This is a genomic window from Planktotalea frisia, from assembly GCF_001890925.1.
GTDB lineage: Bacteria > Pseudomonadota > Alphaproteobacteria > Rhodobacterales > Rhodobacteraceae > Planktotalea > Planktotalea frisia.
The window spans coordinates 1-56,603 of record NZ_MLCB01000186.1 but is presented as its reverse complement, the minus strand read 5'-3'; the positions used below and the strand labels follow the sequence as shown (position 1 = coordinate 56,603).

Here is a 56,603-nt window from a genome sequence, read left to right as displayed (position 1 = left end):
GGATCGGCATGGCCACCGTGGGCGCGAATGCTGTGTTCGCCGCCGTCACAGGCTCCTCCATCGCTTCCGCTTCGGTTTTCACCAAAGTCTCTGTTCCGCAGATGATGGCGCAGGAATATAACAAGAGCTTCGCTGTTGGCGTTGTTGCGGGCTCATCAGTGCTTGGAATGATCATTCCACCCTCTGCGATGTTGATCATCTATTCGTTCGTGTCCGAGCAATCCGTAGGCGATATGTTCCTCGCAGGTGTGATCCCTGGTATCCTGTTGGCCATCGCCTATGTGGGCGCGATCTGGTTCATGGGCCGTTTCACTCCGAATTTCGTGGGTGGTCGCATTGTGGAAGATACCGAATGGATGACGAAGCGCGAAGTCGCCTCGAAAACGCTGCCGACGCTTTTGCTGATCACGATTGTTCTGGGTGGTATCTACACCGGCTGGATGACCGCCGTAGAAGCAGGCGCTACAGGCGCACTCGTCGCTCTGATTATCGCGATTGTGCGTCGCTCTATGTCGCTCAAAGGGTTCTGGGAAGCACTGCTTGAAACCGGTCACATCACCGCTGCGATCCTGTTTTTGATCACCGCCGCGTCGATCTACAGTCGCATGCTCGGCCTTGCAGGGTTACCTAACCAACTGCAAGATATCCTTGCTGGCAACTCAGCATCTTTTTGGACCATCATGTTGCTCTATGTTTTGCTGATGCTCTTTCTCGGCACGTTGCTCGACACAGCCTCTATCATCCTGATCGTTGTACCGCTGTTCTTGCCAATGATCGAAGCGATGGATCTGTCGCTTATCTGGTTTGGCATCATCACAGTCGTTGGCGCTGAAATTGGTCTACTCACACCGCCGCTCGGCATATCGTGTTTCGTGATCAAATCGACGATCGATGATGATCGCATCTCGCTCAAGGACGTCTTCATGGGCGCGCTGCCCTTCGCCCTTGTCATGCTCATCGTTTTGTTTATCCTCATCGAATTTCCAATACTCAGCCTCGCCCTCATCTAAGGAGCCATCCCATGCGCACAGTCACCAAAGACAATATCACCGACGTTTTCATGGGCTATGTGTCAAAGGACACGGACCCGCGAACGCGCGAAATTATCGGGTCGTTGGTGCAGCATTTGCATGACTTCGCCCGCGAAACAAAGCTGACCCATGAAGAGTGGCGCGCAGGGATTGCTTTCCTTGAGGGCTGCGCCGCGATCGAGACCGAGGACCGCCATGAATTTGTGCTCGCCTCTGATGTGTTAGGAATGTCGTCCTTGATCGACATGATCAATTCTAGCGAGGACGCGACAAGTTCATCTGTGTTGGGGCCATTCCATGTTTCCGGTGCGCCTCCGCTTGCCTATGGCGGGGATATGAAACGCCACTACGGCGGGCCAATGTTGCTTGCAGAAGGGGTGATCAAGGACACCGCTGGCAACCCGATTGCCGGTGCTCAGATCGATATCTGGCAGACAGCGCCCAATGGGCTTTATGCGAGCCAGGACCAAGAGCAGGACACCTATTCTTTCCATGGTCTGATGACGGTTGGCGAGGATGGCAAATACGCGTTTACGACGGTGAAACCTGTGGAATATACGGTACCGTCCGACGGTCCTGTTGGCGACATCCTACGCGCCTGCGGCCGTCATCCATGGCGTCCATCGCACCTGCACTACATCGTGACAGCGCCGGGGTTTCAGCCCCTTGTGACCGAAATTTTCCCCGATGACGATCCGTATCTGGACCAAGACACGGTCTTTGGCGTGCGCAACGATTTGGTGATGACCTATGTGGAAAAGCCCGCATCGGAGTTTCCTGAGGGCATGGAAGTGTCTGGCAAAGTGACAGAAAACTTTCTCCAAGTGACGTTTGATGTCACACTCGCGCCCAAGGCATAACACTCGGACTTAGCACAAAGGATAGGTATATGGTTGATATCACCACGGACGTTCTCATCATTGGCACAGGTCCTGCAGGATCATCGTCAGCTGCGCTTTTGTCGAGTTACGGGATCGAGAATGTGGTGATCAATCGCTATCGCTGGCTGGCCAACACACCGCGTGCGCATATCACCAACCAACGCACGATGGAGGTGCTGCGCGATCTCGGCCATGAGGTCGAACAAGAGGCATATCTTTTTGCCACCGAGCAAGAGTTGATGGGCGAGAACGTCTTTTGCGAAAGCCTCGCAGGCGAAGAGATAGGTCGTATGAAAAGCTGGGGCACGCATCCCCTGTCCAAAGCCGAACATCTGATGAGCAGCCCGACGTTTATGAACGATCTGCCGCAAACCTTCATGGAACCCTTGCTGTTCAAGACCGCTTGTAAGCGCGGCAGCAACGCGCGGATGAATACTGAATATTTGCGCCACGTTCAGGATAGCGACGGCGTGACGACGACCTGCCTGGATCGTATGACCGGCAAGGAAATCACTATTCGCTCGAAATACCTGATCGGCGCAGATGGGGGCAATTCGCTGGTGGCTGAACATGAAGACCTGCCGATTGCGGGCAAGATGGGTGTCGGCGGCTCGATGAACATCCTGTTCAAAGCGGACCTGAGCAAATACGTCGCGCATCGTCCGTCGGTTTTGTACTGGGTGATGCAGCCCGGTGCAGATGTAGGTGGCATCGGCATGGGCCTTGTGCGGATGATCCGCCCTTGGAACGAATGGCTGATCGTTTGGGGCTACGACATCAATGAACCAGCACCTGTGGTGGATCAGCAAATGGTGACCGATGTGGCGCGCCAATTGGTCGGTGATCCAGGGCTCGAGATCGAACTTCTAAGCGCCAACACATGGACCGTGAATGATGCATATGCGGAGCAACTCTCGAAGGGGCGCGTCTTTATCATGGGTGATGCGGCGCACCGTCATCCGCCCTCAAACGGGCTTGGCTCGAATACCTCTATTCAGGATGCGTTCAACCTGTGCTGGAAGCTTGCAAGCGTGCTGAAAGGGCAGGCGGGCCAAGCCCTGCTTGAGAGCTACAACACGGAGCGTGCACCAATAGCCAAGCAGATCGTAACGCGCGCAAACCAATCCATCGGTGAGTTTGGCCCTATCTTTGAAGCGCTCGGTATGACTGGTGGTAGCGACATCGACAATATCAAAGCTAACATGGATGCACGGTGTGGAACTGACCCACAGGCCGAAGCGCAACGCGCCGCTTTGAATGCGGCGATTGCGTTTAAGAAGTATGAGTTTGATGCGCATGGTATCGAGATGAATCAGCGCTATGCATCCGATGCAATTGTGACGGACGAGCAGGTGGAACCTGCGTTCGCCAAGGATGAGGTGCTGCATTACCAACCGACAACATGGCCAGGGGCACGCATTCCGCATGCTTGGGTTTTTGATGCGATTGGCGGCAAACACTCGACGCTAGATCTGGTCGGTGGGGGCAAGTTCACTTTGCTAACGGGACTTGGTGGTGAAGCTTGGTGTGAGGCTGCGAAAGCCGTTGGCGATGCTTTGGGCATTGAGATCGTGTGTCACGTCATTGGTCCTCGTCAAACCTACGTGGATCACACCGGAGACTGGGCGCGCACCCGCGAGATTGGCGACGCTGGCTGCGTTTTCGTGCGCCCCGATCAGCATGTGTGCTGGCGCAGTGACGCGCTGAGCGTTGATCCTAAAGCAGACCTCAAGCGCGTGATGATCAGCATTCTCGCGCTCTAGAAATATACAAATAATAAGGGCCAAAATGGCTGCAACTTGGAGGAAGATATGAAGATTACGAAACTCAGACATCCCACGCGTCGCGGCTTTTTGGCGGGGACCGCTGCCGCTGTTGCCGCGCCAGCGATCATCTCTGGCACGCGTGCGTATGCGCAAAACAAAACGCTTAAAGTCGGCTTTGTCAGCCCTAAAACGGGACCTCTCGCGGGTTTTGCTGAGGCGGATGATTATGTGCTTGAGGGCATTCGCAAGACCTTTTCGGGTGGCCTTGAAAACAACGGCTCGAGCTGGAACGTTGAGATTATCACGCGCGACAGCCAGTCCAATCCGAACCGCGCTGCTGAAGTTGCCGCCGATTTGATCCTTGGCGATGAAGTCGACATCATGCTCGCCGCTGCGACACCTGACACGACAAACCCCGTCGCGGATCAATGCGAGATTAACGAAGTGCCGTGCATCACCACCGATGCGCCTTGGCAGCCCTATTTCTTTGGCCGTGGCGGCAATCCTGCGGAAGGGTTCCAGAGCACCTATCACTTCTTTTGGGGTCTTGAAGACGTCATTGGCGTCTTTCTTGATATGTGGGGCCAAAGCGGTGTCGCGAAGAATGTCGGTGGTCTGTTCCCGAATGATGCGGACGGCAATGCTTGGGGAGATCCGAAACTTGGCCTGCCACCTGCGCTTGCCGGTGCGGGCTATAACCTCGTTGATCCGGGTCGCTACCAGCCGCTTTCGGATGACTTCTCTAACCAGATTGCAGCTTTCCGTGATGCAGGTTGCGAAATCGTCACAGGCGTGATGATCCCGCCGGACTTTGGCACCTTCTGGTCGCAAGCTGCGCAGCAAGGCTTCGCGCCGAAAGTCGTCACAGTGGGCAAAGCGCTGCTTTTCCCGACCGTGATCGACAGCTATGGTGATCGTGCAGATGGTTTGACCTCGGAGGTCTGGTGGTCGCCACATCACCCCTTCGCGTCCTCGCTTGATGGTACAACGGCGAAAGACCTCGCAGGGGGGTATACTACCGCGACTGGCCGCCCTTGGACCCAGCCGATTGGCTTTAAACATGCGCTCTTTGAGGTGGCTGCGGATGTGATCAAACGTGCCGAGGATCTTGAAGACTATGAAGCAATCACAGCGGCGATTGCCGCCACGAAGCTCGACACGATTGTCGGCACTGTGGATTGGTCCAATGGTCCTGTGAAAAACGTTTCCAAAACGCCGCTCGTTGGCGGGCAATGGCAGAAAGAGGGCGACACGTTTGATCTCAAGATCGTCGCTAACTCTGCGCATACCGATATTCCACTCACGGGTGAGCTGAAGCTCATTTAAGCGGATCGGTTGCGGCGGGCGGTCTCGCCGCAACCAACTCTTTTGAAAGAACAAATGGCTCCAATTTTGCAACTTGATAAGCTGAGCAAAGCTTTCGGCGCGGTGACTGTCGCGGATGATCTGAGCTTTGGTTTGAACAGCGGCGAGGCGCTTGGTGTCATCGGTCCCAATGGCGCGGGCAAGACGACGATGTTCAACCTGATCACCGGTACGCTTGCACCCGACAGTGGCGCGATTCTGTTTGAAGGTGAAAACGTCACCAAACATTCCGCTGCGCGTCGGTGTCGTGCAGGCATGGCGCGCTCGTTCCAAGTGCCGCAGCCGTTTTCTGGAATGAGCGTGTTCGAGAACGCAATGGTTGCAGCGACCCAAGCGTCTGGATTGTCAGGGCAGGCAGCGGAACAGCTATGTCTTGATGTGCTGGATCAGACCGCGCTTTTGGACAAAGCAAATACGTTGGCGGGTAGTCTTACTTTGCTGGATCGTAAACGTTTGGAACTCACCCGTGCGCTCTGCGCCAAGCCCAAGCTTTTGATGCTCGACGAGATCGCGGGTGGCTTGACTGAAAGCGAATGCACGTCGCTCATTCAAACGATCAAAGACATTCATGCGAGCGGCGTATCGATTATCTGGATCGAGCATGTTGTGCATGCTTTAGTTGCCGTTGTTGACCGTTTGATCGTCATTGATTTTGGCTCCAAGATTGCCGAAGGCGCGCCAAAAGAAATCATGGCCAGCCCAGAAGTGCAGGAAATTTATCTGGGGATCGAAATAGATGCCTGAACCGATCCTATCGCTCAACCGTCTCGAGGCGCACTATGGCGATTTCCAAGCGCTTTATGGCGTTGATTTGGAAATGCACGAGGGCGAAGTCCTTGCGATCATTGGTGCAAATGGCGCAGGTAAAACGACTTTGTTGCGCTCTGTGTCAGGTCTAATGTCCAACGCGGCGGCGCAGGTCGTTTATTGCGGCACGCCAATCGGGGCGCTTAGAGCCGATGAGATCGCAGCACTCGGCATCGCTTTGGTGCCAGAGGGTCGCCAGCTTTTCCCATCGCTTTCCGTCGAAGAAAACCTGCTGATTGGCGGTCGGCTGAACCGCGAAGGGCCATGGTCGTTGAGCGCCGTGTTCGAGCTGTTCCCTGTTCTCAAAGAACGCCGCGCTTATCCGTCAACGGCTCTCTCAGGCGGGCAACAGCAGATGGTCGCTATTGGTCGCGCGCTCATGTCAAACCCTGATTTGATCTTGTTCGATGAAATCTCGCTCGGTCTTGCACCGGTCATTATCAAATCCATCTACGACGCACTTCCGGGCATTGTCGGCGACGGCATGTCGGCGGTGATTGTGGAACAGGATATCTCCAAAGCGCTGTCTGTCTCTGATCGCGTCTATTGCTTGATGGAGGGGCGCGTGTCGCTCGAAGGGCCATCTGCAAACATTAGCCGCGAGGCGATCAGCCGCGCGTATTTCGGGGTGGCATAGATGGATTGGGTGAATGCGATTGTCCAAGGCACCTTGCTCGGAGGGCTCTACGCGCTCTTCGCCGCAGGGCTTTCGCTGATTTTTGGGGTGATGCGCTTGGTCAATATTGCCCATGGTGATCTGATCGTCTTGGGCGCCTATTTGGGTCTGACGGTTGTCATGGCGACTGGCTTGCACCCGTTGCTGGCGCTGGTTTTTGTTGTCCCGACGATGGCGGCGATCGGCTATGTGTTACAACGCGGGATCCTGAACAAGACTCTCGGCGACGATATTTTGCCGCCGCTTTTAGTGACCTTTGGCCTGTCCGTGATCCTGCAAAACCTGTTTCTCGAGGGCTACACTGCTGATCCACAAAAGATGAACGCTGGCGTGCTTGAAACCGCAAGTGTGAGTGTTGGTGGGCTGTCCTTGGGTGTTTTGCCGCTGCTCACCTTTGCGATTGCGGTCGCTGTCATCGCTGGGTTGCAATTCATCTTTTATCGCACGCCTTTGGGCCGCTCTTTCCGCGCCGTTTCGGACAATCAAGAAATCGCGCAACTGATGGGGTTGAACAAACGCCACATCTTTGGCCTTGCCATGGCGCTCGCGCTGGCCGTGACGGCGATTGCGGGGATTTTGCTCGGCATCCGTACAAGTTTTGATCCGACGGCAGGCGGAGCGCGTCTGATCTATGGGTTTGAAGCGGTGATCATTGGCGGTTTAGGCAATCTTTGGGGCACGCTGATCGGCGGGGTCATCTTGGGGGTTGCACAGACGGTCGGTGCGAAGATCGACCCGGGTTGGCAATTGCTCGCGGGGCATATCGCGTTTTTGGTGGTGCTGGCGATCCGTCCTAACGGCCTTTTCCCGAGGGTGAGCGGATGAGCAACCAAACACATAGTATTTCGCGCACGTCCCAAGCGGCACGCGTTGCTGGCGTTCTTGGGGCTTTGGTTTTGATGGTCTTGATCGCGGCACCTTGGTGGGCAGGGCGCGCGGACATGCGGCTCATGGGCGAGCTTTTCCTCTACCTTGCACTTGCGAGCCTTTGGAACCTGATGGCGGGCTATGCGGGACTGGTTTCTGTGGGACAGCAAGCTTACGTGGGATTCGGCGGTTACATGTTGTTCGCGCTGACGATTTTTGGCGGCTTGCACCCTTTATACGCGATTGCAGGGGCAGGGGTTCTTGGGGCTTTGATCGCAATCCCAGTTGCCACGCTAATCTTTCGTTTGCGCGGAGCCTATTTTGCGATCGGTACATGGGTGATTGCCGAAGTGTTTCGATTGTCCTTCGCACAAATATCCGCACTCGGCGGCGGCTCAGGATCGTCGCTGCCTGTTGGCATTGTGCGCTCGCTTGCGAGTTCCAGATCGGGGCGCGAAAGCTTGGCTTATTGGATGGCTCTTGGTGCTGCAGTGACCGCAATCACAGTTGTTTATTTGCTGCTGCGCTCGCGCAGAGGCCTCGCGTTAACGGCAATTCGCGACAATGAGCTCGCGGCGGGGTCGCTCGGCATCGACATTTGGCGTACCAAATTCGTGGTCTATGTGGTCGCGAGCGGTTTGACTGCAATGCTTGGCGCTTTGATCTTTTTGCAAAAGTTGCGGATCTCACCGGATGCTGCGTTTTCGGTCAATGATTGGACGGCTTTTGTGATCTTCATCGTCGTGATCGGTGGGATTGGTACGATTGAAGGGCCAATCATCGGCACGCTCATATTCTTTGCCCTGCGCGAGACGTTGGCAGATCTTGGCACGACCTATCTGATCGTGCTGGGTATCGTGGCGATAGTGGTGATGCTGAAAGCGCCTAAAGGCGTGTGGGGCTTTATCGTGGAGCGGTATGACATGCAGCTTTTTCCGCTGCGGTATCGGGTGAAGTTGAATGATCAAGCGAAGCGTTAAGGGCGCATTTTCTTTTCAGTGATGATGGTGCTTACCCCTGCTTTTCGTGGTCCAAATACGGAGTGCAATCTATGAGCCGTTTTTCTGCAAACCTCGGGTTCTTGTGGACAGAGCTGCCTCTGTCTGACGCTATCCGTGCTGCGAAAGCGGCGGGCTTTGCTGCTGTAGAACTTCACTGGCCTTATGATACCCCAGCGCAAGATGTGAGAGCGGCGCTCGATGAAACAGGCTTGCCGGTTCTTGCATTGAACACTCGCCGTGGGGATGTCGCGGCTGGCGAGTACGGAGTGTTCGCGTTGGTTGGTCGCGAGGATGAAGCGCTTGCCGCGATATCACAATCAATAGCCTATGCAGGTGTTATAGGCGCAGGTGCGATCCATGTAATGGCTGGGAACGCAAACGGTGCGGAAGCACGTGAGACGTTTGTGCGTAACCTAAAAGTGGCTTGTGAAATGGCGCGTGGGCATGATCTCACGATCTTGATCGAACCTTTGAACGGCTTTGATGCGCCCAACTATTTCTTGCGTGACACGGCGCAAGCGGAGCAGATTATCCACGAATTGAACGCACCCAATTTGCGGCTGATGTTTGATTGCTATCATGTCGGTCGGACGGAGAGCCAAGTCGGTGCACAGCTCGAGAGGTTGATGCCGATCATTGGTCATATCCAATTCGCCTCTGTTCCTGATCGCGGTGCGCCGGATCAGGGGGAGGTGGACTACAAGGTCATTTTCAAACAGATCGATGCGCTGGGATGGGACAGGCCATTGGGTGCAGAATACAAACCCCTTGGCCTAACAGGTGAAAGTTTGAACTGGATGACAACCCTAGGCTAGCCCACGCACAGAGTGATCATTGGTGATGTTGGATTTCATAGGATGAATGTGGCTGAGGTTTCGTGTGCTAAAGCTACTTTAAGCTTCAAAACGATGTCCAAAGGGCGATGCCTACGACGACCAACAGTGCCAGTGCCATACCGATGTTTATCGCACGTTGACGGTTTTGCGAAAGATTGAGGCTGCCAATTTTCGCGCCAAACGCAAGCCATGCCAAATGAACAGGCAGCCATATGCAGTTGAACACAATCAGTTTTAGTACGACTTCAACAAAGGGGCTTTCTGGCAGGAAAATGAATCCCGAAAAGAGCGTTGTGCTGACAACGTAAGCTTTGGGGTTGATGAATTGTAGCATGAGACCGTTTTTGAACCCGAGCGGCGTTTGTGCGGGTGCAAACCCAACCTTCGCCCCAGCGCTCGCGATGCGCCACGCGAGGTAGAGCAGATAGGCCACCGATGCGACAAGCAATACGGTGCGCAAAGAAGGCACTGCCAGAACCAATGCCGCAACACCGGAAATGACAATCATCATATTGATGAAACCACCAAGCATCAGTCCGCCAACAAAGCTAAATCCAGCGCGATAGCCGAACGCTGCGCCAATCCCCGCAGTTGTCAAAACACCGGGGCCGGGGGTGATGAGCAGGAAAATAACCGCGATGATGAATTCAATCATGCTGTCACGCCTTTGCCATCACAGATGCGCGCATTCTGGGACAGGACTGATCACAGTTGCGTCTTTCAAATGCTGCAAGAGGTTATCAACCGTCAATGCCCCCATGGCCGCGCGTGTTTCCACCGTAGCGCTGCCCACATGCGGTAGCAAAACTGTGTTTGATAAATCGCGCAGCGCTTGAGGGACGTTTGGTTCCGCCTCAAACACATCCAGACCTGCCCAGCCCAAAGCCCCACTTTGCAGCGCTTCTATTAGTGCGGTCTCATCCACGACAGAGCCGCGACTGACGTTGATCAAGGTGCCGTTTGGGCCAAGCGCCTCCAGCACTTCTTTGTTGACGATCTTATGCGTTGAGGGGCCACCAGGGGTGATGCAGATCAAGACATCACAATCCAAGGCCATTGCGGTCAGATTGTCATAATAGGTGTATGTCACGTCCTTTTTGGTGCGGGAATGATAGAGGATCTTGGCGTTCCAAGGGGCAAGCTTTTTTGCAATCTCGTGGCCGATGCGACCCAAGCCCAAGATGCCAACAGTTTGATTGTCCGCGCTGCGGGTCAGCGGTGGATTACCCTCAGTGTCCCAAGTGCCTGATCGCACGTAAGCGTCGTCACGTAGCAATTCGCGGTAGCATGCGAGCATGAGTAAGACAGCAGTGGTCGCGACTTCTGCGTTCAGTACGTTTGGTGTATGTGTGACGTAAATTCCACGGCGTGCAGCGGTGTCAGCATCAATCGCGTCATAGCCAACGCCATTGCTACTGATCAGCTTGAGATTGGTGAGCGACGCCATGAGTTCTGGATCAATCCCGTCATGACCGTTGGTCATCACATGGGTTATTTTTTCAGGTTCAAATGCGTCGAGCTGGCGGATCGTAAACGCGGATTCCAGCCGCGCTTTCATCACTTCTGTTAGACCCCCAATTTGCAACAGATCAGGCATCTTGATCGACGTTTTGGCGCTGGTGCCCCAAACCTTCGATGGTGAGGTCCATCACATCGCCTTTCTTCAGGTAGATTGGTTCCGGCTTGATGCCCATGCCGACACCGGGCGGTGTGCCCGTCGTGATCACATCACCCGGATGAAGGGTAAAGAGCTGGCTCAGGTGTTCAATGATTTCTGCCACTGTGAAGATCATCGTCGATGTCGTGCCAGTCTGCATGCGCTTGCCGTTGACGTCGCAAGTCATATTGAGGTTCTGAGGGTCACCCACTTCATCGCGGGTCACCAGCCATGGACCTGTTGGCCCGAAGGTGTCGCAGGATTTGCCTTTGGTCCATTGACCCGTCAGGTTGTTTTGAAAATGTCGCTCGGAGACATCGTTGACGATGCAATAGCCAGCGACATAATCGAGCGCGTCTTCCTTGCTCACGTATTTCGCTTCTTTGCCGATAACGACGCCGAGTTCGACCTCCCAATCTGTGTGTGTTGATCCGCGAGGCATGACAACATCATCGTAAGGGCCAACGATTGCAGAGTTCGCTTTGAAAAACAAAATTGGATGCTTGGGAATGGCCGCGCCTGTTTCTGCCGCATGGTCAGAGTAGTTCAGGCCAATGCACAAAAACTTGCCAATATTGCCGACGCAGGCACCGATGCGCTGTTCGCCCTCAACAATTGGTAAATCGGCTGGATCGAGCGCGCGTAACTTGGCGAGCGTTACATCATCAAGCGTGTCACCCGTGATGTCATCCACATGTCCAGAGAGATCGCGTAGCAGGCCTGCGTTATCCAAAAGCCCGGGTTTTTCAGCGCCAAGCGCGCCATAACGTAGAAGTTTCATATTAGATCCTAACTCTTAAGTATTCAGCGAAATGGCACTATTGGCCGGACCAACCGCCGTCGATGACATGCGGATGGCCTGTGGTGAAGGCGCTCTCGTCACTGGCAAGATACACCACCAGCGCTGCGATTTCTTCGGCGCTCGCCACACGCCCCATGGGTTGGCGGGCGACAAACTGCGCGAGTGCTTCGTCACGACTGCCAAGTTGTTCACCAAGGGCGGTGACACGGTCGTGCCAGCTTGGGCTTTCGACGGTGCCGGGGCAGATGCAGTTACACCGAATGCCCTGTGCGACATAGTCTGCGGCGACAGATTTCGTCAGGCCCACAACAGCGGCTTTACTCGTACCGTAGATAAAGCGATTGGGTGCGCCAATAACGGAACCTGCGGCAGAGGACATATTTATGATTGATCCTGTGCCGCGCTCTAACATGGCGGGCAAGGCGGCTTTTATTGTGCGCATCATGGAGCGTACGTTAAGGTCCATCGCAAACTCGAATTCGTCCTCTTCCGCGTCAAGGATGGAACCGCTGTGAACGAAGCCTGCGCAATTGAACAATATGTCAGGATTTGCGCGTGCAACGCCCGCATTTACGCTCTGTGCGTCCATCGCATTCAACTCGAAGACGTCGATATTCGCGTCTTCGAGCGTTGCCAGCGCATCCATATTTACATCTGTGGCAAAGACCTGCGCGCCCTCGCGCGCCATGGCGAGCGCACTCGCGCGCCCAATCCCTTGAGCCGCCGCTGTCACGAGCGCGCGTTTTCCCGAAAGCCTGTTTCCCATAGTGGTCCTTTTTCCAAAACGGTCTCAAATGCATTTGGAACAGAGCGTAGGCCAGAGGATTTGATTTGACCATCGCTTCCGAGGTCAGAATTTGGTGTTTTACGGAAGAGTCTGAAAAATGACGCTTTGCAAATTTTTGACAGCGTTGCTTTGGCGCGATCCGCTCTCTATCGTGCTCGCAAAGTTAGGGTGATCACAGCATGCAGAAGATTTTGATCCTTGGTGGCGGTGGGATGATTGGCCAGAAAATGGCGCAAAAAATCGTTCACGAAAACACGTTTGGTGCGGCTGACATCACACTCTTTGATCGCGCGTTTCCGAGTGGCAATCTTGGTTTGACTTCGATCACTGGTAATATCGCTGATCCGGCTACGGCGACAAAGCTCGTGGCCAGCAAGCCTGATTACATTTTCCAACTCGCGTCCATCGTGTCAGGACAGGCCGAGCAAGAGTTCGAGCTGGGCTGGGACGTCAATATGATGTCCATGTGGTATTTGCTCAATGCGCTTAAGGATCAGCACGACGCGAGCGGCGGCACCTATCGCCCGCGCGTCGTTTTCACCTCGTCTATCGCGGTGTTTGGCGGGCCTTATCCAGACAAGATCGGCGATGAATTCCTATCCGCCCCGCAAACAAGCTACGGCGCGCAAAAGGCAGCATGTGAATTGATGCTCTCTGACTTCTCGCGCAAAGGATCTGTGGACGGGGTTTCGCTACGCTTGCCCACAATCTGCGTGCGACCGGGCGAAGCGAACAAAGCAGCGTCTTCATTTTTCTCGGGAATTATTCGTGAGCCGTTAAATGGGGTCGAAGCAATTTTGCCCGTGCAAGACACGGTGCGTCACTGGCACGCGAGCCCACGTTCTGCAGCAGGGTTTATAACCCACGCGGCGATGCTTGATACTGACCTGCTCGACGGGCGACGCGCGCTGAATTTGCCGGGATATAGTTGCACGGTGGAAGAGCAGATCGAAGCTTTGCGTCGAGCGGCAGGGCAAAGAGCGGTCGATTTGATCAAGCATGTTCCTGACGAAGCGATTATGGCCATGGTCGGCGAGTGGCCACGCGATTTTGACCCGCAACGCGCGATTGAGCTTGGCTTTACGTCAGAAGCGAACTTCGACGAGATCATTGCGGTCTACATTGACGAAGATTTGGAACGCTAAAGCATCGCCAGCCGCCGATTGGATCCTTGATCAAGCTGAGCCTGCAAGCATTCCTCGAGATACCGCTCGCCCCATAATGGTGGGCGGTATTTTGAGGCTGTTCAAGCCTGTCTAGATCGCTGCTGCATGCGCGACTTCAGAGCTGTTGAACGCATCGATATAGTGCGCAACAATCCGTACGAGTGCGTATGTTTCGGGGCGCATTTCCAAACCAGTGCTGTTGATATTGAACACATCTGTGTAGCGCGACATCAGCGCGATGGAGGTTTGGCGAATGAGGTGTGCATGCTCGGGAAAGCGTGTTTGCAGCTCACGCGTGGGGAAATGAAAGCGGCACATCAACTCTTCGATCATTGCTGAGATGAGCGTGTCTGTATCGCTCATCTCATAGCCTTTGTGAGCTGCGAAACCTTCGATTGAAACCCGGTCTTGATAAGCGGAAGTTGCGACAGCGTTTTGCTGATAACCGCCTCTGAAGCGCGAAATGGCAGAGGCACCGAAACCGATCAAAGTCTCGCTTTGATCATCGGTATAGCCTTGGAAATTACGCCTTAGCTCACCAGCTTTGTTCGATTTATACAGACTGTCAGTCGGCTTGGCGAAATGATCGATACCAATCGCGGCAAAACCTGCGTCTCGCATCGTGTCATGCGCGATGTTGGCGAGTTCGAAACGCTGCTTCGTATCGGGCAATGTTTCTGCCTTTATCAAAACTTGACGCTTCGACATCCAAGGCACATGCGCGTATCCATAAATCGCGAGACGATCAGGGTTCATGTCGATGACATGCGCGAGCGTTTGGCGAAAACTCTCTTCCGTTTGAAACGGTAGGCCGTATAGCAAATCGAGGTTTATCGCCTGTAGTCCAGCGGAGCGCAAAAAATCAAGCACGGCTGTGGTTTCTTCCAAAGACTGAAGCCGTCCGATGGCCGCCTGAACTTCTGGTGCGAAGTCTTGAACGCCAATGCTCGCACGGTTCATGCCAAAGTCGATCAATGTTTGCAAAAGTGGCTCTGAGGCTTCGGTAGGGTCAATTTCGACCGAAAACTCAAAGTCGTTACTAGGATCAAAGGCATCAAATATCGCACTTAACAGGCGCTTCATGGTTTTCGGCGACAAAATTGTCGGTGTGCCACCACCAAGGTGGAGGCGGCCCATTGTTATTGTCTTGGGCAACGTGGCCCGAACCGCCGATATCTCTTTCAACAAAGTTTGGACATAAGCGTCCACCGTGCGCATCGTTTGTGTCCCCTGCGTGCGACAGGCGCAAAACCAGCACAGGCGCTTACAAAATGGGATATGCACATAGATCGAAACCGATTCGTCACTTTCTACGCAAGAAAGCCACTCGGATTGACGTCTATGGCCGACATCATTCTGAAAGTGGTTCGCGGGAGGATAGCTCGTATAACGCGGCACTTTCGCATCAAAGAGGCCATGTCGCAAAAAGGGGTCGATATTTTCCATACATCTACGTAAGCTGAAGCTCTAGCCAACAACATTGATGTAGATCAAAATGTCGAAATTAGACTTATCCGCAGAAAAATGCGGAGAGTGCCCTATACGTCATCGCGCCGTGTGTTCTCGTTGTGAAGGCGAAGAGCTTTTGATGCTTGAGCGCATGAAATCGTACAAAACCTATTCTGCGGGTGAAACGATCTTGTGGCGCGGCGAACCTATGGAATTTGTTGCCTCTGTGGTTGCAGGGGTCGCGAGCTTGTCCAAGACCATGGAGGACGGGCGCACGCAGATGGTTGGCCTTTTGTTGCCATCTGATTTCATTGGTCGTCCCGGGCGTACGCATGTCGAGTTTGATGTTGTCGCAACAACCGACCTGACCCTTTGCCGCTTCGAGCGTAAGCCGTTTGAAAAGCTTGTGATCGACACACCGCATGTGGCGCAGCGTTTGATGGAAATGGCGCTCGATGAGTTGGATGCAGCGCGTGACTGGATGATTCTTTTGGGCCGCAAAACCGCGCGCGAGAAGATCGCGACTTTCTTGGAGTTGCTTGCGCGCCGTAGCGAAGTGGACATGGTGAAAGCGCAAATTTCGGTCAATCTTCCGATGACGCGTGACCAAATTGCAAATTTTCTGGGCCTTACTTTGGAAACAGTCAGCCGTCAGCTGAATGCGATGAAAAAGGACGGTATCATTGGGTTTTCTGGCCGAAAAGAGCTGGAAGTTCTGAACGTTGCAGCCCTTCGCGACGCGACAGGGGATGATGCAGACGGTGGTATGATCATCTAATCGTGCCACTTTCCGCAGGCATTTGACACAGATCAAAGAACCACGGCCAACATTCACATAATTTATCCTTGCGAACAGGAGCGTCCTTGGGGTGCTCGACCAACCGTGAGGGACATTTTATGAATTACGTCAAGCTCATCCTTTTAGGAGGGATCACGCTGCTAGCCGCCTTGGCTGCCAGTTGGGCACATGATCTGGCTTACCAGATTCATGCATTAATAATCATGGTGATTGCTTTCGTCATGTTCATCCGCGTTCTACGCAACACCGATGAGCCGATTATCGCAGCGCCAACCGGCATCTTCGAAGACGGTGTGATCCGCGCAGGCGTCATCGCCACAGCTTTCTGGGGCGTGACAGGCTTTCTGGTCGGGACGTTCATCGCGTTTCAGCTGGCCTTTCCGTCGTTGAATTTTGATTGGGCGCAACCCTTTGGGAATTTTGGCCGTTTGCGCCCGCTGCACACAAGTGCAGTGATTTTCGCGTTCGGCGGTAATGCTCTGATTGCTACCTCTTTCTACGTTGTGCAGCGCACCAGCGCGGTGCGTCTATGGGGCGGAAACACCGCTTGGTTCGTCTTTTGGGGCTACCAGTTGTTCATCGTTCTGGCCGCAACAGGTTATCTGCTTGGTGCAACTCAATCCAAAGAATACGCCGAACCCGAGTGGTACGTGGACCTGTGGCTTACAGTCGTTTGGCTCGCCTATCTCGCGGTGTTTTTGGGAACGATCTACAAGCGTAAAGAGCGCCACATATACGTGGCAAACTGGTTCTTCCTAAGCTTCATCATCACGGTCGCAATGCTGCACGTGATCAATAATCTCAGCATTCCAGTCAGCATCTGGGGCAGTAAATCTGTGCAAGTCTTTAGCGGCGTGCAAGATGCGATGACTCAGTGGTGGTATGGTCACAACGCCGTTGGCTTTTTCCTGACTGCGGGTTTCCTTGGTATGATGTACTACTTTGTGCCCAAGCAGGCGGGTCGTCCGGTTTACAGCTATAAACTGTCGATCATTCACTTCTGGGCGCTGATTTTCCTCTATATCTGGGCAGGTCCACACCACTTGCACTACACGGCTCTGCCCGATTGGGCGTCAACGCTTGGCATGGTCTTTTCGATCATCCTTTGGATGCCGAGCTGGGGTGGTATGATCAACGGTCTGATGACGCTGCAAGGCGCATGGGACAAGCTGCGCACTGATCCGATCATGCGGATGTTTGTTCTGTCCCTTGGTTTCTACGGCATGTCCACATTCGAGGGTCCGATGATGTCGATCCGCGCTGTGAATTCGCTCAGCCACTACACGGACTGGACCATTGGTCACGTACACTCTGGTGCACTTGGCTGGAACGGTATGATCACCTTTGCCTGCATCTACTTCCTGACGCCAAAACTCTGGGGCCGCCAGAAGATGTATTCCGAGAGTGCGATCAACTGGCACTTCTGGCTCGCGACACTGGGGATCGTTCTCTATGCGGCGTCCATGTGGGTGACCGGTATCATGGAAGGCCTGATGTGGCGCGAAGTGGATGACCAAGGTTTCCTTGTGAACTCTTTCGCCGACACAGTCTCAGCCAAGTTCCCCATGTATGTGGTGCGCGGTTTGGGCGGGGTCCTCTTCCTGAGCGGTTCGCTGGTCATGGTTTGGAACATGTGGATGACAATCCGCGGTGCCAAGCCGGCCACCACATCCCTCCCTTACGCAATTCCAGCCGAATAAGGAGCGCACACAATGGCCTTTCTTGATAAACACGCCATCCTGGAAAAAAGCCCGACTTTGCTTTTGACCGCTTCATTGCTCGTCGTCACAATCGGTGGGATCGTGGAAATCGCGCCTTTGTTCTGGCTCGAAAACACGATTGAGGATGTGGAAGGGGTCCGACCTTATTCTCCTTTGGAGCTGACAGGTCGCGACATCTATATCCGCGAGGGATGCTACGTCTGCCACAGCCAGATGATCCGACCCATGCGCGACGAAGTGGAGCGCTATGGTCACTACTCACTAGCTGCGGAATCCAAATACGATCACCCGCATCAGTGGGGCTCAAAACGCACGGGCCCTGACGTGGCGCGTGTGGGTGGGCGCTACTCTGATGCGTGGCACGTCGATCACTTGATGGACCCGCAATCGGTTGTTCCCGAAAGCATTATGCCCAAATACGCCTTCCTCGCAGATGCGCGCATTGATGGTGAACACATTGAGGCGTTGCTCAAGACGCACCGTTTCGTGGGTGTGCCTTACACGGACGATATGATCGCTTCGGCCTCTGCTGATTTCAAAGTGCAAGCAGATCCGGATGAAGACTGGGACGGTCTCGTTGAGCGCTATCCCGGCGCGGCTGTGTCCAACTTCGATGGACAGCCTGAATTGACCGAAATGGACGCGTTGATCGCTTACTTACAAGTGCTTGGCACGATGGTCGATTTCTCCACGTTCACACCAGACGCAAGCCGATAGGAGGCTGACATGGAAACCTATTCACTCCTAAGAGAAATTGCCGACAGCTGGGTGCTTCTGGGGATGTTCTGCTTCTTCATTGGTGCGGCCATCTGGGCCTTCTTACCCAGTCAAAATGCAGCGCGGGTGGACGCAAGCATGATCCCATTGCGGGATAGCAAGGATCAAAAAACATGCTCAGGGACATGCGAGAGTTGCGCATGTTCCACCCCAACCCTTGAGCTGAAAGGATAACGGATATGGCTGATCGTAAAGTCGATAGCGAAACCGGCGTCGAAACCACTGGACATAACTGGGACGGCATCGAAGAGCTGAACAACCCCTTGCCGCGTTGGTGGCTTTGGACGCTCTATCTGTGCATAATTTGGGGCGTTGGATACTCCATCGCATATCCCGCTTGGCCGATGATTTCGGGCGCAACGACGGGTGTGCTTGGATGGTCAACGCGCGGCAATGTTGCGCAAGATATCAAAGAACATGAAGGTCAGAACGCAGAGCTCGTCGCAGCACTTGTGCAAACTGATATGGACACGCTGAGTGACAATGCAGACCTGAACCGCTACGCGATTGCACGCGGTGGCGCGGTATTTCGCGCGCAATGTTCGCAATGTCACGGCTCTGGTGCTGCGGGTGCGACCGGCTATCCCAACCTGCTGGACAATGACTGGCTTTGGGGCGGTGAAATCGCGCAGATTGCCTACACCGTCCGCCATGGTATCCGCAACGATACCGATGACGACGCGCATTGGTCCCAGATGCCTGCCTTTGGGGATCAGCTCGAAAAGGACGAGATTGCAGCGACGGTCGAGTATGTCGTCTCGCTCTCTAACACCGAGTTCGACGCCGCTTTGGCCGCGACGGGGTCTGAATTGTTCGCTGAGAATTGTGCCTCTTGTCACGGGGATGCAGCGCTTGGAGACCAAGACCAGGGTGCGCCCAACCTCGCGGATGCAATTTGGCTCTATGGTGGGGATCGCGAAAGCTTGACCTACACGATTGTTAACGCGCGCTTTGGTGTGATGCCAGCGTGGGGTCAACGCCTCTCCGAGGAAGATGTGCGTGCGGTTTCGGCCTATGTGCATGCGCTCGGTGGTGGCGAGTGACCCAACCATAAGATCGCTAGCGTACCGCTGGTAGATCTTTGGCCCCAAGATGACCCTGTTCGCAAAACGTGTCGTCTTGGGGCTTTTTGATTCAGATCAAAGCAGAGGGACTCACACCGCGTTAGGGTGAGAGTGCGAACAGGAAACCAAAGCTATGTCTTCAGATACACCACCTGCACTATATGCCCCACAAGAACCTATTTTTCCCCGTAAGGTCAAAGGGTTCTTTCGTACGTTCAAATGGTGGATCATGGCCGTTACGCTTGGGATCTACTATCTGACGCCATGGCTGCGATGGGACCGGGGTCCAAGCCTGCCAGATCAAGCGGTCCTGATCGACATGGCAAACCGCCGTTTTTATTTCTTCTGGATCGAAATCTGGTCGCACGAGTTTTACTTTGTTGCGGGCCTTTTGATCATGGCTGGCTTGGGTCTGTTTCTTTTCACATCTGCCTTGGGTCGTGTTTGGTGCGGCTACGCTTGTCCGCAAACAGTTTGGACCGATTTGTTCATCTTGGTGGAACGCTGGATCGAAGGGGATCGCAACGCGCGTGTGCGTCTTTGGAACGGCAAATGGACGCTGCGCAAGTGGCGTTTGCGCCTGACCAAATGGATCGTGTGGTTGTTTATTGCTGTGGCGACTGGCGGCGCGTGGGTATTTTATTTCGCAGATGCACCGACGTTGCTGAGCAATTTTTTAACGTTCAGCGCGCATCCCGCCGCTTACCTGACAATCGCCATTCTAACCGCGACGACCTTTGTGTTCGGTGGTTTCATGCGCGAGCAAGTGTGCATCTACATGTGCCCTTGGCCGCGTATCCAAGCGGCGATGATGGACCCCGATACGATCACTGTGGCCTACCGCGAATGGCGCGGCGAAGACCGCAAGAATTCCGAGGCCGTCAAAGCGGGCGCGCCGCAAGGGGACTGCATCGATTGCATGGCCTGCGTGAATGTGTGCCCTGTAGGGATCGACATCCGCGACGGCCAACAGATGGAGTGCATCACATGCGCGCTGTGCATTGATGCGTGCGATGATGTGATGGCGAGAATTGGCAAGCCGCGCGGCTTGATCGACTATATCGCTTTGTCCGATGAAGAGGCAGAGCGCGCAGGCGCGGCCCCAAAAAAACTGATGAGCCATATCTTGCGTGCACGCACGATGCTTTACACGGCTGTTTGGATGCTGATTGGCGTTGGTCTGGTCTACGCGCTCTTTGTGCGCAGCGATATTGAAATGACCGTCAGCCCTGTGCGCAATCCGACCTATGTGCTGCAATCAGATGGCTCTATCCGCAACATCTATGATGTGCGTCTGCGCAACAAACTGGGCGAGGAGCGTGAGTTCCATCTAAGCCTAACGAGTGACGAAAACCTGCGAATTGAGCTTGGGGGCCGCGATAACCTGCTGTCCTTTACGGCCCCCGCAGACACCACTGTTTTGCAGCGTGTCTACGTCACAGCACGTCCACAAGATCCGGCGGCGAGTCTTGCGCGCACGGATCTGCGTCTCTGGGTCGAAGACCTCGGCAACGAAGACAAAGCCAGCCAATCAACGATTTTTAACGGAAGGGAAAGCAAATGACCGAAATTAAAGGATGGCATGTTTTTGCCGGTTTCGCGGGCGCATTTAGCATCATTATCGCAGTCAACTTGACGCTGGCCTACAAGGCTGTCGCGACTTTCCCCGGCTTGGAGGTAAAGAACTCTTATGTGGCCAGCCAGTCGTTTGATGACGATCGCACAGCGCAACTTGCGCTGGGGTGGGACGTCTCTGCGCAGCTTGAAGGACATGTTCTGACGCTCAAAATTATCAAAGGCGGTGTTGCGTTATCACCGGAAATTCTTTCAGCCACGTTTGGACGTGCCACGAACGTCGCCTATGATGAAACGCCCGACTTCAAATTCGACGGCGAAGCACTGCGCGCGGATGTGATCGCAGGGGAGGGCAACTGGAACCTGCGGCTCAAAGCGCGCGCGCGCGATGGAACGCTCTTTCAACAACGCATTATTGTTAAGGTCTTGTCATGACAGCCGTTTGCCCCGCCTGCGCTGGAATTCCTGATATTGAGGATATGAACCTTGCGCCGGGCTTGATGTTTTCCTTGCCAACGATCCACTGCGCAGCCTGTATTGGCAAGATCGAGCGCGGACTTGGCGCGCTCAATGGCATCATTTCCGTGCGCGTGAATCTTTCGCTCAAACGCCTTACAGTCGTCGGTCAAGTTGATCCGATGCTTATCGAAACGGCGCTCAGCGATCTTGGTTATGAGGCTTACCCGCTCGATCTGGAATCGCTCAACAAAGCGCAGGATGTGGTGGGGCGCAGCTTGCTGATGCGTATGGCCGTCGCAGGTTTTGCAATGATGAACGTGATGCTTTTGTCTGTCGCGGTTTGGTCTGGCGCGACTGATGCGACGCGTGATTTGTTCCATCTGATTTCGGCGATGATTGCTTTGCCTGTCGTTGCGTATTCCGGCCAGCCGTTCTTTCAGAACGCATGGCGTGCGCTGCGCGTGAAGCGGTTGAACATGGATGTGCCAATCTCGCTCGCGATTATTCTCGCGGCTGCCATGTCTTTGTATGAGACGCTACAAGGCGGCTCACACGCCTATTTTGACGCGGCTTTGTCGCTGACGTTCTTCCTGCTGATTGGTCGCTACATGGATCATTGCACCCGCAGTGCCGCGCGCTCTGCAGCCAAGGAATTGACAGCGCTCGAAGTGCAGCACGCGCAAAAAATCATGGGCGATCTTGTCGAAACAGTGCGTGTGGCAGACCTGTCCATCGGGGATGAAGTATTGATCCCGACAGGCGCGCGCATTCCCGTTGACGGGTATCTCATCTCTGATCACGCGCTTATGGATCGTTCGCTTTTGACCGGTGAGTCTGAGGCAATCGACATCAAAGCCGAGGCAATTTTGCACGCGGGCGAGATCAATGTCGCGGCACCTATCACTATGCGCGCGACGGCTGTGGGCAACGACACATCGCTACGCCGCATGGCCGAGTTGGTTGAAACCGCCGAGAACAGCCGCAATCGCTACACCGCGCTCGCAGATAAAGCCGCGCAGATTTACGCGCCTGCGGTTCACTTGCTCGCGCTCGGCGCTTTCTTGGGTTGGGTGATTGCAACAGGCGATATGCGACATGCGTTGAATGTAGCCATTGCGGTCTTGATCATCACTTGCCCTTGCGCGCTTGGCTTGGCTGTTCCGGCTGTTTCAACAGCGGCGATCAGCCGTTTGTTCAGCATGGGTTATCTGGTGAAACACGCCACCGCATTAGAGCGCTTGGCCGAAGTCACACGCGTGGTGTTTGACAAGACCGGCACGCTCAGCCAGCCCTCAGTTATTCTCCCGGCCGAGATGTCCGAGACGGATCGCTCGGTCACCAAGGCGCTTGCGCAAGCCTCCAACCACCCGATGTCGCGCGCGCTTGTTCTCGCTCTTGGTGACGTCAGTGCCGCTCAGGTTTCCGCTATAAAAGAGAGCGCAGGTGAAGGTGTGCAAGCCGAGTGGCACGGTAAAACCGTGCGGCTTGGGCGTGGTGCATGGCTGGGTGCATCCTTCACAGATTTGGGTCTCAAAGTCGGCGATGAGCAGGCTCTGGCGATCAAAGCGACAGAAACCCCGCGTGAAGGATGTGCCGAGGCGATAGAAGCGCTCAACATGCCGTGCGAGATCGTCACAGGCGATGCGGAACGTCCTGCGAAAGCATTTGCCAAACTGCTTTCCTTACCTGTGCGCGCAAACGTCCGCCCAGATGAAAAGCTCGCTTATCTTAACGGACTTACAGAGGCGTGCGAGCATGTTTTGATGGTTGGCGATGGCTTGAACGATACGGCAGCACTCGCAGCTGCACATGCATCGATCGCCCCTGCAACAGCGCTTGACGCCTCAAGATCAGCGTCAGACATCGTCATTTTGAAAGACAGCTTTGCTCAGCTACCCCTACTGTTGAAAATCGCCAAACTTGCCAGCCGCTTGTCCAAACAAAACTTTGCGATTGCGGCGGTTTATAACGCCATCGCGATACCGATTGCGTTGGCTGGCTTTGCCACACCGCTGGCGGCAGCCTTGGCAATGTCGCTCTCGTCCATCACAGTTCTTCTCAATTCCCAACGGATCAGGTTCGCAGAATGAATGTTCTTGTTATCTTAATTCCCGTCTCGCTTATCCTTGGCGGTATCGGGCTTTGGGCGTTTATCTACACGGTACGCAGCGATCAATATGACGATGAGCAAGGGAATGCCGCGCGCATACTGCTCGACGATTAAAGGGCTTTAGTCCTTGATTGCGATGACTTCGATGCTGGTAAGTTCAGGTTCGCCCCCGCGCGCGCCGCTACCGGCTGCGATCCAGAGTTTGTCGTCGTGCACACAGCAATTCGTCCCATGGCGCGCGCGATTGAGCGGCGCACCCATGCTCCAAGTTCCGGCGTCAGGATCAAAGATTTGCATCTCTGTGAATGCTTCCATGCGACCTGCTTCTCCGCCAACGTAGTGAATTTTGCCCCCAAGCACGCCTGTGCCGCCTGCTGCGGTTTCAATGGGTAAAGGCTGGGCATGGACCGACCAAGTATGTGTTGCGAAATCAAAGACATCCACATCGCCAATTGTTGCAAAGAACAGCGCGTTGTAATCTGTGCCGTTGTGCCGACCTGTTTCGCGCCCGCCAAAGAAATAGAGCTTTTCGTCCACGATTGCGCAGGGCGCATGGTCGCGTTTGTTGGGCGCATCAGGCAAGATCTGCCATTCTCCCGTTTCAGGTTGAATCCGATCAAACCACGCCTGCGTATCCGCATGATGACCCTCTACAATGCCGCCAACCACATAAATCCAACCGTCGCTGTGCAAAGCGCAGCCAGATGCACCGCGCCGACGAGACTTTGGAATCTCGGGGCCTTCTAGCCAACGATCTGTCCCCGGCTTATAAATAAACACCGTCTCCAGCGGTGTTTCACGCGGGAAGATCCCAGTCATTGTGCCAAGCAACCAAATCTGAGCGCCAACAATGACGGGCTGAAAGTGATGGATTTCCTTGGGCGGTGGGCTGCCATGGGTCCAAGTGTTGGTCTGTGGATCAAAGATGTCGATAGGTTGAACGCGCCGCCCACCAAACAGATAAAACTTGCCCTCAAAGCATGCAAATCCGTTCTCATGGCGACAATGCGGTGCGCCGTCACAATCGAGTGTGACCCATCCAGCCATGCACTGTTCCTTTTGCGTTTGTGATCAGAAACGTTAAAGCCGCGTGGTAACACTTTGCAAGGGATCAGTTTCTTTTCTAGTGTTAGCTTTAACGAGATTGGGGGATCGGAAATGCAAAACGAAACGGGCTATTTTGAAGCGAACACTTGCGACTTGGATGAATTCAAAACGCTGATCTCTCAAACGCTTGATCCGGCGATGGTGCCTCATGCGGATGACGTGCAAAAGAACATTCCGATCTACGACATGGTGCGGCTTCGCCCTTTGCTTGAGGATCTCGAAACCCGTAAAAGTATCATGGCTGAATGGGCGCACGTGATGCTGAAAAGTGCTGGCGCAATTGTTCTTCGCAAAGCCTATGACGACACGCGCGTTCTCGACGAAGCGACCGCAATTTATGAGCAAATCATCGCGGATGAAAAACGCAGTTCAGGTGGCGGAAGTGATCATTTCGCAGCAGCTGGTTCGAATGACCGTGTTTGGAATGCTTTGCAAAAACTATGCGAAGCAAATCCAGAGGTTTTCTTGCGATATTTTGCCAATACCGCCATCGCCGCCGCAAGCGAAGCTTGGCTTGGGCCGAACTATCAAATGACCGCGCAAGTCAATTTGGTGTATCCGGGCGGCGCTGCACAGCAGGCGCACCGCGACTATCATTTGGGGTTTCAAACGGCAGATATTGCAGTGCAGTATCCAGCGCATGTGCATGATCTTTCGCCTGTTTTGACCCTTCAAGGTGCGATCGCTCATTGCGACATGCCGATTGAGAGCGGGCCGACCAAGCTGTTGCCGTTTTCGCAAGCTTACCGCCCAGGTTATGCCGCGTGGCGACTTGATGCGTTTCGCGAAGAGTTTGACGCACGCTTCGTTCAACTCGCTTTGGAAAAGGGCGATGCGCTGTTTTTCAATCCGGCAATTTTTCACGCGGCTGGTGCAAATAGCAGCGCGGACATCCACCGCTTTGCCAACTTGTTGCAAGTTTCATCGGCGTTTGGCCGCGCGCTAGAAGCGATTGATCGGCGCAAAATGTGCAAACTGGTATATCCGCACGCGGTTGCAACAAAGCTCTCTGCGTCGGAATTGAATGCGGCGATCGCATCGACCGCGGAGGGGTATTCGTTTCCAACCAACCTAGATAGCGATCCGCCTGTTGGTGGTCTCGCGCCGGAAACGCAGCAGGCTTATTTCGCACGTGCGCTGCGAGAGGGGATTGCGCCCACTGACTTTAACGCCACGCTTGATGCAATGGCGGCAAAGCAGCAGATTTAAACCATATCGGGATGCGCCGCTTTGAAAGCGTCGTGCGCGGCGCAGGCTTTCTCAATTGCTGTGATCCGAGAGAGATCGCTGTACTCAACACCCCAACGATTGGCGTTATAGAGCTGTGGGATCAAGCAAATATCTGCGAGATTAGGGGTGGAACCTGTGGCGAATGGGGTTTGCTCAAAGCCGGCGAGCAGAACTTCGAAAGCTTCCAAACCGGGCCGAATGAAATGTCTCATCCACTCGGTGCGAACTGGCTCTTCGCCGCCTGTCGCGTGGCGCATGACCGACAGATTGCAAACAGGATGTAGATCCACAGCGATACAATGCGCGAGCGCCGTGACCTTAGCGCGATCCGCAGGCTCGCTTGGCAACAGTCCCATATCGCGCGTCGCGTCGAGATAATCGAGGATCGCCAAAGACTGAGTGAAGCGATGCCCGTCGATATCAAGGACAGGCACAAATCCTTGGGGATTGCGAGCAAGGTGAGCGTCCGAGCGATGCGCGCCAGTGAGAAGATCAACAGTTTCTAAGCGGTACTCCAAACCTGCTAAATTCAAAGCAATGCGAAGACGATAGCTGGCCGAGGATTTCGGATAATCCCAAAGAACAGTTTCGCTCATTTTGCAGCCTCCAAAGCCGCGCGCAGGATCTCGCGATCCCCGATGTGATTGCACAGCGTCAGGATCAACCGCGCATTGAAAGCTTCGCTCTCGTCGTCTGTCAGCCCTTCGTGCGCACGCAAAAGTTCATCGTAAAAGCCATCCGGATCAGGGATGTTGGGCTCTAGGATCAATGACATTATGCGCCCTTTCCGATAGAATTACTTAGTGCGTCTGCGACTGCCTTTTCATCGAAAGAAGGCCAACGCGCAACCACATGTTGATCGGGTCGGATGAGATAAACGGCCTGAGGTTCATCGCCAAGATAACGCGTGCGTAATTCCTCAGAAGGCGTGCAAATCTGGACGACATTTGCAGTGATCCCATTGGACGTGACAGGCTTTGATGCGTCTTCGCCAATGCTTAGAATGTGAAACCCGCTGTTCAAATGATCCAGCAGATAGCCCTCTTTGACAGGCGCATCCGGGCAGGTGGCACCGGGACGCGTGACTTTGGGACCGCTGAGGGCATCAGGGCCGAAAAGGTCAAAACCATCATAGGTACAAGGCACAGAAAGGCGACCGGAATTGACGATAGGACGCGCAAAGGCGTGACGCCCAGCAAGGTCGAGAACCGCATTGCGGAAGGTCTTGGAAACCTTGGATTTCGGCGTCATAAAATCTGTCGCGCGCGAAGAATTTAGAATGTTCTCATCTGCGCCAAATTCACGTTCGGTTGCATATGTGTCGAGCAAGCTGTCATCCGCCAACCCTTTGAGGACGAGGTCTAATTTCCACGCGAGGTTCTCCGCGTCCTGCACGCCGGAATTGGCCCCGCGTGCACCGAACGGTGACACTTGATGCGCACTATCGCCTGCAAACAAAACAGAGCCGTGGCGAAATGTATCCATGCGGCGGCATTGGAACGTGTAGATCGAAGTCCAATGCAGTTCATATTCTGGCACGCTGCCTGCTTGGCTCGAAAGCATGGCGTCAACGCGTGCACGAATGCGCTCGGGATCAAGCTCTTTGTCGCGATCAATGTCCCAGCCCAGTTGAAAATCAATGCGCCAAATATCGTCGGGCTGTTTGTGCAAAAGTGCGGATTGTCCGCTGTTTTTGAAGGGAGGTTCGAACCAGAACCAACGCTCAGTCGGGAAATCAGCCTTCATTTCCACGTCTGCGATCAGGAAGTTGTCCTCGAACACACGCCCATCAAAAGACAGGCCCATCATGTCGCGAATGCTAGAGCGCGCGCCGTCACAGGCGATCAGATAGTCCGCTTCAAGCTGATAAGGCCCGTCTGGCGTTTCAATGTCGAGCGATGTGTAATCGCTATGCTGAGTCATCGACGAGACGCTGTTGCGCCCGCGAATTTCGATGGGTGCGCCGGCATTTTGCGCATTGCGGATTTCATCGACGAGGAACCGCTCAAAGTAGGGTTGCTGAAGATTGATGAACGCTGGATTGCGATGGCCACTTTCGGGAAGCAAATCGAATTTAAAGAGATTGCCGTCACCGTGAAAAACCTTGCCAACGTTCCAAACCACGCCTTTGTCGACCATTGACGCGCTCGCGCCTAGTCGGGACGCGATATCAAGCGTGCGCTTGGCGAAACAGATCGCCTTGCTGCCTAAACCCGCGCCATCATGATCGTCCAGCACGAGGGCAGGGGTGCCCTTTTTCCCAAGATCAAGCGCAAGCGCGAGGCCAACAGGCCCGCCGCCGACGATGACGACAGGGTGTCGCTGCACGGCACCTGTTTGGGCCGCGACTTTTTCATAAGGGTATAGCTTGAAAGCTGTTTCGTATCTTACTGCGACCATGTTTAGCACTCTCTGTAAGCAATACTACCGTTCCAGTTTGTGCAGAAATATTAGTTGTTTATGTAACTAACAACGGCTAATTTGGTCAGATGGCCAACAATAGCAAATTTGATTTGCAGGATTTCCTGCCCTATCTCCTTAATCAAGCAGCCGATGCGTCGAGCCTTGATTTCCAGAGATATTATAAAGACCGCTACGGTATGCTGCGCACAGAATGGCGTGTGTTGTTTCACCTCGGGCGCTACGGGAAAATGACCGCAAAAGAGATTTGCGAACGCGCGCGTATTCACAAAACAAAAGTGTCGCGAAGTGTTGCTGCGCTGGAACGGAAACGGTTTCTGACGCGCACCGCGCTAGAAGATGATCGTCGCCATGAAGAGCTGAGCCTGACGCGTGCGGGCCAAAGCGCTTATGCAGATTTGAGCCGCGAAGCTGCGCGTTTCGATAAAGATCTTGTCAGCCACATTTCGCAAGCCGACCAAGATGTTTTGCGCCGATGCTTGCGTCAGATTGCTGGTTTTTAAAGTTGTAAAGGGCGGGCCATGAGCTAACTCATCATTGATGAGCAGAGAGCCGACATCCTCCCGCGCCCTGCGCATTCCTGAAAAGCGGTTATCGCGTCTAGGGGGACTAAGCGCGATGACCGCCGGAGTTGCGGGCAACATGGCGTTGGGCGGCTTGTCACAATTGGTGCAAGCAAAACGGCCAACAATGCGCGATTTGCTTCTCACACCAAAGAATATCACCCGCATCACTGAGCAACTTGCGCAAATGCGCGGGGCGGCGATGAAGATCGGGCAGCTTGTTTCCATGGATACAGGCGATGTGTTGCCCCCTGAATTGACGCAGATCATGGCCCGTTTGCGCAATGACGCGCATTTCATGCCTGCCGCGCAGCTCAAGCAAGTGCTGAACGCTGAATGGGGCCATGGCTGGCTAAAGAGTTTCAAAAGCTTTGATATTCATCCCATCGCGGCTGCCTCCATCGGTCAAGTGCACCGCGCGGCTCTAAAAGACGGGCGCGTTCTGGCGATCAAAGTACAATATCCTGGTGTGGCGAAAAGCATTGATAGTGATGTCGCCAATGTAGGTGCGTTGATCAAAATGTCGGGCCTGATGCCAAAAGGTTTTGAGCTTGCACCATATATGGAAGAAGCACGCAAACAACTGCATCAGGAGACGGACTACGAGCGTGAAGCGCGGTATTTGAGCCGCTTCTACGAGCTGCTGTCTGGGCGTCCGAACTTCACGTTGCCGGAACTGATTGAAGAATGGAGCACGTCGCAGGTGCTTTGTATGAGTTATGTTGCAGGCACAGACATCGAAAGAACAACGCATTTGTCGCAAGACGCACGCAACGAGATCGCGTCGACACTGATCACGCTCACACTCGAAGAGTTGTTCAGTTTTGGTGTGATGCAGACAGATCCTAATTTCGCAAATTATCTCTACGACGAAGCTACTCAAAAAGTTGTGCTTCTGGATTTCGGCGCGACACAAGAGATCGGATCAGAGATCGTCGCGCAGTATCGCGACTTGTTCAGAGCTGGGTTAAGACGCGACATTGATGCTTTGCAAGCAATCGTACAGAAGATCGGCTTCTTTACCGGCGAAACAAAGGACACGCACAAAGCGCAGATTACAGCAATGATCGAGTTGGTTTTCGATGCAATCACGCAGTCAGAAAGCTACGACTTTACAGACGGCAAGCTTCAAGCAAAAATGCAAGACATGGGGATGAAGCTGGCCAATGACGGTTTTATTCCACCGCCTTTGGGAATCGATGTTCTGCTTTTACAGCGCAAATTTGGCGGTATGTTCCTGCTCGCCAATCGCCTTGGCGCGCAGGTTGATCTTAAAAAGTTGATCGAGCGATCAGTGGCTTAGATGTAAAAGATGTAGAAATCGCGCAACTGCTCTGGCGTGAGGTCTTTGGTCTTTTCGACCTCCGCCTCTTTCATGAAGACATGGTTGTCCACAAGGCCTTGGCCAACAGCCGCTGACAGCACCGTATCGCTGCTCAAATCCGCGATCGCACCAGCGAGATCAGAGGCCGCGCCGACGGTAGCATCCGTTTGCTCAAACCCGTCACCGGTTTCCATCGCCTGCAACTCATAGCCGTTCTCAAACCCAAGCAAAGCTGCCTGCAAGACCGCAGCGACAGCTGTATAGGGATTAGACGAAGCATCCGCCATACGGTGCTCTAGCCGCGCCTTTGCACCGCCCTCTGTGCTGACGCGTGTGGTGACATTACGGTGATCGCCGCCCCAGTTTTGCCAGTGACCTGAAAGGGAGGCAGGCTGCAAACGATCATAAGAGTTCGCCGTGGGCGCAATCAAACCCGCAAGCCCCTTGTGATGATGCAAAAGCCCCGCAAGGCAGCCGCGTGCGAGATCGTTTAAGTGATCTGGCCCACCTTTGTCGCCAGACGCGACAGCGTTGTTGCCGTCCTTGTCTGTGAAGGAGAAGTTGATGTGCATCCCGCAACCACCTGCTTCGACGATTGGTTTTGGCATAAAGCTGAGGATCACCCCTTCGCTCAACGCCACTTCGCGCGCCATTTGACGAAAGAGAATGATGTCATCGACAGCGCTCAGCGCGTCATCAAAAGTGAGCGTATATTCGAATTGAGGGCTGTCATATTCTGCTGTGATCATGTCGAGCTTGAAGCCAAGCTCTTCGGCCACATCCCAGATTGCATCGTTGAAACCTCGCGGATCGGTGAACGGACCTGTTCCATAGACCACGCCGCCAAGGCTGTCGTAGGGAACCAGTTTGCCCTCGTCGTTGTGGATAAAGGCAAATGCCTCTAACTCGATCCCGACTTTTGGGGTTAGCCCTTTCGCTTCCCAAGCTGCAACTGCGCGTTTCAACGCACCGCGGGGACACATCGCCAAAGGCGTGCCAGCGGCGTCGTAAAGATCGCCCAGCACGATTTGCGTGCCATTTTCCCAGCAAGGACGGATGTCATCTGCGCTCCAGCGCAGCTCCATATCTGGGAGACCTTCCATCATCATGGAACCGGGAGAGGGCAGCAGATCCTTGTCGTAGTGCACGCCAAAGGTGGATTGACAAAAGCGCGTGTCATGGTCGCCGATCTTGGAATTTGGCAGGTATTTGCCCCGCATAATGCTCAGGTGATCACAAAACACCGCGCGCAATCTATCTTTCATGTCGTCTCTCCCTGTCAGGCGCGCTTGATGCGCACTGGTAATGATTTGATCCCACCAACAAAGTTCGAGCGGAGGAATTTTTGATCTCCATCAGCTTCTATATGGCTGATGCGTTTGCTGAGTTCCTGAAACAAAACGGTGACCTCTAAACGCGCAAGCCACATGCCAAGGCACAGATGCGGGCCGCCCAAGCCAAAGGCGAGATGCTTGTTCGGATTGCGCATCAGATCAACGCGCATAGGGTCGGTGAAATAGCTCTCGTCGCGATTGCCAGAGGCGAACCAGTAGAGCACCTTGTCGCCCTCGCGGATGGTTTTGCCGTGCATCTCATGGTCTTGCGTGGCGGTGCGACGAAAATAGAGCGCGGGCGTGGCCCAACGAATGACTTCATCTGCCATCGTGTCCCAAATCGCGCCGCCCTCTTTCATTTGGCCAAGCAGTTCGGGCTGATGGCACATCGCCTGCATGCCTGCCGAGATAGAGTAGCGCGTTGTGTCATTGCCAGCGGCTACAAGCAGGCAAAAGAAGTTGCGAAATTCGGTCTCGGAAATCACGCTGCCATCGGGGCTGGGTTGCAAGATCAAATGCAGGATGCCGTCGGTTTCGCCGCTGGCGTTTTTCTTCTCCATCAGATCCTTGGCGTAGGCATATAGCTCTGCACCAGCGGGCGAGTTGAACGGCATCATGCGAAATTCATCCGTGCTCATTTTGTCCATCACATGAGCGGTGAAATCAGGGTCCGTATTGGCGATCAACGCGTCGCCCTTTTCTACGAGCCATGGTAGGTCCTCGTCGGGTGTTCCAAGGATGCGGCCCAGCATGCGCATTGGCAATTCGCGCGCGATGGTCTTGGTTGCATCAAAGCTTTCGTTTTGCAGAACCTCGTCGAGAATATCAGTGCTGATCGCGCGCAGATCCTCTTCAAATTGCTCAATGACCCCTTTGGAAAACGCCTTCGCCAGTTTGATCCGCATTTGCATATGCTCGGGCGGATCGGTCTCTTGAAAGGTGCGCCGTGCGAGGTATTCCTCGTAACTTTGATCCTCCATCCGGATGCCTTGGGCCGAAGAAAACACTTTTGTGTTGCGGTTCATTTCTAGAATGTCGTCGTAACGCGTAATCGACCAAAACCCTTTACCACCGCCCCATTCTGTCCAACTTACAGGGTCATCGCGGCGCAACCGTGCGAAGGTGTTGTGCGGCGCGCCATTCATAAACGTGTCGTGGCTGGTCAGGTCAGCAAATCCATCGTCAGTGGGCGTCCAGATCGTCATTTCGTTGGCCTTGGTTTTGCTCTAGGTTTCAAAACCATAAATAGATGACTTCAAAAGGAAAGCCCTTTCATGCAGCTCGCGGTTTTGATGACCAACACGGATGAAAGTGAATTTGCACAAAGGCATCCGAAAGATGGCGAGAAGTTTGCGGATTTGGTCCATTTGGTGCGCCCGGAATGGCAGGTGACTTCGTTTTCGGTAAAGGACGATGTGTTCCCCGATGACATTGATGCGTTTGATGGTGTTATGATCACCGGTAGTCCCGCGTCGGTGCATGACACTGATCCATGGGTTGCACGGTTGCTCGATCTGATCCGCGAGATTTACGCCGCGCGCATTCCGATGTTTGGCGCATGTTACGGTCATCAAGCGATTGCACTCGCACTAGGTGGAACGGTCGAGGCAAATCCAGCAGGTTGGGTCTTTGGTGTTGCGCATTCTGAGGTGTGCAAACAGGTCGCTTGGATGTCGCAGCTTCCTAGCCCCTTCGCGCAATACGCCGCGCACGTTGAGGCGGTGACGGGTTTACCTGATGGCGCAGAGATTCTGAGCGTATCAGAGGCCTGCGCGATCACAGGGTTTCACATTGAAAATAAGGTCTTCACGACGCAAAATCATCCAGAGATGAGCCATGCTTTTATGAGTGCTTTGATCGAGGAATATGCGCCCAAACTGCCTGTCGGTGTCGGTGATGCCGCGCGTGCATCGATGTTGGTGAAAGCTGATACGCAGACCTATGGACAGAGCATCGCGCGGTTCTTTGAGACGCACAAAACATAGCATTAGCTTTTTAACTTCACGTTTGATTAATCTGGTGCCCTTAAGCGTGTCAAAACGCTGGGCGCAGATTGTCGCAGACGCATTGTTCGCGGCGTTTCCACACTACCTCTCTACCAAGACAATAAACTTGGTTTTGAAAACGGAGTAAACTCGGTGGACACGCTTCTGCTCTCTCGCATCCAGTTCGGTGCAAACATCTCATTTCACATCCTCTTCCCGACGATTACGATCGCTTTGGGCTGGATGCTTCTGTTCTTCAAGTTGCGCTTCAGCGCGACGGGGGATCGCAAATGGATGGATGCCTACATGTTCTGGGTGAAGGTCTTTGCGCTTTCCTTCGCGATGGGTGTCGTCTCTGGCATCACTATGTCTTTTCAATTTGGTACAAACTGGCCGGGTTTCATGGAAACCGTTGGTAATGTTGCGGGGCCATTGCTCGCCTACGAGATCATGACGGCCTTTTTCCTAGAGGCGGTTTTCCTCGGGATTATGCTGTTCGGTGCGTCCAAAGTGAAGTCATGGGTGCACACGCTCGCGACCTTCTTGGTGGCGTTTGGCACGACCATGTCGACCTTCTGGATTATCGTTTTGAACTCATGGATGCACACCCCGCAGGGCTACGAGCTGATCGACGGTGTCGTGCATGCAACCAACTGGTTTGAAATCGTGTTTAACCCATCGATGCCATATCGTTTTGTGCACATGATGCTTGCCTCAGGCCTAACCGTCGCGTTCTTGATCGCAGGTATTTCCGCTCTCAGAATGCTATGGGGGGACAAGGGTGAAGACGTGAAATCTGCACTGCGCGTAGGCATCATTGCAGCTGCTGGCTTGATCCCGTTACAAATCCTTGCAGGTGACATGCACGGCTTGAACACGCTGGAATATCAGCCCGCCAAAGTCGCCGCGATGGAGGGAAACTGGGAGACACGTTCTAACGTGCCACTCGTTTTATTCGCCATCCCAGATCAGGAAAATCGCACTAATCACTTTGAAATTTCGATCCCTAATGGCGCATCTTATATCCTGAAACACAAAGCAGACGGTGTGGTTCCGGGCCTTAACGACTTCGTGGAAGAAGATGGCACAATCATGCACCCTCGCGTCTCTGCGGTCTTCTTTAGTTTCCGCATTATGATCGGAACAGGTGTTGCGATGCTGTTGCTCTCTTGGGCAGGAGTGGTGATGTTGCGCAAATATGGCGCAGGAAATATGCCGAAACTTCCGTTGATTGCTTTCAGCGCGATGAGTTTCAGTGGATGGATCGCCACATTGGCAGGCTGGTACACTACCGAGATCGGGCGTCAGCCATGGCTCGTACAAGGTGTCTTGTCAACTAAAGACGCGGTAAGCGATGTGCCTGCTGGCATGGTTTTGAGTACGCTCATCGGCTATTTGGTGATCTACGCCTCACTGATCATCGCATATATGGGCGTCATCACTTACCTCGCGCGCAGGGCGACACGAGGCGAGCCGCTCACGAGCCGCCAGTACCCGCGCGGTGGGACGACTGATGTGCCAGTCTTGCAGCCGGGGAAATGAACATGGACTTTTTCGGAGACCCCGCCGTCTGGCTGCCTTGGACCTTTGCTTCGCTCATGGGCTTGTCGATCTTGATTTACGTTGTTCTAGATGGGTTTGATTTGGGCGTTGGCTTGCTGATGCCCTTGGCCGAAGATGATGAGAAAGACCGTCTCGTTGCCTCGATCGGGCCGTTTTGGGATGCCAACGAGACATGGCTGGTTTTGGCGATTGGTTTGTTGCTCGTCGCGTTCCCACCTGCGCACGGTTTGATCCTTACGGCGCTCTACTTGCCTGTGTTCATCATGCTAGTTGGCCTCATTCTGCGCGGTGTTTCGTTCGAGATGCGCGCGAAAGCCCCTATTGCGCAGAAGCCCCTTTGGAATGGCGCATTCTTTGCGGGCTCTTTGATGGCTTCTCTCAGCCAAGGCTTCATGCTCGGCATGTATGTGATGGGCCTGACATGGACGCTACCGCATGTTGGTTTTGCGTTGCTTACAGCTGTTTTCTTAACCGTTGGGTACAGTTTTATCGGCGCAGTTTGGCTGATCTGGAAGACGGACGGTGCTCTGCAATTGCATTCCGTGCGTTGGGCCAAAGGCGGGATGTGGGGGCTGATCCTTGGGATTGGCTCTATCTCACTCGCGACTCCTTTTGTAAGCACGCGGATCTTTGATAAATGGTTCAGCTTTCCTGAGATACTTTATCTGTCGCCGCTGCCAATTCTCTCAGGCGTGTTGGTCGTATTCCTCTGGATCCAACTCCGCCGCATGCCGTTTGAGAATGACCGCTATTCGTGGACACCTTTTGCAGCCGCGACCGCTTTGTTCACCTTGGCCTACACGGGCATGGCATATTCGTTCTACCCCTATGTGGTGCCGGACAAATTAACCATCTACGAATCTGCGTCGGCACCGGAGAGCTTGTTCATCATCTTGCTCGGCACGCTTTTCGTGCTGCCTGCGATCATTGGCTACACAGTGCTATCTTACTACATTTTCCGCGGCAAGGCGATGGAACTGCGCTACGATTAGAGCTGATAGAACTGCGCAGCGGTGTTTTCAAACACATCGTTGTGCAGACTTTCTGGGATGATCTCAAAGTAGCTCTGCGCGAGGCGATCATAGTCTGAATAGAGCATGTCCACGGGAAAGTTAGACCCGAACATACAGCGCGTTGAACCAAACTGCTCGAGGCAAATTTCTACGACAGGGCGCATGCTTTCAACGGTCCATCCGTGATCAAACATTCCAAGACCCGAGAGCTTGCAAGTGACATTATCGAGATTTGATAGCCCCTCAAGGGCCTTCGCATATGATTTCAAACCTTCAGAAGAGCGATCATGGGGTGAGCCGGCGTGGCACAAGGCAATCTGCGTTTCGCTCGCAGCTTTTGCAATCTCGCTCATCGCGGGCATCAATTCTGGGATAAGCTGCAAATCAAAGGACAGCCCGCGCGCACCTGCAAGTTTCAGCCCTTGCAAAAACGCATCGGATCCGAGCAGTTCGTTAGTCCCCGTCTGCGCATCTTCGCTGGGAGCGCGCCCGATGATTTGTCGCACGCCGCGTACGGTGGATAGCGTCTGGAACCGATCCAGTTGTGCGTTTAGGTCAGGTGCGGTCAAATCACAAAACACCACCTGTGCCATCGGCCACTCAGGATTTGCGTCCGCAATGCTCTGAACCCAACGCGCTTCTTCCCAAGCATCCGCTGCACCGACCTGGATATGCACGGACTTTGTGAACCCTTGCAAACGCGCACTGCCGCTAAACTCATCGAGCAAATAGTTGCGTTGAATAGGGGCCGGATTGCCGAAAAATCGCTCAACACCCGAAGCATTGAGCCAAGGATAATCTACCGTTTTGAGATCCCAAAGATGATGATGCGCGTCAATAAAGCTCATGTCGTTGGCCCTTTCAGCTCGCCCAGAATGTCCACGTCCAACTGATTGAAAAAATGCAGTAAATCGATGAAAATCCAGTTCTCCTTCAGTTTATCGCCTTCGCGTCGATAAATGTCGATCACGCGAAATTCGCAGCTCTTATCGCTTGGTGGCAGCCCCAAGAAACCACCTGTTGGCCTGGCTTTGAAGTTCGGCCACCCAAAGAACCCGCTATAATGACCCTCCGCGATCCGTGCGATGTGACCCGTGCCGGAACGATCACTAAATGCTGCGCGAAACGGACCAGAATGCTGCTTGGCGTAGCGTTCAATCGTGTAGGTCGCGCCGATCCCTGCTGGGCCCCACCAGATCATGTCATCATGCCACGTCAACGCGAGCTCTTCCTCAAGTGGCAAACCTTTTTGCCAAGTCCCCAAGTCGCTGATCATTGCGTTTATGCAAGTCATTGTCTTTTGCCCCTCGGCGGGGTCAGCATCATCAAACAAAAGTGCATCATGGGGGGCAGGACCTGGTTGCACCATATGTGCAGCTGTCTGGCTCTTGAACGGAGAATAGCCCGCCTGCATCATCAGATGCGGGATGTCGAAGTAAAAGGCGGTCTCAGCGATCTTGCCATCCACGACCTTATGGAACTCTGCGTAGCGCAGCATCACCATCTTTTGTGTGGGCTGAATGCCGAGCCAAGGCGCATCAAAAAGTCCCATCAAATGCCCCATGGAGCAGACCCAGACAGAGCCGTCATCACCCATAAAATTGGTACCTGCGAATAAAACATCCATACGCCGTTGCATGCGCGTTATGGCGTATCGGAAAGGCTGCCAAAACAGACGTGAGATTTCATGTACGTCAGTTTGCAAATGGAACGGATGAAATGCGCGCCAAGTGTAGGCGTTCGCGGTATAGCTTCGTAAAATATCTACGATTGCGTCGCCATCTGCAGCATCAAGCGCGGCGTAATAATCTAAAATCAAGCGTTTTTCTGATTGAAATTGGGACATCGTTTTGATCCGTTCAGGCAGCTGTTCTAAGAGGTTTGATTTATGTTGCATTCGTATGCAAGCGCGAAACCGTCATGCTCAAAAGGTTCCGCTTTTCTTTTACAGCAAGGCTTGAGTATGGTCTCTTTGAAGACCGTTGCTTCGTCAAATAAGGATCCGTCATGACCTCTCAAGCAAACACACGCCGCGCGGCGGATCATCTTGTGGATCTTTTGGTGGCGCAGGGCAGCACCCATGTCTTTGGCGTACCCGGTGAGAGCTATTTGCCTGTTTTAGATGCACTCTATGAGCGCGAGGACGAGATCGCCTTTATCACCTGTCGTCAGGAAGGTGGGGCTGCGATGGCTGCGGATGCGCATGCTAAATTGACGGGGCGAGCCGGTATTTGCATGGTCACGCGTGGCCCCGGGGCGACGAACGCAAGCGCGGGTTTGCATGTGGCCTATCAAGATAGCACCCCGATGATTATGTTCATCGGTCAAGTGGCGCGTGAAATGGTAGAGCGTGAGGCTTTTCAAGAGCTTGACTACCGTCGCATGTTTGGTCAAGTCGCCAAATGGGTCGCCGAAATTGATGACCCTTCGCGCCTTCAGGAATATATTTCGAGGGCTTATCGCGTGGCTTTGTCAGGGCGTCCCGGCCCTGTAGTTTTGGCGCTACCGGAGGACATGCTCTATGAAGACATTGCCGTTCCAAAAGCCCCACGCAAAGTGACTGCGCCGCGATATCAACCTAGCGTAGATGCAATGGGCGAGTTGCGAGAGCGGTTAGCGTCAGCGAAAAAACCACTGATCATGGCAGGCGGCGGTGGTTGGACCGAGAAGGGCATAAATGCCCTTGAAAGCTTTGCTCAAAAGCAAGGGCTGCCCGTAACGGTCTCTCTGCGATGCCAAGCGTTGATGAATAACAATCATCCAAATTATGTGGGTCATTTCAGTGTCGGCCCAACGCCGTATCTCAAAGAGGCTTTGGCCGAAACGGACCTGCTGCTCGCGATTGGTCCGCGGTTGGGTGAAATGACGACGCAGGGGTATACATGGCTCAAACCACCTGTGATCGAGCAAGATCTGGTGCATGTATTCCCGCAGCCAGAAGAGCTCGGTCGCGTCTATGAGCCCGCCCTTGGGCTTGCGGCGGATATGGAGAGTTTTTGTGCGGCAATGGCGGATTGGGATCCAATCGCAGAGGCAGATTTCAGCATGCGCACTCAAGAATTGCGCCGAAGGTTCGAGAGTTACATATCGCCCGAAGCCGTCGCTGATGATCCGCTCGCGCCCATCTTTGCACACCTGAACGAAGCGCTGCCCGACGACGCTATCTTGTGCAATGGAGCAGGCAATTACGCTGCATGGCTGCATCGTTTCTATAAATATCGCAGCGCTGGATCACAGCTTGCGCCCACCTCTGGCTCAATGGGATACGGCCTGCCCGCCGGTGTCGCCGCAGCGGTCAGTGCGCCCGAACGCGAGGTCTATGCTATAGCTGGAGACGGGTGTTTTATGATGACCTGTCAAGAGCTTGCGACAGCCGCGCAACACGATCTGCGCCTGACCGTGATCGTAGTCAATAACGCGCGATACGGTACGATCCGTGCGCATCAGGAACGCGAATTTCCGGGCCGTGTGTCAGGTACGGAGATGATCAACCCTGATTTCTGTGACTTTGCGCGTTCCTTCGGAGCGTATGCTGTTCGAGTTGAAAACGTGGATGAATTCAAGCCCGCGCTCAGGGATGCACGTGCGCGCGGTGGGATCAATTTGATCGAAGTGATGCAGGACACCAACCTGATCGCGCCTGGAAAGTGGCTGGCGAAAAGTGGCTAGTCTTGCACGTTGAAGATTGCCCTGATCTGTTGGTCCTGTTCCGCGCTTAAATAATTCGGATGGTGATCTTCTAAAATTGCGCGTGCACGGGTGTTTGCGCGGCTCCAAGCATCCTGCGCACCCGCTTCTGCCCAAGTACGCGGTTGTTCGCGATCCGCGAGTTTGGGGTAGTGGTAATCACGTTCCATCGCTGCGTGGGTTTGGCCTGATCCAAGGAAATGACCATCGCCCAAAATCGCCTCGCAAATCGCATCATAGCCGAGGTTTTCTTCGCTGACCCCGATGCCACGTAACGCGCGGTAGGTCATCGCGTGCATATCGTCATCCAAGACAAACGCTTCGAAACTCGCGCCAAGTAGCGCGGCGGTCATGCCCGAACTCTCATAGATTAAATTGCCGCCCGCGAGGGCCGCTGCGAGCGACGTCATTCCTTTTTCGACGCCGTATTGCGCATCGATGGCTTTGGCGTCGGTCATCGAACACGCCACACCAGAGGGCAAGCCGAGCCAGTTAGAGAGTTGCGCTGAGGCGGCGTTAAGGACGGTTGTTTCGCCACCGCCGCCTGCAAACGCGCCACTGCGTAGATCAATGACCAAAGGCCAATTAGAAAAAATCATAGGAAAGCCTGGCGAAATGACGTTCACCATCACCAAACTCGCCAAGGTTTCGGCAAGCGATTGCGCTAAAAAGCCAGCCAAAGTGGCAGGTGCTGTTGCGCCCGCCTGTGCGGCGGTGATGCAAGACATAGGGATATTATGTTCGATGCATTTGTAAACCACATCCACCGCATCCTCGCCAAAGCGCATCGGGGAAATCACAGGGCTGATGTGGGTTTTAAGGAACGGTTGTCTCGCAAATTTACCGTCACCACCCGCCACGATATCGAACATTTTCACAATTGGATCAACGTGTTGCGCGAGTGTGAATGCTGTTGCGACGGGTTTGCTCGTGTTTTTCATCAGCGCATAGGCGGTGGTCACATCGAGTTCGAAAGGATCCGGTACATCCGTCGCAATACAGCAGCGCGTGAACCAGGCGACATTGTCGAGCGTGTCTTGCAGACGGGTGAAATCATGCAGATCACGCAGGGTCGAGGGACGATAGAGCCCAGTGTCTAGATCCAACGTGTTCACCGCAGCGCCGCCAGTACCAAAGTAAACGTTTTTGCCACCGACGTCGATGGAACGCGCAGGATCGCGGCCATGCAACGTAAAGCGTTTCGCGGCTCCAGAAATCGTATCCTCAACCAGTGTGTTGGGCAGACCAATGCGGCCATTTCCAAGGTCAGACGCGCCAGCCGAAATCAGATCATCCCAAAGCCGTCTAGGGACTTCGCCCATGCCTAAATCGCTAAGCAAACGCAAGGCGGTGGCGTAAATGTCGTGCATGTCCTTTTCGCTCAAAGGGCGATAAAGGCCACCAATTTGACCGGGGGGAGCAGGATTCACAACAGGCGGTGCCGCGCGCTGTTTCAAGCGGGCTTTACGACCGGAGCGGCGAGGAGCATCTGACATTAAAGGCCTTTGCGAAGTGTATCGCGCAACCTTGATCTGCGAGTGCTGTCGAATGCAATAAGTATTCGCGCTTAGCGTTTAGAGTTCATGCTTCCAAGGCGGGTTCGCTCCTTTGCGCGATACGGTAATGCTTGCGGCTTTCATGCCGTAGGACACTGCGTTTTCAGCGTCTTGTTTGCTCAAGTTCGCGATGGCCTCTTTGTTCATCAAGCCTGCTTCGTGCAGCGACGCAAGCACACCTGCATTGAACGTATCGCCCGCGCCGATGGTATCGGAATTGCTCAGATCGACTGGAATTGTGGGGACGAACACGTCGTAATCGGCGTGATATGCTGTCGCACCTTCGCTGCCTTGAGTGATCAAAACCAACTTGGGGCCCTTGGCAAGCAGCGCGCGCGCATTCGTGGCGATGTCGCCGGCACCAGCGATCCATTCGAGATCTTCGTCACTGAGTTTCACGATGTCGCTTGCGCTGACCATCCGCTCAATGCGCGCTCTGAACGAGGCTTCATCGCGCACAAAGCTTGGGCGAATGTTGGGGTCGATCATCGTCACATGGGTATCTGTTGCGCTGAGAAGCATTGCCTCATACGCCTCCGCGCAGGAGCCATAAGCGAGGGATATCCCGCCAAAAAACAGGGCGTCAATATCGTCGGGCAAAGTCGGAATATCGTTGGTCGACAGCCCGCGCAAAGCGGTGTTTTCATCGAAAAACGTATATTTCGCTTGGCCGTTGACGAGTTGCACAAAGGCGAGTGTCGTCGCGGCGTCGCTGATGGGGCAGAGGTCATAGGACACATGGCTTGCTTCAAGATGCGCTTTGAGCTGCGCGCCGAAGAAGTCTGACGACAGACCTGCGAAAAAGCCTGACGGCACGCCGAGGCGACCCAACGCCACGGCCGTGTTCATCACGGCTCCGCCAGAATGAGGCACAAACGCTGCTTGGTCATCGCTCGTTTTGCCCGCAACCATATCGATCAACGCTTCGCCGCAGTTCAAGATCATCGTCTTCGTCCTGTTCTCAAAGTAAAATGTTAGCGCTCACATACACGATTTTCATCGTCGCGCACGCATTTTTGTGGCTGTGACACCATATTCTTTCTTGATTGCTTCGTTCAAGGAGCTGCTAGAGCCAAACCCTGTGGCCACTGCGATTTCCATCATGGAAAGCTGCGTGTCTTCAACCAAAGCGCGCGCACGTTTGGTGCGCAATTGCTTGTAAAAGCGGGCTGGCGTTTGATTGAAAACATCTTTGAACATGCGCTCAAGGTGGCGGGTGGAAACGCCGATATCATTGGCAAGCTCGTAGATGTTGAAAGGCATCTCAAGCGAGTCTTCCATAGCTTTCACCGCTGATCGCACGCGCGTATCAGAAAGAGCAGGGAGTTTGGTGATGTCCTTGGGTTGATCCGCGTGCGCTGTACGAACCATCGGAAGAACCAGTCGATTGCTGAGTTCGGCAACATCAGCAGTGCTAAGCTGAGGCTGCAAAAGCGAGATGATCAACTCTTCGGTCGCGCCTGTTCCAGCTGCCGTGATCACGCTTCCAGATTTCTCTGACAGGCTGTTGGTCAGGTTCGGATGATCGCCGGTTTCCGCCAGCGAAAGTGCGTCGCGCCAATGGGTCGTGACTTTTCCCGTGGGTGATTTCGTGCGTTTGATGTAGGCGGTCGCTGCATCAGAGAGCAAAACGCAAAGGCGCGAGATCCGTGTCATCTGACGCAGGCGCGAAAACCATTGCGCATCACCACCACTATGGCCGCCGACAATTATCAACACATCCGATAGCTCGTGATCTTTCACGACAGGCTCTGCACGCACAATCATACCGCAATCGCCGTTCAAAAGCCCGGGCGTCTCAGAGACATATCGCCAGTGAAAAACTGCACCACCAAGGACTTCATTCGCTATTTTCAACGTGCGCGTGATAGCCGCCGTCTCGTACTCGCAAAACCGATTGCCCACGTAAATTTCAAACGTGTAAAGCGCGCTACGAATAGACGTATCGCGCTCTTGCGGTATGGCACGTTCTGTATTTCGCTCAACTCTGGGCAGCGGACGTCTCCATCGGGCTTTGGCGGTTCAAACAGTGATACAGCGCATAATATCACATTGAAAAGACATCAAATGACCCAAGGTAGTAACGAAATAGAGGCGACGCGCTCGATCCATTGAAGTGCAGGTGTGGCAGAGAACGGGTGATTGCGCTAAATGAGCATCAACACACAGACTCGAAAGCGGTAAAGGGCATTTTTCATGGCGCAGGACTTTGACTACGATTTGCTGATTATCGGCGGTGGCATCAATGGCTGCGGCATCGCGCGGGATGCAGCGGGTCGCGGGCTGCGCGTGGGCTTGGCCGAGATGAACGATCTTGCCTCTGCAACATCTAGTGCTTCGACCAAGCTGTTTCACGGCGGTTTGCGCTATTTGGAATATTTCGAGGTCCGTCTTGTGCGGGAAGCTTTGATAGAGCGTGAAACGCTTTTGCGCGCAATGCCGCATATCTCATGGCCTATGCGGTTTGTGCTGCCCTATCACAAAGACATGCGGTTCGAGAGCACAACGCCAACGTCCAAACTGCTTAGCTTTGTGATGCCATGGATGAAAGGGCGTCGCCCTGCATGGCTCATCAGGCTTGGTCTGTTTATGTATGATAATCTTGGTGGGCGCAAAATTCTGCCTGCGACGTTCACACTTGATCTACGTTCAGGCGTTGAAGGCGCGGTGCTGAATGATCGCTTCACCAAAGCCTATGAGTATTCCGATTGTTGGGTCGAGGATTCGCGCCTTGTGGTTCTGAATGCGCGCGACGCACAAGCGCGCGGCGCTGATATTATGGTGCGCACCAAAGTTACTGGCGCGCTGCGCAGAGATGATCATTGGGCCGTAACGCTTGAGGACGGCGAAGGCGCGCGCGAGGTGACAGCCAAGATGATCGTAAACGCCGCTGGCCCTTGGGTCGGTGATGTTCTGAACGGTACTTTGGGCCTGAACAGCCGCGAAGGTGTGCGACTTGTGCGCGGCTCGCATATCGTGGTGCCCAAGCTTTATGAGCACGACAAATGCTACTTCTTTCAAGGCGAAGACGGCCGGATTATCTTCGCCATTCCTTACGAGAACGACTTCACTTTGATCGGCACGACGGATGCAGATCACAGTGATCCTTCTCAAAAACCTGAGTGTACCCCCGAAGAAAAGGATTACCTTTGCGCTTTTGCGTCCAATTACTTCGCGAAGCCTGTCACGCGTGATGAAATTGTGTGGACCTATTCAGGCGTGCGCCCGCTTTACGATGATGGTGCGGATAATGCTTCCGCAGCGACGCGGGATTATACGTTGAAGCTGGATGACACTGCAGCACCTTTGCTCAATATTTTCGGCGGCAAGATCACGACGTACCGCCGTCTTGCGGAAAGCGCTTTGGCGAAGATCAGCACTCAGTTCGAAGGACTTAGCGGCAATTGGACCGCGGGTGTCTCTATGCCCGGTGGTGACTTTCCTGTGGATGGCGTGCCTGCGCTCATCGCAAAATTGCAAGCCAGCTATCCCTTCCTAAACGAACCTTGGGCGCGCCGCCTTGTGCGTGCTTATGGCACTGACGCTGCGGGTATGTTGGCGGATGCGAAAACGCTCGATGACTTGGGTGAGGATTTCGGTGCGAGTATCACTGCGCGTGAACTTGATTGGCTCAAAGCACACGAATTTGCGCGGACGGGTGAAGATGTCTGTTGGCGGCGCAGCAAGCTTGGCCTGCGTTTAACCCCCGCACAAGTTGCGCGTATCAATGCTTATATGACCGCTTAACGAAGCATGTTTGTCGGGCGTGTGATGCGCCGTGCGAGCATGCGTTCGCGCAAGAACACGAACAGACCCGCGCCCATAATCAGGATGATGCCAAAGCTGACCGCAAGGTCTGGCAATTCACCAAAGATGAAAAAGCCCCAGATCACTGCCAGCGGCAGTCCGATGTACTCAAATGGGGCGACTGTGGCCGCACTACTGACACGGTAAGCTTGGCCCAAGCAATAGCCGACGATAGCAGATAAAAAGCCAAGCCCGAACATAAAGGGCCAATCGCCAGCAGGCGGCCATTCCCATGCGCGCAGCAAAAAGACGACAGCGCCATTCTCGACCCCTTGGGCAAAGCGTCCATCGCCAGCCACCAGAAAAAAGCCAGCAGAGACGATGATAAACGTACATTGAATATAAATCGCCATGGCCGAGGCTTTGCTGCTTACGCCTAATTTGCGGGTCATCACTTGGTTAATAGCGTATGTCAGCGCAGCAATGATCGGCAGCAATAGGACAAGACGGTTCGCATCCGTGTCACCCAGACTTTGCCAAGGCCTTTGCATAATCAAAACACCGATAAAGCCGATCAAAACCGCACTCAGGCGCATCGGGCCGACCTTTTCACCCAGAATCAGAATAGAGAGCAAGGTGATCATCAAAGGCGCTGCAAAGAACAAAGCGGTGGTTTCAGCCAAAGGCAACACTGCGATAGCAGCGAAAAACGACATGTTAGACAGAACGACCATCAAGGCGCGCAACAGATGCAAACCGGGTGTCGAGGTCTTGAGCAATGACCACCCCCCTTCCATGTGCAGAAATATGAAAGAGATAAACAATCCCAAGAACGAGCGCGTGAAGACCAGTTGATGCAGCGGATAACCACCTGAAAGCTGCTTGATTAGCACATCATTTAAGGAAATTGCGGTCATACCGATCAGGATGAACAGGATGCCAGCGGTTGAGGTGTCGCGCGTTGTCATGCCCTTTGCCTATCTACCTTGTGCGCACAACGCCAGTCTGTTTGCGACTGGTAACATAAGCAGATAGGCATGTCGCAAGCAGGGGGCAAAAATGTCAGAAATTCTAAGCGTGCGCGATCTGGTGAAGCGGTATGACGATGGCTTTGAGGCGCTGAAAGGCGTCACGCTCTCGATCGTGCAAGGCGAAATTTTAGCACTACTTGGTCCCAATGGCGCCGGAAAAACCACGCTAATCTCAACAATTTGCGGAATTACCGAGGGCACCAGTGGCACAGTCACTGTGGGCGGGCACGATATTGTTAAAGGGTATCGTGAAGCACGTCGTATGATCGGGCTTGTGCCGCAAGAGATAAACCTTGAGCCATTCGAGCGGGTTATCAACACTGTCCGTTTTTCGCGCGGCTTGTTCGGCAAGCCCAAGGACGATGCGTATTTGGAAAAGATCCTGCGCCAGCTTTCGCTATGGGACAAAAAAGACAATCGCATCATGGAACTCTCGGGCGGGATGAAGCGGCGCGTGTTGATTGCCAAAGCGCTGAGCCATGAACCCGAGGTGCTCTTTCTTGATGAGCCGACGGCTGGCGTCGATGTGGAGTTGCGCAAAGACATGTGGGAAATCGTGGCGGGTCTGAAGGCGAGCGGCACGACAATTATTCTGACAACCCACTACATCGAAGAGGCAGAAGCGATTGCGGATCGCATCGGTGTCATCGCCAAAGGCGAGTTGCTTTTGGTTGAGGAAAAACAAGCGCTTATGACCCGCATGGGGCAAAAGCAGTTGCAGATTGATCTCAGCGCGCCGCTAGACGGCGTGCCTGATAGCCTTGCCAAATATGAGCTGGAATTGGTGCGCGATGGCAATGCGCTGCTCTACACCTATGACACGCGCGCAGAGCGAACAGGTATCACCGGACTGCTCGCAGATATTGCTAAAGCGGGTCTCAGCATGAGCGATCTACAAACCAAACAGTCGAGCCTTGAGGATATCTTTGTCGGTCTCGTCGCGGAGGACGCAGCATGAATTGGCAGGCAATCAGGTCGATCTATACATTTGAAATGGCGCGTTTTTTCCGCACTTTGATGCAGAGCTTTATCTCACCTGTCATCTCGACCTCGCTTTACTTCGTGGTCTTCGGTGCTGCGATTGGTAGTCGTATCGATCAAGTCGATGGTGTCAGCTACGGCGCATTCATCGTGCCCGGTCTCATTATGCTCAGTGTCATGACGCAGGCGATTTCTAATGCTTCTTTCGGGATATATTTCCCGAAATTTATCGGCACGATCTATGAATTGCTCTCCGCGCCTGTGAACTTCTTGGAGATTGTAATCGGCTATGTGGGTGCCGCGGCAACAAAGGCGCTGTTCATCGGCATCGTTATTCTAGCGACCTCTGCATTGTTCGTTGATTTGCAGATCCAACACCCGTTTGCGATGATGGCATTTATGGTGCTGACCTGTGTGAGTTTCTCGCTATTCGGCTTTATCATCGGCATCTGGGCGCAGAACTTTGAGCAGCTTCAATTGATCCCATTGCTGGTTGTCACACCTTTGGTGTTCTTGGGTGGCTCGTTCTACTCCATCTCGATGTTGCCACCGATCTGGCAAACGATCACGCTCTTTAACCCTGTTGTGTATCTGATTTCAGGTTTCCGTTGGTCGTTTTTCGGCATGGCGGATGTGCCGATTGGCCTGAGTTTGCTGGCAATCGCAGGCTTTACCGCGCTGTGCATGGTTGCTGTTTGGTGGATCTTCAAAACAGGCTGGCGTATCCGTAAATGAGCCCAAAGGTGAAACAGAACGTATTATTAAATCGGCGCACCTTGTTTCGCGCACTTGGGCAATCTACATCGAGAAAATGAAAAGATTTATTCCCTTCCTAAAATCAGAGCCAACAGTCGCGGTTGTGCGCCTGTCTGGCGTCATCGGCGGCAATGGTCGCGGTGCGTTGAATGATCAATCACTCGCGCCCGTGTTAGAAAAAGCGTTCTCGCGCGGCAAACCGGATGCGGTTGCGCTACAGATCAATTCGCCCGGCGGCAGTCCGGTACAAAGTTCTTTGATCGGGGCACGTATTCGTCGGCTGTCTGAGGAAAAAGAAATCCCAGTCATCGCATTTGTAGAAGATGTTGCTGCGTCAGGGGGCTATTGGCTCGCGGCAGCGGCTGATGAGATTTATGCAGACGAAAGCTCTGTTGTCGGCTCCATCGGGGTTATTTCTGCGGGTTTCGGCGCGCATGTTTTCCTTGCTAAACAAGGTATTGAGCGGCGCGTTTATACGGCTGGCACGTCCAAATCCATGCTAGATCCGTTCAAGCCTGAAGCAGAGGAAGATGTCGCGCGTCTGAAAGTGATGCTGGAGCAAATCCACACCAATTTCATACGCCACGTCCAAAAGCGTCGTGGGGACAAGCTCGATAAAGCACGCGAATTGTTCACGGGCGAAATTTGGGTCGGTGACGCTGCGAAAGAGGTTGGCTTGATTGATGGTATCGCCCATCTTGTGCCTGCGATGAAGGCGCGCTTTGGCGATAAAGTAAACTTCAAACGCTACGGTCCAAAACGCAGCTTCATGAGCCGCTTTGGTGCGCAGTTTGCAAATGATGCATTGTCAGGCATCGAAGAACGCGTGCAATTCGCGCGGTTTGGGCTTTGATGTGATCTTTAAAATTGTCACACTTTTTCTGGTTGGCATGGGCGTGCTTGCGATGTTCGGGAAACTCACGTTTCCGGGGCAAAAACAATTGCGTAACGCCAAATGTATCAAGTGTGGGCGCTTTAAGATTGGGCGCGGGCCATGCAGTTGTACTAAGGGAAAAGGGTAGATCATGATGGCATGGCTCCTGTGCGCGTTGGGTTTGGTGATCTTGCTTCTGGCAGGCGATGCGCTTGTCAAAGGGGCTGTGAACCTAAGTCTGCGCGTAGGTATTCCTGCCTTGATCGTAAGCTTAACGATTGTTGCTTTTGGCACGTCGGCACCTGAGCTTTTGATAGCCATTAACTCTGTTCTTGATGGCAAACCCGACATTGCCATGGGCAATGTGGTTGGTTCGAACACCGCGAATATCTTGTTGGTTTTGGGGTTCCCCGCAATTCTTGCGACGCTTCACACATCCGAATGCAATACGCGCAAAACCTATATTTTCATGATGCTTGCGACGGTTTTGTTTATCGCTTTGGCCTTCACTGGTAGCTTTGGGACATGGCAGGCGTTGGTACTTTTGGCTGCACTTTCTTATGTGTTGTTCGACGCTTTTCGCGATGCGCATTTGCACCGCAAGGACGCTGCTTTGAATGCTGTCGAGGATGAAGAAGAGGTCGAAGGCGCTGATCCTGATATGCCGTGGTGGCAAATCATTGTATTTCTCCTTTTGGGTCTGGTGGGCCTTCCTCTTGGGGCGGACTTGCTGGTGGACAACGCGTCTACAATTGCGCGCGAATACGGAGTGAGTGAAACAGTGATCGGCCTTACGTTGGTTGCGTTGGGAACGTCGTTGCCCGAGTTGGCGACGACGACGATGGCTGCGTTGCGGCGTCAAGCTGATGTTGTCCTCGGCAGCGTTATCGGCTCGAACATGTTCAACTTGCTTGCGATCGTTGGCATCGCGGCTTTGATCGGCCCAATTCCTGTTGCGCCCGAGTTTTTGAAATTCGATTTGTGGGTCATGATGGGCGCATCTGTTTTGCTCGCCCCGTTTGTTTTCTGGGGCTGGAACATCAACCGCGCTTGGGGCATCGGCTTGACCGCTGCATACTTTGGCTACATCGCGATTGTGCTCTTTTAGGAACTAGAATTCCTAGGCTTCGCGCCTGAGTTGCCTTGCCTATGGCAAAGACAGGCGAAAGTTTTGCACCGTTCATCGGTGCGTATGATAGACGTTAGTAAAATCTTAATGTTTTCAGGTGTTTACAAATTTTTAATTAATTAGTTGTTTACTTTCAGGGGGTTGCTGAATTGCCTAATTTTTAGGCAGTTCAGCGAAGTGGGCCAAATGCAAAGAAAAATTTGGGATCAAGGCAAACTATCCGCAGAGTTATCCACAGGAATGGTGGATGCCTTTTTGCTTGCTTGCGCGCTTGTGCCATTGCAGCGCAGTTTGAAGAATCATATCTATCTTTCATGAGCGAAGCACAGGAAACATCAAAGACCTCGAGCGAACCGCAACCGCGCGGAGGCGAGGTAATTCAAGGCTATCTCAAGACCCTTGATAGCTCGCCCGGAGTGTACCGCATGCTCGATGAGCAGAGCCGCGTTTTGTATGTGGGCAAAGCAAGAAATCTGCGCGCGCGTGTGTCGAATTATGCGCGCCCAACGGGCCATTCAGGCCGCATCGCCACAATGATTTCGCACACTGCGAGCATGATGTTTCTTACGACAAAGACGGAAACTGAAGCGTTGTTGCTTGAACAGAACCTGATCAAACAGCTCAAACCGAAGTACAATGTTTTATTGCGTGACGACAAAAGTTTTCCAAATATTTTGGTGAGCAAAGATCATTCCTATCCTATGATCTCTAAACATCGCGGCGCGAAGAAAGCAAAAGGGGCCTATTACGGACCTTTCGCGTCTGCGGGTGCGGTGAACCGAACTTTGAACCAGCTCCAACGCGCGTTTCAGCTACGCGATTGTAGCGATTCCAGTTTTGATGTGCGCACACGTCCATGTCTACAGCATCAGATCAAACGCTGTTCCGCGCCGTGTGTCGGGAAAATCAGTGAAGAGGACTACGCCGAGACCGTGCGCGATGCGGAGCGATTTTTGGCCGGGAAGTCGACAGAGCTTCAAGAGAAGTTGGCAGGCCAGATGGCGAAGGCTTCTGAGGAAATGGAGTTCGAGCGCGCCGCCGCGCTGCGCGACCGGATCAAAGCGCTGACGCAAGTTCAGACTGCGCAAGGGATCAACCCGCGTGGTGTGTCAGAGGCGGATGTGATCGCACTCCATATGGAGGGTGGACAGGCCTGCGTGCAGGTTTTCTTCATCCGTGCAAACCAGAACTGGGGCAACAAGGATTATTACCCGCGCTTGGCAGCGGATGTGGATGAGGCGGAAGTGTTAGAGGCCTTTATGGGGCAGTTTTACGACTCCAAGGATCCACCGCGTCAGATTTTGTTGAGCCACGCTTTGGCAAATGAAGATTTGATGGCAGATGCTTTGGCCCAAAAGCTTGGGAAAAAGGTGGAGTTGATCGTGCCCCAACGCGGTGAAAAGGCGGAGATCATGGATGGTGCCGTGCGTAATGCCCGTGAGAGCCTCGCGCGGAAAATGGCAGAGACGCAGGCGCAGAGTAAGCTGCTCAAAGGGGTCGCTGAGGCGTTTGGATTGGAAAAGGTGCCGCAGCGGATCGAGGTTTATGACAACTCACACATCCAAGGCGCGCATGCGGTTGGTGGCATGATCGTCGCTGGGCCCGAGGGCTTTGTGAAGAACGCGTATCGCAAGTTTAACATCAAAGGCGAAGACCTCTCACCCGGTGATGACTTTGGCATGATGAAAGAAGTCATGACTCGACGGTTCAAGCGATTGATTAAAGAAGACCCTGATCGCGAAAAGGGCGATTGGCCCGATTTGCTGCTGATTGACGGTGGTGCAGGGCAAGTGAGTGCGGTGCGCGAGATCATGGAGCTCTATGGTGTTAGTGATATTGCTATGGTCGGTGTAGCCAAAGGTGTGGACCGCGATGCGGGCAAGGAAGAGTTTTACCGCACAGGTCAGCGTCCTTTTGCGCTGCGTCAAAACGATCCGGTTTTGTATTTCATCCAGCGCATGCGCGACGAGGTGCACCGTTTCGCGATTGGAACACACCGTGCGAAACGTTCAAAGGCAATTGGAGCAACTCCGCTTGATGATGTTCCCGGTGTCGGGGCTAGTCGAAAACGTGCATTGCTCGCACATTTCGGGTCCGCCAAGGCAGTCGGGCGTGCAAATTTAGTGGATTTGAAGGCGGTTGATGGGATTTCGGCAGCTTTGGCGCAAGTGATCTATGACTATTTCCATGAACGAGGGTGATCTGATTGTGCGCGCAAGCGCGCGCTGGATGAGCCGCTAAAGCGGCAGAATGGGGCGCTGCCCCAAACCCCGGGATATTTATGAAGAGAGGAATGTGCTGCGCTGCGGCATTTTTGGTCAAGGGGGTATACTTATGGACTTAATAAGCCTATGCGCGGGGCTTGTTCGAACGGCAGGTATGCAATGACTGATTTTGAAAACGTAATTCCCACATTAAACGAGGCTTTGAAGGCCAAGGGCTATGAAACGCTGACACCGGTTCAGGTCGAGGTGTCTCAACCCGAGTTTTTGGATCAGGATTTGCTTGTCTCTGCGCAGACGGGCTCTGGTAAGACCGTTGCTTTCGGTCTCGCGATTGCGCCTACGATTTTGGAAGAGAACGGTCGATTTGAACGTGCGGCGACGCCGCTTGCTTTGGTGATCGCTCCCACGCGCGAATTGGCGCTTCAAGTGAAGCGCGAGTTTGATTGGTTGTTTGCGCCTGCGGGTGTTGTGTGTGCCTCCACCGTTGGTGGCATGGATTCGCGCACAGAACGTCGTGCACTCGAGCGCGGTGCGCATATTGTTGTGGCAACGCCTGGTCGCTTGCGCGATCACATTATGCGCGGAGCAATTGATCTATCAGCTTTGCGCGCAGTTGTGCTCGATGAAGCTGATGAAATGCTAGACATGGGTTTCTCGGAAGATCTGGAATATATTTTGGACGCGACTCCGCAGGATCGTCGCACGTTGATGTTCTCGGCTACGGTTCCACGAGGGATCGCCAAGTTGGCACAGAAGTATCAGCGCAAAGACACCAAACGCGTTGAGACGATTGGTGAAGGGCCGCAGCACGCGGATATCACTTACCGCGCCATGACTGTTGCACCGTCTGATACAGAAAACGCGATTATCAACACGCTGCGCTACTATGAGGCACAGAATGCAATCGTATTTGCGAACACCCGAGCCATGGTTGCGCGTTTGACTGCGCGTTTCTCGAACCGTGGATTTTCCGTCGTATCGCTGTCAGGTGAATTGTCTCAAAACGAGCGCACTCACGCTTTGCAAGCGATGCGCGACGGGCGCGCGCGCGTTTGTGTGGCGACGGACGTTGCTGCGCGCGGGATTGATTTGCCGAATCTTGAGTTGGTGATCCATGCGGATTTGCCCTCGAACGGCGAGACGTTGTTGCACCGTTCAGGCCGGACTGGTCGTGCGGGTCGCAAAGGTATTTCCGCGCTGATCGTACCGGGCCGTCAGAAATCCAAAGCAGAGCGTTTGCTCAAGTTTGCGAAACTCACAGCCGAGTGGAGCAATGCGCCCTCTGCTGATGACGTGAATGCGCGTGATGAAGAGCGCATGTTGAATGATCCATCTTGGTCAGAAGCAATGACTGAGGATGAGACAAGCTTCGCAGGCAAGTTGCTCGCACAGTATAAGCCTGAGCAAATTGCAGCGGCGTTCCTGCGTTTGCACCGTGCCAAACACTCTGCGCCAGAGCAGTTGGGTGAGGTAAAAGACAGCGGTCCACGAGACAAGCGCGATAAACGTGAGCCACGCGCACCGCGTGACTTCGGACCAAGCTCGTGGTTTTCGCTGTCTTTGGGGCGCAAGCACAAGGCTGAGCCACGCTGGTTGTTGCCGATGCTGTGCCGGAATGGAAACATCTCTAAGGATGATATTGGCGCGATCCGTGTTCAGTATCAGGAAACGTTTGTAGAGGTTCAAACCTCTGCTGTTGAGCGTATGAAGAAAGAGCTAGGCGAAGGTATGGACCTTGAGCAGGGCGCGAGTTTGACCGAGTTACCGGGCAAGCCTGACTTCGATTCATCGCCAAACGGTCCACCGGCTGATGGCGCGTCCAAGCCATACAACAAAGGCCCACGCGAAGATCGTCCTCGCGGCGACAAGCCGCGCTACGACAAGCCACGTGGCGACAACCCTCGCCATGATGGGCCGCGCGGCGACAAACCAAAGTACGATAAACCGCGCGGGGATAAACCGTCCTATGCAGACAAGCCACGCGGCGATAAGCCAAGCTATGGTGACAAGCCGAAGTTTGACAAGCCCAAGGGCAAAGCGCCGTATAAAGCGGACAAGCCTGGCAAGAACGATCCACGCCCACCAAAGCACGCGGCAAAATCGGGCACGCCGAACACGTCTAAGCCAGCGCGCGCGCCAAGCGCAGTAGATACGGGTGCCGTCGCGCACAAAGCGCCAGCTGCGCCTAAGCCCAAGTCGCGCAAAGGCGCTATGGATCCGTCCAAACCTATGGGCGATCGCAAAGCGCGTGTGAAAGCGGCCGCAGGCAAGCCTAAAAGTGGTGAAAGCAAACCTTACAAGGTGAAAACACGCGCCGGGAAAGGCCCTGACGCCAAGCCAATGCGCAAAGCACCACGTAAGCCATAAAATGTAAGCGCGAAGCGGGCTTGCGGGCGCACCGTCGCGCGCTTAGATATTGGGGATGAATATGACGATCCCCAATATGCTCACTGTGCTTAGATTACTCGCGGCGCCTGCTGTCGCTGTGATGTTTCTTTACTTCACACGTCCTTATGCGGATTGGTTCGCTCTTTGCCTCTTTGTTTTGGCGGCGCTGACGGATTGGGTGGATGGCTACCTTGCGCGTGCTTGGAAGCAAGAAACCAAGTTGGGTGCGATGCTGGATCCGATTGCGGACAAGGCGATGGTTGTCATTGCGTTGATGGTAATTATCGGATTCTCGTCGTGGTCGGCATGGCTTGTTTTGCCCGCAACTATGATCTTGTTTCGCGAAGTCTTTGTCTCTGGTCTACGCGAATTCCTAGGGGATACCGCTGGAACTCTGAAGGTGACCAAGCTGGCGAAATGGAAGACCACCGCGCAGATGGTGGCGATTGCCGTCCTCTTTAGCCAAGGCGTGTTTGAGCACTATTTAAGCATGTCCGCGTGGGGCATGGACCAAGCGATGTTCGAAGCAATCCTGAGCGGCGAAGAAGATGACGTGCTAGGCCTTGGTTGGAAATACCAAGGGATGGTGTGGTCGGGACGTGTTGGATTATGGCTCTTGTGGCTGGCCGCGGCTTTGACGTTAATCACGGGTTGGGATTATTTCCGCAAAGCGCTGCCGCATTTGAAGGACGACGCATAATGGATGTGCTCTATTTTGCTTGGGTGCGCGAGCGGATTGGCCTGCCGAAAGAAACGGTTGAGACGAAGGCCGCGACCGTCATAGAATTGGTCGAGGAGCTGCGCGCACGCGAAGAGCGCTATGCGCTTGCTTTTTCGGACTTAAGCGCTCTGCGTGTCGCCGTGGATCAGGATTTGACTGACTTTGACGCCCCGATCAACGGCGCGCGCGAAGTGGCGTTCTTCCCGCCTATGACAGGCGGCTAACCTGTGCGTGTTATTGTTCAAGAAGACGCCTTTGACGGTGGCGCTGAGTTAAATGCGTTTACCGCTGCGCAATCCAATATGGGCGCTATCGTGAGTTTTACTGGTATCGTGCGTGATGTGGCCGCAGGGCTCAAACAGATGGACATAGAGCATTATCCGGGCATGACAGAGCGTGCGTTGGAACAGATCGCGGCTGATGCGATGACGCGCTGGGATCTTGGGGATGTGTTGGTCATTCACCGCTATGGTCCGCTTCATCCTGATGAGCCGATCATGATGGTTGCGACTGCCTCAAAGCATCGCAAAGACGCGTTTGAAGCGGCGGACTTCTTGATGGATTTCCTGAAATCACGCGCGCCGTTTTGGAAGAAAGAACAGACGTTCGCATCCAATGATTGGGTCGCATCAAAACAAGAAGATGAAGACGCGCTCAAGCGTTGGTAATACGTGAAAAGTAGTATTTTCGCTATCAATACTGCCTGAAGTTGATAGCCTGCTTCTATTTTAAGAATTTGATAGAGGCATTTATGAAAAAGCACGTGGTTTTTATGGTCCATGGGTTGGGAGAACAAGTTCCCGGCGACACAGTGGACGAATTCGTTGGCGCTGCCTGCAAAGAGCTAGAACTCACGGGGCCCGTCACAAACAACACTCTAAATCTGGTGAATGCGGATGAAACAAAAGAGCATATATTAGGGCTCTTCCCGTCGCATCAACGTCGAATGAACGGACCAAATGAGGGCGAAGTACTGGTCTTCGCAGAAGTCCATTGGGCAGACATTTCACCTGCGCCGTCAGGGGTCGTCGCAACGGCTTTGGATTTGCTGCGCCTTGTGCTGGGCATGGGGTACATCGCGCTCGACAACGTTCAGAATAATGTGGTGCGCGAGAATGCTTGGGTTCAGGCTTTGGTGCCTTGGTTTGTGTGGCTCTTTTACGCGGTAATCGCACCGCTTAATCTGTTTTTGTTGATTGGTGCATTTGCGCTTTTGATCGACCCATATCCCTTTAAATTCAACACATATCCGGGATGGACCTACGCCCTTTTCGCCAGCTTCGGTGTGGGGTTTGCCTATTTCGGCTATTCGAGAGCTAGGCTCAGGACCCATTAATTGCCTTGATGCTGGTTTGTCGTCATGATTCACGAA

At 53.8% G+C, this 56,603-nt stretch carries 54 protein-coding genes (1 of these 54 running past the window's edge); 37 read left to right on the top strand and 17 right to left on the bottom strand.

Annotation, left to right across the window (positions count from 1 at the left end):
• The 9 genes from PFRI_RS17340 to PFRI_RS17300 form a co-directional block, all read left to right on the top strand.
• Window positions 1-1,010, top strand: the 3' portion of a protein-coding gene (locus PFRI_RS17340; protein WP_072631963.1) for a TRAP transporter large permease. It extends 295 nt beyond the left edge of the window; the window shows 1,010 of its 1,305 coding nt (coding positions 296-1,305); the start codon falls outside the window, past its left edge; its stop codon occupies window positions 1,008-1,010.
• 11 nt (window positions 1,011-1,021) lie between these two features.
• Window positions 1,022-1,891, top strand: coding sequence for a dioxygenase family protein (locus tag PFRI_RS17335; RefSeq protein WP_072631962.1), 870 nt, complete (start codon window positions 1,022-1,024; stop codon window positions 1,889-1,891).
• Window positions 1,892-1,920: 29 nt separating this feature from the next.
• The gene (locus tag PFRI_RS17330) at window positions 1,921-3,675 is read left to right on the top strand and encodes an FAD-dependent monooxygenase (protein ID WP_072631961.1); all 1,755 of its coding nucleotides are present in this window, start codon (window positions 1,921-1,923) and stop codon (window positions 3,673-3,675) included.
• Window positions 3,676-3,723: 48 nt separating this feature from the next.
• On the top strand, window positions 3,724-5,004 hold the full coding sequence (locus PFRI_RS17325; protein WP_072631960.1) for an ABC transporter substrate-binding protein: 1,281 nt from the start codon (window positions 3,724-3,726) through the stop codon (window positions 5,002-5,004).
• A 54-nt stretch (window positions 5,005-5,058) separates the two neighbouring features.
• Window positions 5,059-5,787, top strand: coding sequence for an ABC transporter ATP-binding protein (locus PFRI_RS17320; RefSeq protein WP_072631959.1), 729 nt, complete (start codon window positions 5,059-5,061; stop codon window positions 5,785-5,787).
• Entirely contained in the window at window positions 5,780-6,487 is a 708-nt protein-coding gene (locus tag PFRI_RS17315; protein ID WP_072631958.1) for an ABC transporter ATP-binding protein, read from the top strand. The genes PFRI_RS17320 and PFRI_RS17315 overlap by 8 nt, the downstream gene beginning before the upstream one ends.
• Window positions 6,488-7,351, top strand: a complete 864-nt coding sequence (locus PFRI_RS17310) for a branched-chain amino acid ABC transporter permease (protein ID WP_072631957.1) — start codon at window positions 6,488-6,490, stop codon at window positions 7,349-7,351.
• Complete coding sequence (locus PFRI_RS17305) at window positions 7,348-8,373, top strand: branched-chain amino acid ABC transporter permease (protein WP_072631956.1); 1,026 nt, start codon at window positions 7,348-7,350, stop codon at window positions 8,371-8,373. The genes PFRI_RS17310 and PFRI_RS17305 overlap by 4 nt, the downstream gene beginning before the upstream one ends.
• Window positions 8,374-8,444: 71 nt before the next feature.
• Window positions 8,445-9,209 (top strand): hydroxypyruvate isomerase family protein, encoded by a 765-nt coding sequence (locus PFRI_RS17300; RefSeq protein WP_072631955.1) that lies wholly within the window; start codon window positions 8,445-8,447, stop codon window positions 9,207-9,209.
• Window positions 9,210-9,294: 85 nt separating this feature from the next.
• On the opposite strand, the gene PFRI_RS17295 is transcribed toward PFRI_RS17300, so the two are convergent.
• Genes PFRI_RS17295 through PFRI_RS17280 form a run of 4 tightly spaced genes read right to left on the bottom strand, consistent with a single transcriptional unit; the run spans window position 9,295 to window position 12,455 of the window.
• Window positions 9,295-9,885 (bottom strand): LysE family translocator, encoded by a 591-nt coding sequence (locus PFRI_RS17295; protein ID WP_072631954.1) that lies wholly within the window; start codon window positions 9,883-9,885, stop codon window positions 9,295-9,297.
• A gap of 18 nt (window positions 9,886-9,903) precedes the next feature.
• Window positions 9,904-10,827 (bottom strand): 2-hydroxyacid dehydrogenase, encoded by a 924-nt coding sequence (locus tag PFRI_RS17290; RefSeq protein WP_072631953.1) that lies wholly within the window; start codon window positions 10,825-10,827, stop codon window positions 9,904-9,906.
• Window positions 10,820-11,668 carry a fumarylacetoacetate hydrolase family protein gene (locus tag PFRI_RS17285; RefSeq protein ID WP_072631952.1) on the bottom strand — a complete coding sequence of 283 codons (849 nt, stop codon included), beginning with the start codon at window positions 11,666-11,668 and terminating at the stop codon, window positions 10,820-10,822. Before PFRI_RS17285 ends, PFRI_RS17290 begins: the two co-directional genes overlap by 8 nt.
• 37 nt (window positions 11,669-11,705) lie before the next feature.
• The gene (locus PFRI_RS17280; RefSeq protein ID WP_072631951.1) at window positions 11,706-12,455 is read right to left on the bottom strand and encodes an SDR family oxidoreductase; all 750 of its coding nucleotides are present in this window, start codon (window positions 12,453-12,455) and stop codon (window positions 11,706-11,708) included.
• Between the two features lie 200 nt (window positions 12,456-12,655).
• Between PFRI_RS17280 and denD the strand changes: the two genes are divergently transcribed.
• On the top strand, window positions 12,656-13,621 hold the full coding sequence (gene denD, locus PFRI_RS17275; protein WP_072631950.1) for a D-erythronate dehydrogenase: 966 nt from the start codon (window positions 12,656-12,658) through the stop codon (window positions 13,619-13,621).
• 111 nt (window positions 13,622-13,732) lie between these two features.
• On the opposite strand, the gene hemN is transcribed toward denD, so the two are convergent.
• The gene (hemN, locus tag PFRI_RS17270) at window positions 13,733-15,088 is read right to left on the bottom strand and encodes an oxygen-independent coproporphyrinogen III oxidase (protein WP_072631949.1); all 1,356 of its coding nucleotides are present in this window, start codon (window positions 15,086-15,088) and stop codon (window positions 13,733-13,735) included.
• 43 nt (window positions 15,089-15,131) lie between these two features.
• Here hemN and fnrL point away from each other — a divergent pair, with 43 nt between their 5' ends.
• From fnrL to ccoS, 9 genes are all read left to right on the top strand, one after another.
• Window positions 15,132-15,869 (top strand): transcriptional regulator FnrL, encoded by a 738-nt coding sequence (gene fnrL, locus PFRI_RS17265; protein ID WP_420541334.1) that lies wholly within the window; start codon window positions 15,132-15,134, stop codon window positions 15,867-15,869.
• A 119-nt stretch (window positions 15,870-15,988) separates the two neighbouring features.
• On the top strand, window positions 15,989-17,590 hold the full coding sequence (gene ccoN / locus PFRI_RS17260) for a cytochrome-c oxidase, cbb3-type subunit I (RefSeq protein ID WP_072631947.1): 1,602 nt from the start codon (window positions 15,989-15,991) through the stop codon (window positions 17,588-17,590).
• A 12-nt stretch (window positions 17,591-17,602) separates the two neighbouring features.
• Window positions 17,603-18,328: a cytochrome-c oxidase, cbb3-type subunit II gene (ccoO, locus tag PFRI_RS17255; protein WP_072631946.1), complete on the top strand. Its 726-nt coding sequence runs from the start codon at window positions 17,603-17,605 to the stop codon at window positions 18,326-18,328.
• A 9-nt stretch (window positions 18,329-18,337) separates the two neighbouring features.
• Window positions 18,338-18,562 carry a CcoQ/FixQ family Cbb3-type cytochrome c oxidase assembly chaperone gene (locus PFRI_RS17250; protein WP_072631945.1) on the top strand — a complete coding sequence of 75 codons (225 nt, stop codon included), beginning with the start codon at window positions 18,338-18,340 and terminating at the stop codon, window positions 18,560-18,562.
• A 5-nt stretch (window positions 18,563-18,567) separates the two neighbouring features.
• The gene (gene ccoP, locus PFRI_RS17245; protein WP_072631944.1) at window positions 18,568-19,431 is read left to right on the top strand and encodes a cytochrome-c oxidase, cbb3-type subunit III; all 864 of its coding nucleotides are present in this window, start codon (window positions 18,568-18,570) and stop codon (window positions 19,429-19,431) included.
• A 154-nt stretch (window positions 19,432-19,585) separates the two neighbouring features.
• Window positions 19,586-21,016 carry a cytochrome c oxidase accessory protein CcoG gene (gene ccoG / locus PFRI_RS17240; RefSeq protein ID WP_072631943.1) on the top strand — a complete coding sequence of 477 codons (1,431 nt, stop codon included), beginning with the start codon at window positions 19,586-19,588 and terminating at the stop codon, window positions 21,014-21,016.
• Window positions 21,013-21,462, top strand: coding sequence for a FixH family protein (locus PFRI_RS17235; protein WP_072631942.1), 450 nt, complete (start codon window positions 21,013-21,015; stop codon window positions 21,460-21,462). The genes ccoG and PFRI_RS17235 overlap by 4 nt, the downstream gene beginning before the upstream one ends.
• Window positions 21,459-23,576, top strand: coding sequence for a heavy metal translocating P-type ATPase (locus PFRI_RS17230; RefSeq protein WP_072631941.1), 2,118 nt, complete (start codon window positions 21,459-21,461; stop codon window positions 23,574-23,576). Before PFRI_RS17235 ends, PFRI_RS17230 begins: the two co-directional genes overlap by 4 nt.
• Complete coding sequence (gene ccoS, locus PFRI_RS17225; protein ID WP_072631940.1) at window positions 23,573-23,710, top strand: cbb3-type cytochrome oxidase assembly protein CcoS; 138 nt, start codon at window positions 23,573-23,575, stop codon at window positions 23,708-23,710. The genes PFRI_RS17230 and ccoS overlap by 4 nt, the downstream gene beginning before the upstream one ends.
• Before the next feature lie 6 nt (window positions 23,711-23,716).
• Here the strand turns inward: ccoS and PFRI_RS17220 are convergent, their stop codons facing one another.
• Window positions 23,717-24,643: a Kelch repeat-containing protein gene (locus tag PFRI_RS17220; protein ID WP_084649746.1), complete on the bottom strand. Its 927-nt coding sequence runs from the start codon at window positions 24,641-24,643 to the stop codon at window positions 23,717-23,719.
• A gap of 111 nt (window positions 24,644-24,754) precedes the next feature.
• Between PFRI_RS17220 and PFRI_RS17215 the strand changes: the two genes are divergently transcribed.
• Window positions 24,755-25,912 carry a phytanoyl-CoA dioxygenase family protein gene (locus PFRI_RS17215; protein ID WP_072631939.1) on the top strand — a complete coding sequence of 386 codons (1,158 nt, stop codon included), beginning with the start codon at window positions 24,755-24,757 and terminating at the stop codon, window positions 25,910-25,912.
• Here PFRI_RS17215 and maiA read toward each other — a convergent pair.
• From maiA to PFRI_RS17200, 3 genes are read right to left on the bottom strand one after another with little or no spacing between them, the layout of a single operon-like run.
• Complete coding sequence (gene maiA, locus PFRI_RS17210; protein ID WP_072631938.1) at window positions 25,909-26,529, bottom strand: maleylacetoacetate isomerase; 621 nt, start codon at window positions 26,527-26,529, stop codon at window positions 25,909-25,911. The genes PFRI_RS17215 and maiA overlap by 4 nt on opposite strands.
• Window positions 26,526-26,708, bottom strand: a complete 183-nt coding sequence (locus PFRI_RS17205) for a DUF2783 domain-containing protein (protein WP_072631937.1) — start codon at window positions 26,706-26,708, stop codon at window positions 26,526-26,528. Before PFRI_RS17205 ends, maiA begins: the two co-directional genes overlap by 4 nt.
• Complete coding sequence (locus PFRI_RS17200; RefSeq protein WP_072631936.1) at window positions 26,708-28,333, bottom strand: FAD-dependent oxidoreductase; 1,626 nt, start codon at window positions 28,331-28,333, stop codon at window positions 26,708-26,710. The genes PFRI_RS17205 and PFRI_RS17200 overlap by 1 nt, the downstream gene beginning before the upstream one ends.
• 89 nt (window positions 28,334-28,422) lie before the next feature.
• Here PFRI_RS17200 and PFRI_RS17195 point away from each other — a divergent pair, with 89 nt between their 5' ends.
• Window positions 28,423-28,857 carry a MarR family winged helix-turn-helix transcriptional regulator gene (locus PFRI_RS17195; RefSeq protein WP_072631935.1) on the top strand — a complete coding sequence of 145 codons (435 nt, stop codon included), beginning with the start codon at window positions 28,423-28,425 and terminating at the stop codon, window positions 28,855-28,857.
• Between the two features lie 37 nt (window positions 28,858-28,894).
• The gene (locus PFRI_RS17190; RefSeq protein WP_072631934.1) at window positions 28,895-30,220 is read left to right on the top strand and encodes an ABC1 kinase family protein; all 1,326 of its coding nucleotides are present in this window, start codon (window positions 28,895-28,897) and stop codon (window positions 30,218-30,220) included.
• Here PFRI_RS17190 and PFRI_RS17185 read toward each other — a convergent pair.
• Complete coding sequence (locus PFRI_RS17185) at window positions 30,217-31,506, bottom strand: type I glutamate--ammonia ligase (protein WP_072631933.1); 1,290 nt, start codon at window positions 31,504-31,506, stop codon at window positions 30,217-30,219. The two genes, PFRI_RS17190 and PFRI_RS17185, sit on opposite strands and share 4 nt — an antisense overlap.
• A 14-nt stretch (window positions 31,507-31,520) precedes the next feature.
• Window positions 31,521-32,780 (bottom strand): cytochrome P450, encoded by a 1,260-nt coding sequence (locus PFRI_RS17180; RefSeq protein WP_072631932.1) that lies wholly within the window; start codon window positions 32,778-32,780, stop codon window positions 31,521-31,523.
• Between the two features lie 69 nt (window positions 32,781-32,849).
• Between PFRI_RS17180 and PFRI_RS17175 the strand changes: the two genes are divergently transcribed.
• From PFRI_RS17175 to PFRI_RS17165, 3 genes are all read left to right on the top strand, one after another.
• A complete protein-coding gene (locus tag PFRI_RS17175; protein ID WP_072631931.1) occupies window positions 32,850-33,560 on the top strand; it encodes a type 1 glutamine amidotransferase in 711 nt (236 codons plus the stop codon).
• A gap of 153 nt (window positions 33,561-33,713) precedes the next feature.
• Window positions 33,714-35,102, top strand: a complete 1,389-nt coding sequence (locus PFRI_RS17170) for a cytochrome ubiquinol oxidase subunit I (RefSeq protein WP_072631930.1) — start codon at window positions 33,714-33,716, stop codon at window positions 35,100-35,102.
• Between the two features lie 2 nt (window positions 35,103-35,104).
• Window positions 35,105-36,115, top strand: coding sequence for a cytochrome d ubiquinol oxidase subunit II (locus PFRI_RS17165; protein WP_072631929.1), 1,011 nt, complete (start codon window positions 35,105-35,107; stop codon window positions 36,113-36,115).
• Here the strand turns inward: PFRI_RS17165 and PFRI_RS17160 are convergent.
• Window positions 36,112-36,984 carry an amidohydrolase family protein gene (locus PFRI_RS17160; RefSeq protein WP_072631928.1) on the bottom strand — a complete coding sequence of 291 codons (873 nt, stop codon included), beginning with the start codon at window positions 36,982-36,984 and terminating at the stop codon, window positions 36,112-36,114. The genes PFRI_RS17165 and PFRI_RS17160 overlap by 4 nt on opposite strands.
• Complete coding sequence (locus PFRI_RS17155) at window positions 36,981-37,982, bottom strand: nuclear transport factor 2 family protein (protein ID WP_072631988.1); 1,002 nt, start codon at window positions 37,980-37,982, stop codon at window positions 36,981-36,983. The genes PFRI_RS17160 and PFRI_RS17155 overlap by 4 nt, the downstream gene beginning before the upstream one ends.
• A gap of 161 nt (window positions 37,983-38,143) precedes the next feature.
• Between PFRI_RS17155 and PFRI_RS17150 the strand changes: the two genes are divergently transcribed.
• Window positions 38,144-39,805 (top strand): thiamine pyrophosphate-dependent enzyme, encoded by a 1,662-nt coding sequence (locus PFRI_RS17150; RefSeq protein WP_072631927.1) that lies wholly within the window; start codon window positions 38,144-38,146, stop codon window positions 39,803-39,805.
• On the opposite strand, the gene PFRI_RS17145 is transcribed toward PFRI_RS17150, so the two are convergent.
• The 3 genes from PFRI_RS17145 to PFRI_RS17135 form a co-directional block, all read right to left on the bottom strand.
• Complete coding sequence (locus tag PFRI_RS17145) at window positions 39,802-41,319, bottom strand: trimethylamine methyltransferase family protein (protein ID WP_072631926.1); 1,518 nt, start codon at window positions 41,317-41,319, stop codon at window positions 39,802-39,804. The two genes, PFRI_RS17150 and PFRI_RS17145, sit on opposite strands and share 4 nt — an antisense overlap.
• Before the next feature lie 78 nt (window positions 41,320-41,397).
• Window positions 41,398-42,324: a carbohydrate kinase family protein gene (locus PFRI_RS17140; protein WP_072631925.1), complete on the bottom strand. Its 927-nt coding sequence runs from the start codon at window positions 42,322-42,324 to the stop codon at window positions 41,398-41,400.
• A 51-nt stretch (window positions 42,325-42,375) separates the two neighbouring features.
• Window positions 42,376-43,284 carry a GlxA family transcriptional regulator gene (locus tag PFRI_RS17135; RefSeq protein WP_245812436.1) on the bottom strand — a complete coding sequence of 303 codons (909 nt, stop codon included), beginning with the start codon at window positions 43,282-43,284 and terminating at the stop codon, window positions 42,376-42,378.
• Window positions 43,285-43,575: 291 nt separating this feature from the next.
• Between PFRI_RS17135 and glpD the strand changes: the two genes are divergently transcribed.
• Window positions 43,576-45,126, top strand: a complete 1,551-nt coding sequence (glpD, locus tag PFRI_RS17130; RefSeq protein ID WP_072631923.1) for a glycerol-3-phosphate dehydrogenase — start codon at window positions 43,576-43,578, stop codon at window positions 45,124-45,126.
• Here glpD and PFRI_RS17125 read toward each other — a convergent pair.
• Window positions 45,123-46,094, bottom strand: coding sequence for a DMT family transporter (locus PFRI_RS17125; protein ID WP_072631922.1), 972 nt, complete (start codon window positions 46,092-46,094; stop codon window positions 45,123-45,125). The genes glpD and PFRI_RS17125 overlap by 4 nt on opposite strands.
• Window positions 46,095-46,185: 91 nt before the next feature.
• On the opposite strand from PFRI_RS17125, the gene PFRI_RS17120 reads away from it, so the two are divergent.
• From PFRI_RS17120 to PFRI_RS17070, 10 genes are all read left to right on the top strand, one after another.
• Entirely contained in the window at window positions 46,186-47,115 is a 930-nt protein-coding gene (locus PFRI_RS17120) for an ABC transporter ATP-binding protein (RefSeq protein WP_072631921.1), read from the top strand.
• Window positions 47,112-47,873, top strand: a complete 762-nt coding sequence (locus tag PFRI_RS17115) for an ABC transporter permease (protein WP_072631920.1) — start codon at window positions 47,112-47,114, stop codon at window positions 47,871-47,873. The genes PFRI_RS17120 and PFRI_RS17115 overlap by 4 nt, the downstream gene beginning before the upstream one ends.
• A gap of 76 nt (window positions 47,874-47,949) precedes the next feature.
• Window positions 47,950-48,747, top strand: a complete 798-nt coding sequence (locus tag PFRI_RS17110; protein WP_072631986.1) for a S49 family peptidase — start codon at window positions 47,950-47,952, stop codon at window positions 48,745-48,747.
• Window positions 48,748-48,919: 172 nt separating this feature from the next.
• Window positions 48,920-49,876, top strand: a complete 957-nt coding sequence (locus tag PFRI_RS17100) for a calcium/sodium antiporter (protein WP_072631919.1) — start codon at window positions 48,920-48,922, stop codon at window positions 49,874-49,876.
• A 335-nt stretch (window positions 49,877-50,211) separates the two neighbouring features.
• Window positions 50,212-52,098: an excinuclease ABC subunit UvrC gene (gene uvrC / locus PFRI_RS17095; RefSeq protein ID WP_072631918.1), complete on the top strand. Its 1,887-nt coding sequence runs from the start codon at window positions 50,212-50,214 to the stop codon at window positions 52,096-52,098.
• A gap of 183 nt (window positions 52,099-52,281) precedes the next feature.
• Window positions 52,282-54,489, top strand: coding sequence for a DEAD/DEAH box helicase (locus PFRI_RS17090; RefSeq protein ID WP_072631917.1), 2,208 nt, complete (start codon window positions 52,282-52,284; stop codon window positions 54,487-54,489).
• A gap of 55 nt (window positions 54,490-54,544) precedes the next feature.
• Window positions 54,545-55,210 (top strand): CDP-diacylglycerol--glycerol-3-phosphate 3-phosphatidyltransferase, encoded by a 666-nt coding sequence (gene pgsA / locus PFRI_RS17085; protein WP_072631916.1) that lies wholly within the window; start codon window positions 54,545-54,547, stop codon window positions 55,208-55,210.
• Window positions 55,207-55,455, top strand: coding sequence for a molybdopterin converting factor subunit 1 (gene moaD / locus PFRI_RS17080; protein WP_111445417.1), 249 nt, complete (start codon window positions 55,207-55,209; stop codon window positions 55,453-55,455). The genes pgsA and moaD overlap by 4 nt, the downstream gene beginning before the upstream one ends.
• 3 nt (window positions 55,456-55,458) lie before the next feature.
• On the top strand, window positions 55,459-55,899 hold the full coding sequence (locus PFRI_RS17075; protein WP_072631914.1) for a molybdenum cofactor biosynthesis protein MoaE: 441 nt from the start codon (window positions 55,459-55,461) through the stop codon (window positions 55,897-55,899).
• An 83-nt stretch (window positions 55,900-55,982) separates the two neighbouring features.
• Window positions 55,983-56,567 (top strand): hypothetical protein, encoded by a 585-nt coding sequence (locus tag PFRI_RS17070; protein WP_072631913.1) that lies wholly within the window; start codon window positions 55,983-55,985, stop codon window positions 56,565-56,567.
• Window positions 56,568-56,603 lie beyond the last annotated feature (36 nt).

Excerpts from the sequence above, each read along its gene's own strand:
- PFRI_RS17335 (WP_072631962.1), top strand. The coding sequence starts at position 1,022 with ATGCGCACAGTCACCAAAGACAATATCACCGACGTTTTCATGGGCTAT.
- PFRI_RS17330 (WP_072631961.1), top strand. The coding sequence starts at position 1,921 with ATGGTTGATATCACCACGGACGTTCTCATCATTGGCACAGGTCCTGCA.
- PFRI_RS17325 (WP_072631960.1), top strand. The coding sequence starts at position 3,724 with ATGAAGATTACGAAACTCAGACATCCCACGCGTCGCGGCTTTTTGGCG.
- PFRI_RS17320 (WP_072631959.1), top strand. The coding sequence starts at position 5,059 with ATGGCTCCAATTTTGCAACTTGATAAGCTGAGCAAAGCTTTCGGCGCG.
- PFRI_RS17315 (WP_072631958.1), top strand. The coding sequence starts at position 5,780 with ATGCCTGAACCGATCCTATCGCTCAACCGTCTCGAGGCGCACTATGGC.
- PFRI_RS17310 (WP_072631957.1), top strand. The coding sequence starts at position 6,488 with ATGGATTGGGTGAATGCGATTGTCCAAGGCACCTTGCTCGGAGGGCTC.
- PFRI_RS17305 (WP_072631956.1), top strand. The coding sequence starts at position 7,348 with ATGAGCAACCAAACACATAGTATTTCGCGCACGTCCCAAGCGGCACGC.
- PFRI_RS17300 (WP_072631955.1), top strand. The coding sequence starts at position 8,445 with ATGAGCCGTTTTTCTGCAAACCTCGGGTTCTTGTGGACAGAGCTGCCT.
- PFRI_RS17295 (WP_072631954.1), bottom strand. The coding sequence starts at position 9,885 with ATGATTGAATTCATCATCGCGGTTATTTTCCTGCTCATCACCCCCGGC.
- PFRI_RS17290 (WP_072631953.1), bottom strand. The coding sequence starts at position 10,827 with ATGCCTGATCTGTTGCAAATTGGGGGTCTAACAGAAGTGATGAAAGCG.
- PFRI_RS17285 (WP_072631952.1), bottom strand. The coding sequence starts at position 11,668 with ATGAAACTTCTACGTTATGGCGCGCTTGGCGCTGAAAAACCCGGGCTT.
- PFRI_RS17280 (WP_072631951.1), bottom strand. The coding sequence starts at position 12,455 with ATGGGAAACAGGCTTTCGGGAAAACGCGCGCTCGTGACAGCGGCGGCT.
- denD (WP_072631950.1), top strand. The coding sequence starts at position 12,656 with ATGCAGAAGATTTTGATCCTTGGTGGCGGTGGGATGATTGGCCAGAAA.
- hemN (WP_072631949.1), bottom strand. The coding sequence starts at position 15,088 with ATGGAAAATATCGACCCCTTTTTGCGACATGGCCTCTTTGATGCGAAA.
- ccoN (WP_072631947.1), top strand. The coding sequence starts at position 15,989 with ATGAATTACGTCAAGCTCATCCTTTTAGGAGGGATCACGCTGCTAGCC.
- ccoO (WP_072631946.1), top strand. The coding sequence starts at position 17,603 with ATGGCCTTTCTTGATAAACACGCCATCCTGGAAAAAAGCCCGACTTTG.
- PFRI_RS17250 (WP_072631945.1), top strand. The coding sequence starts at position 18,338 with ATGGAAACCTATTCACTCCTAAGAGAAATTGCCGACAGCTGGGTGCTT.
- ccoP (WP_072631944.1), top strand. The coding sequence starts at position 18,568 with ATGGCTGATCGTAAAGTCGATAGCGAAACCGGCGTCGAAACCACTGGA.
- ccoG (WP_072631943.1), top strand. The coding sequence starts at position 19,586 with ATGTCTTCAGATACACCACCTGCACTATATGCCCCACAAGAACCTATT.
- PFRI_RS17235 (WP_072631942.1), top strand. The coding sequence starts at position 21,013 with ATGACCGAAATTAAAGGATGGCATGTTTTTGCCGGTTTCGCGGGCGCA.
- PFRI_RS17230 (WP_072631941.1), top strand. The coding sequence starts at position 21,459 with ATGACAGCCGTTTGCCCCGCCTGCGCTGGAATTCCTGATATTGAGGAT.
- ccoS (WP_072631940.1), top strand. The coding sequence starts at position 23,573 with ATGAATGTTCTTGTTATCTTAATTCCCGTCTCGCTTATCCTTGGCGGT.
- PFRI_RS17220 (WP_084649746.1), bottom strand. The coding sequence starts at position 24,643 with ATGGCTGGATGGGTCACACTCGATTGTGACGGCGCACCGCATTGTCGC.
- PFRI_RS17215 (WP_072631939.1), top strand. The coding sequence starts at position 24,755 with ATGCAAAACGAAACGGGCTATTTTGAAGCGAACACTTGCGACTTGGAT.
- maiA (WP_072631938.1), bottom strand. The coding sequence starts at position 26,529 with ATGAGCGAAACTGTTCTTTGGGATTATCCGAAATCCTCGGCCAGCTAT.
- PFRI_RS17205 (WP_072631937.1), bottom strand. The coding sequence starts at position 26,708 with ATGTCATTGATCCTAGAGCCCAACATCCCTGATCCGGATGGCTTTTAC.
- PFRI_RS17200 (WP_072631936.1), bottom strand. The coding sequence starts at position 28,333 with ATGGTCGCAGTAAGATACGAAACAGCTTTCAAGCTATACCCTTATGAA.
- PFRI_RS17195 (WP_072631935.1), top strand. The coding sequence starts at position 28,423 with ATGGCCAACAATAGCAAATTTGATTTGCAGGATTTCCTGCCCTATCTC.
- PFRI_RS17190 (WP_072631934.1), top strand. The coding sequence starts at position 28,895 with ATGAGCAGAGAGCCGACATCCTCCCGCGCCCTGCGCATTCCTGAAAAG.
- PFRI_RS17185 (WP_072631933.1), bottom strand. The coding sequence starts at position 31,506 with ATGAAAGATAGATTGCGCGCGGTGTTTTGTGATCACCTGAGCATTATG.
- PFRI_RS17180 (WP_072631932.1), bottom strand. The coding sequence starts at position 32,780 with ATGACGATCTGGACGCCCACTGACGATGGATTTGCTGACCTGACCAGC.
- PFRI_RS17175 (WP_072631931.1), top strand. The coding sequence starts at position 32,850 with ATGCAGCTCGCGGTTTTGATGACCAACACGGATGAAAGTGAATTTGCA.
- PFRI_RS17165 (WP_072631929.1), top strand. The coding sequence starts at position 35,105 with ATGGACTTTTTCGGAGACCCCGCCGTCTGGCTGCCTTGGACCTTTGCT.
- PFRI_RS17160 (WP_072631928.1), bottom strand. The coding sequence starts at position 36,984 with ATGAGCTTTATTGACGCGCATCATCATCTTTGGGATCTCAAAACGGTA.
- PFRI_RS17155 (WP_072631988.1), bottom strand. The coding sequence starts at position 37,982 with ATGTCCCAATTTCAATCAGAAAAACGCTTGATTTTAGATTATTACGCC.
- PFRI_RS17150 (WP_072631927.1), top strand. The coding sequence starts at position 38,144 with ATGACCTCTCAAGCAAACACACGCCGCGCGGCGGATCATCTTGTGGAT.
- PFRI_RS17145 (WP_072631926.1), bottom strand. The coding sequence starts at position 41,319 with ATGTCAGATGCTCCTCGCCGCTCCGGTCGTAAAGCCCGCTTGAAACAG.
- PFRI_RS17140 (WP_072631925.1), bottom strand. The coding sequence starts at position 42,324 with ATGATCTTGAACTGCGGCGAAGCGTTGATCGATATGGTTGCGGGCAAA.
- glpD (WP_072631923.1), top strand. The coding sequence starts at position 43,576 with ATGGCGCAGGACTTTGACTACGATTTGCTGATTATCGGCGGTGGCATC.
- PFRI_RS17125 (WP_072631922.1), bottom strand. The coding sequence starts at position 46,094 with ATGACAACGCGCGACACCTCAACCGCTGGCATCCTGTTCATCCTGATC.
- PFRI_RS17120 (WP_072631921.1), top strand. The coding sequence starts at position 46,186 with ATGTCAGAAATTCTAAGCGTGCGCGATCTGGTGAAGCGGTATGACGAT.
- PFRI_RS17115 (WP_072631920.1), top strand. The coding sequence starts at position 47,112 with ATGAATTGGCAGGCAATCAGGTCGATCTATACATTTGAAATGGCGCGT.
- PFRI_RS17110 (WP_072631986.1), top strand. The coding sequence starts at position 47,950 with ATGAAAAGATTTATTCCCTTCCTAAAATCAGAGCCAACAGTCGCGGTT.
- PFRI_RS17100 (WP_072631919.1), top strand. The coding sequence starts at position 48,920 with ATGATGGCATGGCTCCTGTGCGCGTTGGGTTTGGTGATCTTGCTTCTG.
- uvrC (WP_072631918.1), top strand. The coding sequence starts at position 50,212 with ATGAGCGAAGCACAGGAAACATCAAAGACCTCGAGCGAACCGCAACCG.
- PFRI_RS17090 (WP_072631917.1), top strand. The coding sequence starts at position 52,282 with ATGACTGATTTTGAAAACGTAATTCCCACATTAAACGAGGCTTTGAAG.
- pgsA (WP_072631916.1), top strand. The coding sequence starts at position 54,545 with ATGAATATGACGATCCCCAATATGCTCACTGTGCTTAGATTACTCGCG.
- PFRI_RS17070 (WP_072631913.1), top strand. The coding sequence starts at position 55,983 with ATGAAAAAGCACGTGGTTTTTATGGTCCATGGGTTGGGAGAACAAGTT.